Origin of the sequence: Micromonospora palythoicola, assembly GCF_036689795.1 — a bacterium.
Classification (GTDB): Bacteria; Actinomycetota; Actinomycetes; order Mycobacteriales; family Micromonosporaceae; genus Micromonospora; species Micromonospora palythoicola.
The window spans coordinates 1-55,473 of the sequence record NZ_JBAGKI010000034.1; the positions used below are offsets into that span (position 1 = coordinate 1).

Annotated in this window: 44 protein-coding genes, 1 tRNA gene and 3 pseudogenes; 24 read left to right on the plus strand and 24 right to left on the minus strand. The window is 70.8% G+C overall.

The window, feature by feature from the left end; genetic code table 11:
• Positions 1 to 81: 81 nt before the first annotated feature.
• Positions 82 to 1,992: an anthranilate synthase family protein gene (locus V5O40_RS16590; protein ID WP_332906282.1), complete on the minus strand. Its 1,911-nt coding sequence runs from the start codon at positions 1,990 to 1,992 to the stop codon at positions 82 to 84.
• Between the two features lie 256 nt (positions 1,993 to 2,248).
• On the opposite strand from V5O40_RS16590, the gene V5O40_RS16595 reads away from it, so the two are divergent.
• The 3 genes from V5O40_RS16595 to V5O40_RS16605 all read left to right on the plus strand — a co-directional run bounded on the left by V5O40_RS16595 (position 2,249) and on the right by V5O40_RS16605 (position 6,697).
• The gene (locus tag V5O40_RS16595; protein ID WP_332906283.1) at positions 2,249 to 3,631 is read left to right on the plus strand and encodes an FGGY family carbohydrate kinase; all 1,383 of its coding nucleotides are present in this window, start codon (positions 2,249 to 2,251) and stop codon (positions 3,629 to 3,631) included.
• A 124-nt stretch (positions 3,632 to 3,755) separates the two neighbouring features.
• The gene (locus V5O40_RS16600) at positions 3,756 to 6,278 is read left to right on the plus strand and encodes a sensor histidine kinase (protein ID WP_332906284.1); all 2,523 of its coding nucleotides are present in this window, start codon (positions 3,756 to 3,758) and stop codon (positions 6,276 to 6,278) included.
• Complete coding sequence (locus V5O40_RS16605; protein ID WP_166458711.1) at positions 6,278 to 6,697, plus strand: roadblock/LC7 domain-containing protein; 420 nt, start codon at positions 6,278 to 6,280, stop codon at positions 6,695 to 6,697. The genes V5O40_RS16600 and V5O40_RS16605 overlap by 1 nt, the downstream gene beginning before the upstream one ends.
• A gap of 26 nt (positions 6,698 to 6,723) precedes the next feature.
• Here V5O40_RS16605 and V5O40_RS16610 read toward each other — a convergent pair whose 3' ends face one another.
• Together V5O40_RS16610 and V5O40_RS16615 are read right to left on the minus strand one after the other, a co-directional pair.
• On the minus strand, positions 6,724 to 7,959 hold the full coding sequence (locus V5O40_RS16610) for an MFS transporter (RefSeq protein ID WP_332906285.1): 1,236 nt from the start codon (positions 7,957 to 7,959) through the stop codon (positions 6,724 to 6,726).
• A gap of 60 nt (positions 7,960 to 8,019) precedes the next feature.
• The gene (locus V5O40_RS16615; RefSeq protein ID WP_332906286.1) at positions 8,020 to 9,513 is read right to left on the minus strand and encodes a GH1 family beta-glucosidase; all 1,494 of its coding nucleotides are present in this window, start codon (positions 9,511 to 9,513) and stop codon (positions 8,020 to 8,022) included.
• Between the two features lie 967 nt (positions 9,514 to 10,480).
• Here V5O40_RS16615 and V5O40_RS16620 point away from each other — a divergent pair.
• Entirely contained in the window at positions 10,481 to 13,381 is a 2,901-nt protein-coding gene (locus tag V5O40_RS16620) for a glycoside hydrolase family 48 protein (RefSeq protein WP_332906287.1), read from the plus strand.
• Positions 13,382 to 13,660: 279 nt separating this feature from the next.
• On the opposite strand, the gene V5O40_RS16625 is transcribed toward V5O40_RS16620, so the two are convergent.
• Positions 13,661 to 14,386 carry a DUF3159 domain-containing protein gene (locus V5O40_RS16625; protein WP_332906288.1) on the minus strand — a complete coding sequence of 242 codons (726 nt, stop codon included), beginning with the start codon at positions 14,384 to 14,386 and terminating at the stop codon, positions 13,661 to 13,663.
• Between the two features lie 81 nt (positions 14,387 to 14,467).
• Here V5O40_RS16625 and V5O40_RS16630 point away from each other — a divergent pair, with 81 nt between their 5' ends.
• Positions 14,468 to 15,355 (plus strand): phosphatase PAP2 family protein, encoded by an 888-nt coding sequence (locus V5O40_RS16630; protein ID WP_332906289.1) that lies wholly within the window; start codon positions 14,468 to 14,470, stop codon positions 15,353 to 15,355.
• Positions 15,356 to 15,359: 4 nt separating this feature from the next.
• Positions 15,360 to 16,052, plus strand: coding sequence for a maleylpyruvate isomerase N-terminal domain-containing protein (locus V5O40_RS16635; protein ID WP_332906290.1), 693 nt, complete (start codon positions 15,360 to 15,362; stop codon positions 16,050 to 16,052).
• Between the two features lie 26 nt (positions 16,053 to 16,078).
• Here V5O40_RS16635 and V5O40_RS16640 read toward each other — a convergent pair whose 3' ends face one another.
• Positions 16,079 to 16,942, minus strand: coding sequence for a DUF1028 domain-containing protein (locus V5O40_RS16640; protein ID WP_332906291.1), 864 nt, complete (start codon positions 16,940 to 16,942; stop codon positions 16,079 to 16,081).
• A gap of 101 nt (positions 16,943 to 17,043) precedes the next feature.
• Here V5O40_RS16640 and V5O40_RS16645 point away from each other — a divergent pair, with 101 nt between their 5' ends.
• Together V5O40_RS16645 and V5O40_RS16650 are read left to right on the plus strand one after the other, a co-directional pair.
• Positions 17,044 to 18,024, plus strand: a complete 981-nt coding sequence (locus V5O40_RS16645; protein ID WP_332906317.1) for an LLM class F420-dependent oxidoreductase — start codon at positions 17,044 to 17,046, stop codon at positions 18,022 to 18,024.
• A complete protein-coding gene (locus tag V5O40_RS16650; RefSeq protein WP_332906292.1) occupies positions 18,021 to 18,818 on the plus strand; it encodes an SDR family oxidoreductase in 798 nt (265 codons plus the stop codon). Before V5O40_RS16645 ends, V5O40_RS16650 begins: the two co-directional genes overlap by 4 nt.
• Before the next feature lie 114 nt (positions 18,819 to 18,932).
• Here the strand turns inward: V5O40_RS16650 and V5O40_RS16655 are convergent, their stop codons facing one another.
• From V5O40_RS16655 to V5O40_RS16675, 5 genes are all read right to left on the minus strand, one after another.
• Complete coding sequence (locus tag V5O40_RS16655; RefSeq protein ID WP_408631894.1) at positions 18,933 to 21,296, minus strand: transglutaminaseTgpA domain-containing protein; 2,364 nt, start codon at positions 21,294 to 21,296, stop codon at positions 18,933 to 18,935.
• Positions 21,272 to 22,504 (minus strand): DUF58 domain-containing protein, encoded by a 1,233-nt coding sequence (locus tag V5O40_RS16660; protein WP_332906294.1) that lies wholly within the window; start codon positions 22,502 to 22,504, stop codon positions 21,272 to 21,274. The genes V5O40_RS16655 and V5O40_RS16660 overlap by 25 nt, the downstream gene beginning before the upstream one ends.
• Before the next feature lie 15 nt (positions 22,505 to 22,519).
• A complete protein-coding gene (locus V5O40_RS16665; protein ID WP_332906295.1) occupies positions 22,520 to 23,515 on the minus strand; it encodes an AAA family ATPase in 996 nt (331 codons plus the stop codon).
• 25 nt (positions 23,516 to 23,540) lie between these two features.
• Positions 23,541 to 26,150 carry a fibronectin type III domain-containing protein gene (locus tag V5O40_RS16670; RefSeq protein ID WP_408631897.1) on the minus strand — a complete coding sequence of 870 codons (2,610 nt, stop codon included), beginning with the start codon at positions 26,148 to 26,150 and terminating at the stop codon, positions 23,541 to 23,543.
• A 217-nt stretch (positions 26,151 to 26,367) separates the two neighbouring features.
• A complete protein-coding gene (locus V5O40_RS16675) occupies positions 26,368 to 27,015 on the minus strand; it encodes a fibronectin type III domain-containing protein (protein ID WP_332906318.1) in 648 nt (215 codons plus the stop codon).
• 286 nt (positions 27,016 to 27,301) lie between these two features.
• On the opposite strand from V5O40_RS16675, the gene V5O40_RS16680 reads away from it, so the two are divergent.
• Complete coding sequence (locus V5O40_RS16680; RefSeq protein ID WP_332906322.1) at positions 27,302 to 27,937, plus strand: hypothetical protein; 636 nt, start codon at positions 27,302 to 27,304, stop codon at positions 27,935 to 27,937.
• A 980-nt stretch (positions 27,938 to 28,917) separates the two neighbouring features.
• Here V5O40_RS16680 and V5O40_RS16685 read toward each other — a convergent pair.
• Positions 28,918 to 29,139, minus strand: a pseudogene (locus V5O40_RS16685) (tetratricopeptide repeat protein); the annotation flags it as partial.
• 199 nt (positions 29,140 to 29,338) lie between these two features.
• On the opposite strand from V5O40_RS16685, the gene V5O40_RS16690 reads away from it, so the two are divergent.
• Positions 29,339 to 29,422: transfer RNA gene (locus V5O40_RS16690), tRNA-Leu, on the plus strand.
• On the opposite strand, the gene V5O40_RS16695 is transcribed toward V5O40_RS16690, so the two are convergent.
• From V5O40_RS16695 to V5O40_RS16705, 3 genes and pseudogenes are all read right to left on the minus strand, one after another.
• Positions 29,378 to 31,120 (minus strand): recombinase family protein, encoded by a 1,743-nt coding sequence (locus tag V5O40_RS16695; RefSeq protein WP_332906319.1) that lies wholly within the window; start codon positions 31,118 to 31,120, stop codon positions 29,378 to 29,380. The genes V5O40_RS16690 and V5O40_RS16695 overlap by 45 nt on opposite strands.
• A gap of 332 nt (positions 31,121 to 31,452) precedes the next feature.
• Positions 31,453 to 32,478: pseudogene (locus V5O40_RS16700) on the minus strand (IS256 family transposase); the annotation flags it as partial.
• Positions 32,479 to 32,535: 57 nt separating this feature from the next.
• Complete coding sequence (locus tag V5O40_RS16705; RefSeq protein WP_332906297.1) at positions 32,536 to 33,429, minus strand: NAD(P)-dependent oxidoreductase; 894 nt, start codon at positions 33,427 to 33,429, stop codon at positions 32,536 to 32,538.
• Positions 33,430 to 33,488: 59 nt separating this feature from the next.
• Here V5O40_RS16705 and V5O40_RS16710 point away from each other — a divergent pair, with 59 nt between their 5' ends.
• Entirely contained in the window at positions 33,489 to 33,893 is a 405-nt protein-coding gene (locus tag V5O40_RS16710) for a MerR family transcriptional regulator (protein ID WP_332906298.1), read from the plus strand.
• A gap of 369 nt (positions 33,894 to 34,262) precedes the next feature.
• Positions 34,263 to 34,616 carry a DUF1801 domain-containing protein gene (locus V5O40_RS16715; RefSeq protein WP_332903846.1) on the plus strand — a complete coding sequence of 118 codons (354 nt, stop codon included), beginning with the start codon at positions 34,263 to 34,265 and terminating at the stop codon, positions 34,614 to 34,616.
• 225 nt (positions 34,617 to 34,841) lie between these two features.
• Here the strand turns inward: V5O40_RS16715 and V5O40_RS16720 are convergent, their stop codons facing one another.
• Entirely contained in the window at positions 34,842 to 35,861 is a 1,020-nt protein-coding gene (locus V5O40_RS16720; RefSeq protein WP_332906299.1) for a helix-turn-helix transcriptional regulator, read from the minus strand.
• A gap of 90 nt (positions 35,862 to 35,951) precedes the next feature.
• Here V5O40_RS16720 and V5O40_RS16725 point away from each other — a divergent pair, with 90 nt between their 5' ends.
• Both V5O40_RS16725 and V5O40_RS16730 read left to right on the plus strand, forming a co-directional pair.
• A complete protein-coding gene (locus V5O40_RS16725; protein WP_332906300.1) occupies positions 35,952 to 36,470 on the plus strand; it encodes a VOC family protein in 519 nt (172 codons plus the stop codon).
• Positions 36,471 to 37,370: 900 nt separating this feature from the next.
• Positions 37,371 to 38,015 carry an alpha/beta fold hydrolase gene (locus V5O40_RS16730; RefSeq protein WP_332906301.1) on the plus strand — a complete coding sequence of 215 codons (645 nt, stop codon included), beginning with the start codon at positions 37,371 to 37,373 and terminating at the stop codon, positions 38,013 to 38,015.
• Between the two features lie 39 nt (positions 38,016 to 38,054).
• Here the strand turns inward: V5O40_RS16730 and V5O40_RS16735 are convergent.
• Positions 38,055 to 38,459: pseudogene (locus V5O40_RS16735) on the minus strand (mycothiol transferase); the annotation flags it as partial.
• Here V5O40_RS16735 and V5O40_RS16740 point away from each other — a divergent pair.
• A complete protein-coding gene (locus V5O40_RS16740; protein WP_332906302.1) occupies positions 38,458 to 39,132 on the plus strand; it encodes a HEAT repeat domain-containing protein in 675 nt (224 codons plus the stop codon). The pseudogene V5O40_RS16735 and the gene V5O40_RS16740 overlap by 2 nt on opposite strands.
• A 158-nt stretch (positions 39,133 to 39,290) precedes the next feature.
• Here the strand turns inward: V5O40_RS16740 and V5O40_RS16745 are convergent, their stop codons facing one another.
• Positions 39,291 to 39,971 (minus strand): hypothetical protein, encoded by a 681-nt coding sequence (locus tag V5O40_RS16745; protein ID WP_332906303.1) that lies wholly within the window; start codon positions 39,969 to 39,971, stop codon positions 39,291 to 39,293.
• A 143-nt stretch (positions 39,972 to 40,114) separates the two neighbouring features.
• Here V5O40_RS16745 and V5O40_RS16750 point away from each other — a divergent pair, with 143 nt between their 5' ends.
• Positions 40,115 to 40,639: an HAD domain-containing protein gene (locus V5O40_RS16750; protein ID WP_408631895.1), complete on the plus strand. Its 525-nt coding sequence runs from the start codon at positions 40,115 to 40,117 to the stop codon at positions 40,637 to 40,639.
• Between the two features lie 202 nt (positions 40,640 to 40,841).
• Here the strand turns inward: V5O40_RS16750 and V5O40_RS16755 are convergent, their stop codons facing one another.
• The 3 genes from V5O40_RS16755 to V5O40_RS28015 form a co-directional block, all read right to left on the minus strand.
• On the minus strand, positions 40,842 to 41,489 hold the full coding sequence (locus V5O40_RS16755; RefSeq protein WP_332906304.1) for a hypothetical protein: 648 nt from the start codon (positions 41,487 to 41,489) through the stop codon (positions 40,842 to 40,844).
• Positions 41,464 to 41,862 (minus strand): PadR family transcriptional regulator, encoded by a 399-nt coding sequence (locus tag V5O40_RS16760; protein WP_332906305.1) that lies wholly within the window; start codon positions 41,860 to 41,862, stop codon positions 41,464 to 41,466. The genes V5O40_RS16755 and V5O40_RS16760 overlap by 26 nt, the downstream gene beginning before the upstream one ends.
• A 432-nt stretch (positions 41,863 to 42,294) precedes the next feature.
• Positions 42,295 to 43,077 carry an IS110 family transposase gene (locus V5O40_RS28015; RefSeq protein ID WP_456299390.1) on the minus strand — a complete coding sequence of 261 codons (783 nt, stop codon included), beginning with the start codon at positions 43,075 to 43,077 and terminating at the stop codon, positions 42,295 to 42,297.
• On the opposite strand from V5O40_RS28015, the gene V5O40_RS27965 reads away from it, so the two are divergent.
• Positions 42,959 to 43,342, plus strand: a complete 384-nt coding sequence (locus V5O40_RS27965; RefSeq protein WP_408631896.1) for a VOC family protein — start codon at positions 42,959 to 42,961, stop codon at positions 43,340 to 43,342. The two genes, V5O40_RS28015 and V5O40_RS27965, sit on opposite strands and share 119 nt — an antisense overlap.
• 126 nt (positions 43,343 to 43,468) lie before the next feature.
• Here the strand turns inward: V5O40_RS27965 and V5O40_RS16770 are convergent, their stop codons facing one another.
• Entirely contained in the window at positions 43,469 to 43,903 is a 435-nt protein-coding gene (locus V5O40_RS16770; RefSeq protein ID WP_332906307.1) for a VOC family protein, read from the minus strand.
• A gap of 504 nt (positions 43,904 to 44,407) precedes the next feature.
• Here V5O40_RS16770 and V5O40_RS16775 point away from each other — a divergent pair.
• Together V5O40_RS16775 and V5O40_RS16780 are read left to right on the plus strand one after the other, a co-directional pair.
• Positions 44,408 to 45,259, plus strand: a complete 852-nt coding sequence (locus V5O40_RS16775; RefSeq protein WP_332906308.1) for an RCC1 domain-containing protein — start codon at positions 44,408 to 44,410, stop codon at positions 45,257 to 45,259.
• Between the two features lie 143 nt (positions 45,260 to 45,402).
• Complete coding sequence (locus V5O40_RS16780; protein ID WP_332906309.1) at positions 45,403 to 46,080, plus strand: hypothetical protein; 678 nt, start codon at positions 45,403 to 45,405, stop codon at positions 46,078 to 46,080.
• Positions 46,081 to 46,152: 72 nt separating this feature from the next.
• On the opposite strand, the gene V5O40_RS16785 is transcribed toward V5O40_RS16780, so the two are convergent.
• Positions 46,153 to 46,566: a hypothetical protein gene (locus V5O40_RS16785; protein WP_332906310.1), complete on the minus strand. Its 414-nt coding sequence runs from the start codon at positions 46,564 to 46,566 to the stop codon at positions 46,153 to 46,155.
• On the opposite strand from V5O40_RS16785, the gene V5O40_RS16790 reads away from it, so the two are divergent.
• The 3 genes from V5O40_RS16790 (at position 46,553) to V5O40_RS16800 (ending at position 48,433) form a co-directional block, all read left to right on the plus strand.
• Positions 46,553 to 47,014, plus strand: coding sequence for a DUF1203 domain-containing protein (locus tag V5O40_RS16790; protein ID WP_332906311.1), 462 nt, complete (start codon positions 46,553 to 46,555; stop codon positions 47,012 to 47,014). The genes V5O40_RS16785 and V5O40_RS16790 overlap by 14 nt on opposite strands.
• 698 nt (positions 47,015 to 47,712) lie before the next feature.
• Positions 47,713 to 47,904: a hypothetical protein gene (locus V5O40_RS16795; protein WP_332906312.1), complete on the plus strand. Its 192-nt coding sequence runs from the start codon at positions 47,713 to 47,715 to the stop codon at positions 47,902 to 47,904.
• Positions 47,905 to 48,040: 136 nt separating this feature from the next.
• Positions 48,041 to 48,433: a hypothetical protein gene (locus tag V5O40_RS16800; RefSeq protein ID WP_332906313.1), complete on the plus strand. Its 393-nt coding sequence runs from the start codon at positions 48,041 to 48,043 to the stop codon at positions 48,431 to 48,433.
• 334 nt (positions 48,434 to 48,767) lie between these two features.
• On the opposite strand, the gene V5O40_RS16805 is transcribed toward V5O40_RS16800, so the two are convergent.
• Positions 48,768 to 50,825 carry a SpoIIE family protein phosphatase gene (locus V5O40_RS16805; protein WP_332906314.1) on the minus strand — a complete coding sequence of 686 codons (2,058 nt, stop codon included), beginning with the start codon at positions 50,823 to 50,825 and terminating at the stop codon, positions 48,768 to 48,770.
• A gap of 446 nt (positions 50,826 to 51,271) precedes the next feature.
• On the opposite strand from V5O40_RS16805, the gene V5O40_RS16810 reads away from it, so the two are divergent.
• On the plus strand, positions 51,272 to 51,736 hold the full coding sequence (locus V5O40_RS16810) for a hypothetical protein (protein ID WP_332906321.1): 465 nt from the start codon (positions 51,272 to 51,274) through the stop codon (positions 51,734 to 51,736).
• Between the two features lie 118 nt (positions 51,737 to 51,854).
• On the opposite strand, the gene cpt is transcribed toward V5O40_RS16810, so the two are convergent.
• The gene (gene cpt / locus V5O40_RS16815; protein WP_332906315.1) at positions 51,855 to 52,487 is read right to left on the minus strand and encodes a chloramphenicol phosphotransferase CPT; all 633 of its coding nucleotides are present in this window, start codon (positions 52,485 to 52,487) and stop codon (positions 51,855 to 51,857) included.
• A gap of 402 nt (positions 52,488 to 52,889) precedes the next feature.
• Between cpt and V5O40_RS16820 the strand changes: the two genes are divergently transcribed.
• Positions 52,890 to 55,373 (plus strand): alpha/beta hydrolase-fold protein, encoded by a 2,484-nt coding sequence (locus V5O40_RS16820; protein ID WP_332906316.1) that lies wholly within the window; start codon positions 52,890 to 52,892, stop codon positions 55,371 to 55,373.
• Positions 55,374 to 55,473: the final 100 nt, after the last annotated feature.

The window sequence follows — 55,473 nt, forward strand, 5'->3', positions numbered from 1 at the left end:
CCCCCCGGGCGGCCGGGGGGGGGGGCCCAACCCCCCCCCCCCCCCCCCGGCTGTTCACAGCGCTCCCCCGGATCGAGCCGGCTAGGCCTGCGCCGCCGGGGACACCTCACCGGCCGGCGCCGGCAGCAGATCGCGCAACAGGTCGGTCAGGACCGCCAGCCCGTCCGGGCTGAGCACCGACTCGGGATGGAACTGCACCCCGGCGAAGCCGCGCCCGCGCAGGGCGTGCACCGCGCCGTCGGCCTCGTCGCGGGCCAGTTCCACCGGTCCGTACGGGCCGTCGTGGTGGTCGGTGGCGGCGCGGGCGGTGAAGGTGGCGTAGAAGCCGACCCGGCGGGGCGTGCCGAACAGGGTGACCGTGCGTTGCAGCCCCTGGTAGGGCGCGTCGCGGCGATGCACCGGCAACCCGAGCAGACCGGCGAGGAGCTGGTGACCGAGACAGACGGCGAGCGTCGGGTGTCCGGCGTCCAGTAACCGGGTGAGCAGGGCGCGCAGCCTGGTCATCTTCTCCGTGTCACCGTTCGGGTCACCCGGGCCCGGACCGACCACCACCAGGTCGTACGCGCCGACCGGCTGCTCGTCGTGCCACGGCGCGACGGTCACCGACAGGCCGAGGGCGCCGAGCTGATGGGCCAGCATCCCGGTGAAGGTGTCCTCCCCGTCGACGATCAGGGCCCGACGGCCGGCCAGGGCGGGCAGGGCCAGCGCTCCCGGTGGCCGCTGGTCCAGCCAGAACCGGGCCAGCGGGGCGTTGCGGGCGGCGAGGGCGGCGCGTACCTGCGGGTCGTCGGCGAGCCGGAGCGTGGGGTGCGGCCCGGCCGGTGCCTGGGGGCCGAGACCGAGGGCGGCCAGCACTCCGGCGGCCTTGGCGTGGGTCTCCGCGACCTCGGCGGCCGCGGTGGAGTGGCGCACCAGCGTCGCACCGACCGGTACCCGCAGCTCACCGGTGGGGGAGATCTCGGCGGTACGGATCAGGATGGGCGCGTCCAGGCTCTGCCGGCCCGTCTCGTCGTGGCCGAGCAGGGCCAGCACCCCGGAGTAGTAGCGGCGTCCGGTGCGTTCGTGTCGGGCGATCACCCGGCAGGCGTTCTCCATCGGGCTGCCGGTCACCGTCGGCGCGAACATCGTCTCCCGCAGCACCTCACGGACGTCCTTCGTGCCCCGTCCGGCCAGCAGGTACTCGGTGTGCGCCAGGTGCGACATCTCCTTCAGGTACGGCCCGACGACCTGCCCGCCCCGCTCGGCGACGGTGGCCATCATCTTCAACTCCTCGTCGAGGACCATGTACAGCTCCTCGGTCTCCTTGGTGTCGGCGAGGAAGCGCAGCAGCGCGGCCCGGTCGGCGGCGGCGCCGGTGTGCCGGAAGGTGCCGCTGATCGGGTTCATCATCACCAGACCGTCGTCGACGCTGACGTGCCGTTCCGGGCTGGCGCCGACCAGGGTGCGCGCCCCGGTGTGCACCACGAACGTCCAGTACGCCCCGCGCTCGCGGGTCAGCAGGGAACGCAGCGCGGCCAGCGCGGCGGTCAGCGGGGCACCCCGCACCTGGGCGCGCAGCGTGCGGTGGATGACGAAGTTGGCGCCCTCACCGTGGCCGATCTCGTCGGCCAGCACCCGGGTCACGGTGGCGGCGTACTCGTCGTCGCCGGTGTCGAAGGCGGCGCCGGTGGTGCGGACGGGCTCGGTCGGCAGCGCGTCCAGCACACCGGCCAACGGCAGCCGGTGGTGGTGGTCGATGCGGAGGCATTCCAGCGGCACCCCGTCGTCGACGCAGGCGAAGCCCCGCTCGGCGATCTGCCGGTACGGCACCAGGGCCAGTGTCGCCGCGCCGGCGGTGGTGGTGGGCAGGGGGATGTCGGCGAGCCGGTCGACGGTCGTCACGGTGCCGGTGAACAGGTCGAGATGCTCGGCGCCGTCGCGGCGTAACAGCGCGAACGGGCCGGGGTCGAGGCCGGCGGCGAGCGTGGTGAGCAGGTCGGTCAGCTGGTGCATCGGTCTCCTCGGGCCGGGCGACCGCTCTCGGGGGCGGCCCCGGGTACCGGGACAGGACCGGCGGCCGCCTCGTCGGGCGGCCGCGTGGGATGAAGCTACGCGCGGGGGAGGGCCGCCGGATCGGCGGGCCACCAGCAGGTCAGTCGCGCGAGCATGCGAACACCCTACGCGTCGGACGGCCGGCGCGGAAGCCGATCGGCGGACCCGGTGCGCGCCAGCGTTGTGCCGTGGGGATCACCGGGTACCTTGACCCGCGATGAAGATTCTCGCGCTGGACCTGGGCACCTCCTCGGTGCGTGGGCTCGTGCTGCACGACGCGCAACCGGTGCCGGGGGCGCTGGCCCGTCGCCGGATGGTGGTCACCGTCGACGACGAGGGCGCCGGCACCCTCGACGCCCGTGCCTACCTGGCCTGCCTGATCGAGTGCCTGGACGAGTTGCACGGGCAGGGCTGGCTGGACGGAGTCCAGTTGGTGGCGGTCAGCGGCCAGTGGCACTCGGTGGTGCCGCTGAGCGCCGGCGACGAGCCGCTCGGGCCGGTCCTGACCTGGCTGGACACCCGGCCCGAGCCGCCGGCGACGGCGGTCGGTCCGGCCGACCCGGACGCCTTCCACCAGCGCACCGGCACCTGGTGGCACCGCTGCTACTGGTCGGTGCGGCTGCCCTGGCTGCGCGCCCGCACCGGGACGCGGATCGCCCGCTTCACCGGCCTGGTCGAGTACGTGCTCGGCCGGCTGCTCGCCGAGGCGCCGATGTCGATGTCACAGGCGTCCGGCACCGGCCTGCTGGACCTGCACACCCTGGACTGGGACCCGGAGGCACGCGCCCTGGCCGGCAGCGACGGCGCCGATCTGCCCGAACTGGCCCCCCGCGACTGGCACGGCGGGCTGCGCGCGGAGTACGGCCGGCGGTGGCCGGCACTGGCCCGGGCCCGCTGGACGCCACCACTCGGTGACGGTGCCGCCTCCAACGTCGGTTCCGGTTGTGTGGATCCCACCCGGGCGGCGGTGACCGTGGGTACGTCCTCCGCGGTCCGGTTGTTGCAGCGGATGCCGACGTCCGCCGGGTCGACCGTGCTGCCGCACCGGCTGTGGCGCTACCGCGTCGACCACGATCATGTGGTGACCGGGGTCGCGTACTCCTCGGGTGGGAACCTGTTCGCCTGGGCGAACCGGGAGTTACGGCTGCCGACCGGCCGGGCGCTGGAGGAGGCGCTGGCGCTGCTGCCGCCCGACGGCGGCCGGCCGGCCAACGTGCGGTTCGGCGGCGACCGGCCGCCGGGCATCCGCCCGGCCGGGCTGGGTGAGCTGCGGGGGCTGGGCTTCGGCACCACCGCGGTGGAGATGCTCGCCGGGCTCATGTACGGGGTGTGCGAGCAGGTCGTCGAGGATCTGGTGGTGCTGGAGTCCACGGTGGGCCGGCCGGTGGAGGTGGTCCTCGGTGGCGGCGCGATAGCCGCCTCGACGTGGTGGCGGGAGGCGTTCGCCGCGGTGCTGGCTCCCCGGCTGGTCCGGTTCGCGCGGCACCCGGAGATCGGGGCCACCGGCGCGGCGCTGGTGGCCACCGGCCGGATCGCCGATGCCGTGGTGGTGGCCGACATCGGCCGGACGGATGATCAAGACTCGGCGACCTCGGCATAGGGTGGCGACCGGCAGTACCCTTCCTTAACCGTTCATAAGGGCAGGGCGTTGACACTGCTCTCGGGCCTGGTTGGATGGACCGCGCTCCCCGGACCGCGGCGGACGCGTGGGGGAGGAGGAGCGGGTGGGTGTAGGACCGGAGCAGGCGCCCGGGGTGTCGCAGCACCGCCGGCGTCGGTTCGACGTCCGGGTGGTGCCCCACCGGCGTCGCTCTGCCCTGCGCCTGCAGGACTGGCGGATGCGCACCAAGCTGGCCACGGTGCTGGTCATCCCGTCGGTCGCCTTCCTGGTGCTGGCGGGCGTGCAGACCCAGAGCCTGGTCGGCCGGGCCAGCGTGCTGGGTGACTTCGCCGCGCAGGTCGGCATCGGGCGCGAGATCACCGCGCTGACCCATCGGTTGCAGCTGGAGCGTGACCGCACGGCCGGGGAACTGCCCGCCCTGCGTGACGCCGCCGACGAGGAGGCCGGCGAGGAGCGGCTGGCCGTGTTGGAGCCCTACCGTGCCGCCGCCGACCAGGCGGCCGCGGAGCTGCGCGCGGCGGCCGAGCCGTTGGCCGAGGCGGACGCCTCGTGGCGGGACGTCTACGTGGTGGCCTCCCAGGCGTACCAGCAGGTCGACTACATCCGGAACACGATGACCACGGTGTTGCTCACCGACGACACCATCATCGGTAACTACCACCGCGCGATCGACGCGTTGCTGAACCTGCTCGCCCAGCCGACGCCCGGCGCCGACCGGCCGGAGCTGGCCGACGCGGTGCTGCGCTACGTGCAGTTCGCCCGGGCGAAGGAACTCTCCTCACGGGTCCGGGCGGAGCTGTACTCGGCGGCCCGGGCCGGCAGCTACGACTCCGAGGACGCGGCCCAGCTGCCCGACCTGCGGGCGCGCCAGCTGACCGCGCTCGGCGCGTTCCGGATCGCGGCGACGAGCGCCCAGGTGACCCGCTACGACGAGATGAGCCTGGATCCGGCCTTCGTCGCCGCCTCCCGGATGGAGGAGCGGGCGCTGGCGCAGGGCGTGTCGGGGCCGGCGGTGCTGGACGCGGAGCAGTGGTGGACGGCCAGCGAGGCCCGCCACGAACTGTTGCAGCGCTTCGAGGCGAGCGTGCTGGCGGCCTCGGCGCGGCAGGCCGACGACGCGAGCGAAACCCAGCTGCGGGAGACGCTGCTGCTCGTCGGCGGGATCATCACGGTCCTGCTGGTGGCGGTGCTGATCTCGGTGCTGATCGGTCGGTCGTTGGCCCGGTCGATCCGGCTGCTGCGCTCCCAGGCGTTGCGGATCGCGCAGATCGAGCTGCCCGAGGCGCTGGCCCGGTTGCGGTCGGTCTCCGGTGGCGTACCACCGATCGACGTCTCGCCGGCGGTCGTGCGGTCCCTCGACGAGATCGGTGAGCTGGCCGAGGCGTTCGTCGCGGTGCACCGCAGCGCCGTCGGGGTGGCCGTCGAGCAGGCGAACATGCGCCGCAACGTCAACGCGATGTTCGTCAACCTCGCCCGGCGCAGTCAGGTGCTGGTGGAGCGGCAGCTGGAGCTGCTCGACGACCTGGAGCGCGAGGAGGGCGACCCCGAGCAGCTGGAGAACCTGTTCAAGCTCGATCACCTGGCCGCCCGGATGCGCCGTAACGACGAGAGCCTGCTCGTGCTGGCCGGCACCGAGTCGACCCGCCGGTGGAACCGGCCGATCGGGCTGAGCGCGGTGCTGCTGGCGGCCAGCGCCGAGATCGAGCAGTACCAGCGGGTGCGGCACGAGGCGGTGGCGGACCTGCACGTGGTCGGGCATGCGGTCGGTGAGCTGGTGCACCTGCTGGCCGAGCTGTTGGAGAACGCCACCGCCTTCTCCCGTCCGGACACCATCGTGCAGGTGATGGCCCGGGTGGAGGGGCCGGGTGCGGTGATCGAGATCGCCGACCAGGGCCTCGGGATGAGCGCGACGGCGCTGGCCGAGGCGAACGCGGTGCTGGCCGCTCCGCCGGCGGCGGACGTGGCCACGGTCGAGCGGATGGGTCTGTTCGTGGTCAGTCACCTCGCCGCCCGGCACGGCATCGAGGTGCGGCTGCACGGCGGTGCCGGTGGGCTGGTGGCCCGGGTACGGCTGCCGCGTCCGCTGCTCGCGGCGGCGCCACCGCCGAGCCTGGACCCGGCGCCGTCGCCGCGCGGGCTGCCCGTCGCGACACCTCGCCCGGTCGCGGTCGCCCCGGCCGACCCGGGGCCGGGGGATCTGCCGGTGGCCGGACGCCGTCCGACCACGGTGCCCCGCCAGGCCCATCCGGTGCCGGTACGCGCGGAGGACGTACTCGCCCCGGCGGCGGTGCCGGCGAGCGGCGGTGGCGGCTGGTGGTCGCGGGAGGGACCGACGTCGGCGGTCCCCGCGGCCGGTGCCGGCGCACCGGCACCGCCGGTCGTGCCGGTGACCGCCGGGACGAACGAGCGGGGCCTGCCGATGCGGGTGCCGATGGCGCAGCTCAGTGCGGTGACCCAGCCGGCCCGCCCGGAGCAGCGGCAGCCGACCCGCGACGATCCGGACCCGGAAGCCGTCGGCGGGATGTTGTCCAGGCTGTACAGCGGTGTGCGGCGGGCCGAGGCCGAGGAGACCACCGAGATACCCGTGCCACCGCTCGGGGCGTGGAGCGAAGGAGGACGGAAGTGATGACGTTGTCGCAGGAGGCTCGTGACCTGAGCTGGCTGGTCAGCGCGTTCGCGGAGCGGGTGCCCGGCGTGGCGCACGCGGTGGTGGTCTCCTCCGACGGGCTGCTGGTCGCGATATCCGACCACCTGCCACGGGACCACGCCGACAAGCTCGCCGCGGTCACCTCGGGACTGATGAGCATCACCGCCGGCGCCGCCCAGATGTTCGACGGGGACGTGGTCAAGCAGACCGTGGTGGAGATGGGCCGGGGCTACTTCCTGGTCATGCAGGTACGCGACGGCTCGATCCTGGCCACCCTGGCGGCGGCGGACGCGGACATCGGTGTGGTGGGCTACGAGATGGCCCGGCTGGCCAAGCAGGCCGGCGAGATGCTGACCCCGGCCCTGCGCGCCGAACTGCAGCAGGCGCTGCCCCGCTGAGCCGGCGGGGCGGCGGCTGCCGGCCGTTACCGTAGGCCGAGCCCGGCACCGGGAGTGGTGGGCCGGGAGGCGAGCCACCAGGCGACCGTCGCGGCCACGGCGACGACGCCGCTGAACAGGAACGGTGCCTCGATGCCGGCCCGGGCGGCCAGCGCACCACCGGCCAGCGCGCCCAGCGCGGTGCAGCTGTAGGTGACCAGTCGGGAGGCGGCGATGACCCGCCCGAGCAGCCCGCCCGGCACCAGCCGTTGGCGTACCGACAGTGCGGCGACGTTGAGCACGGCGAACGCGGCGCTGGTGGTGACCACCACGACCACCGCGACGGCGCGGTGCCCGACGACGGCCAGCAGGACCGGCACGCCGGCGGTGACGGCCATCGACCAGGTCAGCACGGACCGGTGACGGAAGCGGGCGAGGACCCGGTCGGCGGCGAACGAGCCGAGCAGGCCACCGGCCGCGCCGGTGGCCAGCAGCAGACCGAAACCGAACGCGCCGAGGCCGAGAGCGTCGCGGGCGTAGAGCACGAAGATCGCGAACCAGGCGGTGTCCGCGGCGGCCACGGCGGCGGTGACGAGCACCAGGGTACGCATCATCGGCTGGCGGAGGAGCCAGCGCAGGCCGGCCAGGACGCCGTCACCGGCGGTGGCCGGCGGGGCGTCGGCGGGGTCCGGGGTGGCGCGGTGCGCCAGGGTCAGCGGCAGCGAGAGGACGAGCATCACCGCCAGCGCCAGGGTGGCCCCGTTGACGGCGAACGGGATGGCGGCACCCAGCACGAACAGCAGGGCACCCACCGGTGGACCGACGAACTCGTTGCCGACGATCTCTCCGGCGACCAGGCGCCCGTTGGCCTTCTCCAGCTGCGCGTCGGGCACGAGTCTGGGCACGGCGGTCTGGGCGGCGGTGTCCCGGATGGTCTCGCCGACGCCGAGCAGGAACGCGGCGGCGACGACGTAGGCGATGGTGGCCCAGCCCAGGGCGACCGTCGTGGCCAGCGCGGCCAGCACGACGACGCGGCCGGTGTCGGCGGCGGCCAGCAGCGTGCGGGCTCCTCGGCGGTCGGCGAGGGCGCCGGCGAGCAGACCGGAGACGAGCCACGGCAGGAACTGGGCCGCGGCGACGGCACCGACGGCCAGTGGGTCGTCGGTGAGCGCGGCGGCCAGCAGCGGGAAGGCGGCGACCCGGATGCCGTCGCCGAGGTTGGCCAGCGCGGCGGCGCTCCAGAAGGTCCAGAACGGCCGGCCCAATCCGCTTCGATCACGCATGCGGGGATCGTACGTGCCTCGGCGGCGGCCCGGAGCCGGGCCGCCGCCGAGACGGGCGGGTCAGACCGCGTTGTCCGCGATGACCTGGCGGTACCAGTGGGCGCTGCGCTTGAACACCCGGCGCTGGGTGGGGTAGTCGACGTAGATCAGTCCCCAACGCTGCTCGTAGCCCTCGGCCCACTCGAAGTTGTCGAGCAGGGACCAGACGTGGAAGCTCTCCAGTGGCACGCCCTCGGCGACGGCCCGGTGGGCGGCGGTCAGGTGGTCGCGGAGGAACGTGACGCGGCCGTCGTCCTCGACGGTGCCGTCGGCACCGAGTTCGTCGGCGGTGGGCAGGCCGTTCTCGGTGACGGTGAGCGGGATCGGCCCGTAGTCGCGGGTGACCCGGGTCAGGATGTCGTACATCCCGTCCGGGTAGATCTGCTGCCACTCCGCCTCCGAGGTGGGCCAGCGGCGCGTCGTGCCGCCGGACGCGGTGACGTAGATCGGGGTGTAGTACTGCACGGCGAGCAGGTCGATCGGGCTGGAGATGATGTCCAGATCGCCGTCGCGGATGCCGCGGACCATCCGGCTGTCGGGTCCGAGGTCGGCCAGCACGTCGGCCGGGTAGCTGCCGGTCAACGCGGAGTCGAGGTACAGGCGGTTCTCGTAGCCGTCGAAGAGGCGGGTGGCCTCCGCGGCCGCCGCCGAGTCGTCGGCGGGGTAGCAGGGGTGCAGGTTGAAGGCGGGGCCGATGCGGCTCTTCCCCCCGGTGGCGCGCAGGGCACGGACGGTGAGGCCGTGGGCGAGCTGGAGGTGGTGAGCGACCAGGTACGCCGCGTCGGGGTCCTGCCGACCGGGGGCGTGATGGCCGAAGAGGTAGCCGTTCTGCACCACGGTCTTCGGCTCGTTGATGGTCAGCCAGACCGGTACCCGGTCGCCGAGGGCGTCGAAGACGATCGCGGCGTAGTCGGCGAAGCGTTGGGCGACGTCGCGGTTCTCCCAGCCGCCGGTGTCCTGCAGACCCTGCGGCAGATCCCAGTGGAACAGTGTGGCCATCGGAGCGATCCCGCGTTCGTGCAGGCCATCGACGAGGCGACGGTAGAAGTCGAGGCCGCGTTGGTTGGCGGCGCCGGTTCCGTCGGGCTGGATGCGCGGCCAGGAGATGGAGAACCGGTAGCTGCGCAGCCCCAGGTCGCGCATCAGATCGAGGTCTTCGGCATATCGATGGTAGTGGTCGGCGGCCACGTCGCCGGTGTCACCGTTGCGGGTACGCCCGGGGGTGCGGCTGAACGTGTCCCAGATCGATTCGCCGCGGCCGTCCTCCTTGGCGGCGCCCTCGATCTGGTACGCGGAGGTCGCGGCACCCCAGCCGAAGTCGGGCGGGAAGGAACGCCGGGTGGCCGGGGACGACGCGGTGGCCGTGTCGTCGGCCGGGTCGCCGGTCTCGCAGCCGGCCAGACCGGTGGCGGTGGTGACTGCGGCGGTGGCGCCGAGCACGGCGCTGACCGGGGTGGCGGCGGTGGCCGAGAGCGCCGCGCGGCGCAGCAGGTGCCGCCTGGTGAGTATCGACATGGGTTCTCCTCGTGGATGGGGACGACCGCCTACGACCGGGAGCGCTCCCAACAAAAGGGTAGAGGTAGGCGGTCCCCGCTGGGCCGAGTCGTCACGAGGGGTGGGGCGGACGGCTTCGGTGGCGGGATGACGTGGGGTGGGGAAGGGCGCTGTGCCGGTCGGGCAGCTGGTGCGGCGGGGCCGGGTTGCGCCGAGTGCCGCGGGCGGACCGGTGGTGCGCGCCCGGGCGGTCGGCGGGGCGTCGCGGATGGCGGTCGGCGGGCGGGTCGACTGCCGTGCGGGGCGCGCGGGTGGTGCGCGTCTGACCCGTCGGCCTCTTTTCCCATCGTGAACGGGGGTTTAGTGTGGGGACGGGGGAGGGCAACCCCCGTCCCCACCGTGTTGCGGTACACGCACGTTCGGATTGGCGTCCCAGTTGTGCGTGTCGCGCGGGAGCCGGGCCACGCGAGTGGCTGAGGATCCACCTCCCTCCACTGTGGTGGGGTGACGGCTGACGGCGGTGTCCGGGCTGGCCCGCCGTCGGCCTGTGGTCTGTTCCCCGGAGCCGTGGGCACGACCCCGGGCGATATTCCGGGTGGAACTCTGTCGATGGAAGCGCTCCCATCGACGTTGCTGCGACTGTAACGCCCGTCACGGCTTTGTGAAAGCCCCAAAACGAGATCGAAACAAGTCGGTGTTTCCGGAAGCTCTCTCGCTGGTGTTGGGAGCGCTTCCATGGCACACTGTCGATCGACCGCGCGGAGCCAAGGTACGCGTGAGCGCGGGTCGCCGAGGGCTTCCGGCTCGTCCGGTACGGCGTCCTGCCAGCAGCGGGAGCAGCTGCCGTCCCGTACGGTGCCCCGCCGCGCCGGCCCCACCCGGGCCGCAGCGACCACCATCCACTGGCACCCCGGCGGACCTGTCGTCCCCGAGGTGTCACCGCCGGGGCGTCATCGCCACCGGCCTGGTCCGAGGAGACACCGCGCAGATGAGAAACCTGGCTAGACGTCGGCGCCTGGCGTGGCTCGCCGCCGCGGCGCTGGCGATCGGTGGGGCGACGGTTCCCGCCGCCGCCGCACAGGCCGCACCGGCCTGCGACGTGGTTTATACGACGAACGACTGGAGCAACGGCTTCACCGCCAACGTCACCATCAGGAACACCGGTGACGCGATCAGTGGCTGGACCCTGAAGTTCGCCTTCCCCGGCAACCAGCGGGTCACCCAGGGCTGGTCGGCCCGGTGGAGCCAGAGCGGCAACGAGGTCACCGCCGTCAACGAGTCCTGGAACGGCAACATCCCGGCCGGCGGCAGCACCAACATCGGCTTCAACGGCTCGTACTCCGGCACCAACGCGAAGCCGACCTCGTTCTCGGTCAACGGGGTCACCTGTGGCGGCACGGCGCAGCAGCCTCCGACGGTCAGCCTGTCGGTGCCCGCCGGCCCGTTCACCGCCCCGGCCACCGTGCCGCTGACCGCCACCGCGAGCGACCCGGACGGCACCGTCGCCCGGGTCGAGTTCTACCGCAACGGCCTGCTGGTCAACACCGACACAAGCGCGCCCTACGCGTACACCCTGGAGAGCCTGCCGGCCGGTGACTACACGGTGCAGGCCCGGGCGTACGACAACAGCGGTCTGTCCGCGATCGCCGAGCGGTCGTTCACCGTCGCCGGCGCCACCTCGCCGGCCCTGGTCGCCACGCCGACCGCGGTGACCGTCCCCGAGGGCGGCAGCTCGACGTTCAACCTCAAGCTGAACCGGGCGCCCACCGCGAACGTCGCGGTGAGCCTGGCGCGCACCGGCGACACGGACGTCACCGTCACGCCGACCTCGGCGACGCTGACCACGTCGAACTGGAACACCGGCGTCGACGTGACCGTCCGGGCCGCGGAGGACTCCGACACGGTCGGTGGCACCGCCACCGTCACCGCCTCGGCCACCGGCCACACGCCGGCCACGGTCACCGTCACCGAGATCGACAACGACGTGCCCGGCGGGGACGGCGAGTACGTGCAGCGCTTCCTCACCCAGTACAACAAGATCAAGAACTCGGGCTACTTCAGCCCGGAGGGCGTGCCGTACCACTCCATCGAGACGCTGATCGTCGAGGCGCCGGACCACGGCCACGAGACCACCTCCGAGGCGTTCAGCTTCTGGCTGTGGCTGGAGGCCTACTACGGTCGGGTGACCCAGAACTGGGCGCCGTTCAACAGTGCCTGGACGGTGATGGAGAAGTACATCATCCCGTCCGACGCCGACCAGCCGACCGCCGGTTCCGCCGGTGACGCCACCTACGCCGCCGAGCACGACCTGCCCAGCCAGTACCCGTCCCAGCTGGACTCGAACGTGCCGGTCGGTCAGGACCCGCTGCGCGCGGAACTCCGGTCGACCTACAACACCGGCTCCATCTACGGCATGCACTGGCTGCTGGACGTCGACAACGTCTACGGCTACGGCCGCTGCGGCGACGGCACCACCCGCCCCGCCTACATCAACACCTTCCAGCGGGGCACCCAGGAATCGGTGTGGGAGACCGTGCCGCAGCCGTCCTGCGACACCTTCGCGCACGGCGGCCAGTACGGCTACCTGGACCTGTTCATCAAGGAGTCGCAGGCCCCCGCCAAGCAGTGGAAGTACACCAACGCCCCGGACGCCGACGCGCGCGCCGTGCAGGCCGCGTACTGGGCGCTGACCTGGGCCAAGGAGCAGAACAAGGCAGCCGACGTCGCGGCCACCGTGGCCAAGGCCGCCAAGATGGGTGACTACCTGCGGTACGCCCTGTTCGACAAGTACTTCAAGCGGGTCGGCAACTGCGTCGGGGCCAGCGCCTGCCCGGCCGGCTCCGGCCGCACCTCCGCCCACTACCTGCTCTCCTGGTACTACGCCTGGGGCGGCGCGTACGAGACCAGCCAGAACTGGTCCTGGCGGATCGGCTCCAGCCACAGCCACTTCGGCTACCAGAACCCGTTCGCGGCCTGGGCGCTGACCAACGTCGACGAGCTCAAGCCGCGCTCGCCGACCGCGGCGGCGGACTGGACCAACAGCCTCAACCGGCAGCTGGAGCTCTACACCTGGCTCCAGTCGGCCGAGGGCGGCATCGCCGGTGGCGCGACCAACAGCTGGGGCGGGCACTACGGCCAGCCGCCGGCCGGCACGGCCACCTTCTACGGCATGTTCTACGACGAGGACCCGGTCTACAACGACCCGCCGTCGAACCAGTGGTTCGGCATGCAGGCCTGGTCGATGCAGCGCATCGCCGAGCTGTACCTGGTCAGCGGCAACGCCAAGGCCAAGGCGCTGTTGGACAAGTGGGTGCCGTGGGCGATCGAGCACACCACGCTGGGTGAGGACTGGTCCATCCCGTCGGACATGGAATGGACCGGCCAGCCCACCAACTGGAACCCGACCAACCCGCAGCCGAACAACAACCTGCACGTCGAGGTGATCAACCGGGGCCAGGACGTCGGCGTCGCCGCCGCCTACGCCCGCACCCTGATCGCGTACGCGGCGAAGTCGGGCAACACCGAGGCGAAGGAAACCGCCAAGGGGCTGCTGGACGCGCTGCACGCCAACAGCGACGCCCAGGGTGTCTCGACGGTGGAGAAGCGTGGCGACTACCGGCGCTTCGACGACGTCTACGACGCCTCGACCGGGCAGGGCCTGTACATCCCGCCGGGCTGGACCGGTGAGATGCCCAACGGTGACGTCATCGCTCCGGGCAAGAGCTTCGTCGACATCCGGTCGTTCTACAAGGACGACCCGGCGTGGCCGAAGGTGCAGGCGTACCTCGACGGTGGGCCGGAGCCCGAGTTCCGTTACCACCGCTTCTGGGCCCAGGCGGACGTCGCCATGGCCTACGCCGACTACGGGAAGTTGTTCCCCAACGGCTGAACGAACTCCTCCGGGTGGGCACTGACCCACCCGGAGGCGCCGGCCGGGCCTCGGGGGTAGAGGCAGGTCCGGTTGACGGCCTGACACCCACGGTCAGGCCGGGGTGGGTCGGCCCTCTGGCCGACGCAGCGGAGTGGTCGGCCCACCCCACCACCTACGAGCCGCCGGGCACGGCGCGCACATAGCGAAAAAAAGTGACCGCCCCGGGATCACAATCCGGCCCGGGACGGAGTAACGTACATCACCGGAGAGGCCGCTCCCCCCGTGGCGGCCTCTCCCTTATTGTCCCAGCCCCGGCGCGTCGGGCTCACCGGTGTCCGGCCGGCTCGCGGCCAGGCCGGCCGGCGGCGGCACCGGGTGCCGCAGCCCCGGATGACCGGCCGGCAGCGACCGGCGCAGCACGGCCCAACTCACCGCCAACGCCGCCGCGACCAGCGGCCAGGTCAGCCCCACCCGGGCGGCGGTCAGGGCGAGCACGTGACCGCCGAGATACAGCGGCACGAAGACCGCCACCCGCAGCAGGTAGGTTCCCGTCCACACCCAACTGGCCCGCCCGTACGCCCGCAGCAGCGCCGGGTCACGTCGCCAACGTCCGCGCTGGCCCAGCGTTGTGCCGACGACGACCCCCAGCAGCGGCCACCGGACGATGATGCTCACCGCCCAGGCCAGCGCGCTGGCGGCATTGGCCAGCACCTGCACGAGGAAGAAGTCCTCGGCCCGACCGGTGCGCACCGCCACCAGCGCGGCCACACAGACCGCCAGCAGCCCGACCAGCACCGACCGGGGCCGGTCACCACGGCGCAACCGCCAGCCGGCCACCACCGCCCCGGCGACCAGGGCCGCCACCACCCCGACCAGGACCGACCGACCGGCCACCAGCCAGCCCACCGCGAACGCGACCGGCGGCACGGTGGCGTCGACGGCTCCCCGACGCCCACCGAGCAGATCGGCCAGTGACTCGCCCCGCCCGACCGTGGTGGCGTCCCGCTCCGAGGTACCGGTCACGTGCCCTCCTTCACCCGGGCCAACCTATCGCCACGCCACGGGCGGGCCACCGGCCGGACGTCGCGAGCGTGCCGCTAAGTTGTGCGGGTGCGCGTGACGCCCCGGGGTGGTACAGCGGTCTGGCTGGTCGTGCTGGCCCTCATCCAGACGGCGGCCTTCATCGCCGTCTGGCGGTTCGCCCTGCACACGGAGGTCGGTCAGTGGATCGACACGGTGGCCCTCACCGGTAACCGCATCGGCCGCGACCACATCGAGGAACCGGTCGACCGGATCCTCAACGCCATGTCCGTGGTGTCGCTGCTGGCGGTCACCGTGATGATCGGATTCATCGCGCTGATCCGAGGTCGGGTCGCCCTCGCCGTCGCGGCGACCCTGCTGATCGCGGGCGCCAACGTCACCACCCAACTGCTCAAGTACGGGCTGAGCCGCCCCGACTACGGCATCGACCTGGAACGGGTGTACGTCGGCAACAGCCTGCCCAGCGGACACACCACGGTCGCCGGGTCGGTGGCGGTGGCCCTGGTCCTCGTGCTGCCGCCGAAGGTGCGGGCCGCCGGCGCCGTGATCGGTGCCGGCTACGCCGCGACCGCCGGGGTGGCCACCCTGTCGGCGGGTTGGCACCGGCCCAGCGACGCGGTCGCCGCGTTCCTGGTGGTCGGAGTATGGGCGGCCCTGGCCGGTCTGCTGCTGCTGATCACCCAACGGGAACGGGCGGAGGTCGCGGCCGGTGACGCGCACCGCCTCACCGCCCTGCTGCTGGGCGTGGCCGGGTTGCTGGCGATCGCCGGCTGTGCGTTGGCCCTGTGGTGGCTGGTGGATCTGCGGTCCACCCCGGCGGCGGACCTGTCCCGCCGTCCGTTGTTCGTCGGCTACGCGGGCAGCGCCGCCGGCATCGCCGGCTCCATGGCGGTGGTGATGGCGCTGGTACTCACCGCCGTCCACCGTCTGGTCCCCCGCTACAAGGGCTGAGCCGATGGGCGCCGTACGGTCGGCCTTCCACGACGAGTGCGACCGGCTCGGCGCGGTACTGCGCACCCTCGACCGGTCGGACCTGGACCGCCCGACCCGCTGCGCGCCGTGGACGGTGGCCGACCTGCTGGCCCACGTGCGCACCGGAGCCGGCCGGCTGGCCGACATGCTGGCCGCCCCGGCGCCCGGCCCCGCCCAGGTCGACGCCGCCGGCTACTTCGGCGCGGCGAAGTTCCTCCCGGCGGTGGACGCCGCCCGGATCGCCGCCGCCCGGGATCAGGCCGCCGCGGGCGACACCGGACCGTCGCCGGGCCGGACCGGCGCGGTGCTCGCCACGGACTTCGACCGCGCCTGGCGGGCCACCCTCACCGCCGTCGACGCCCACCCCGCCGACCGGGTGGTACGCACCCGGCACGGCGACGCGATGACGGTCACCGAGTTCCTGCGTACCCGGGTGGTGGAGGTCGGCGTGCACGGCCTCGACCTGGCCGAGGCGCTGGACCGACCACCGTGGCTGACCCCGACCGCCGCCCGGGTGATCGCCGACCTGCTCACCGGCGGGCAGGCCCTACCGCCGGACCTCGGCTGGGACCGGCTGACCCTGATCGGCAAGGCCACCGGCCGCAGCCCGCGCAGCCGGACCGAGCAGCAGGCTCTCGACACCGCCGGCATCCGGCTGCTCGCCTTCGGCGGCTGACCGCAGCCAGCCACGGCCGAGCGCTGTCAGGCGGCGGTGCGCGGCGCCGGCACGTGCGGAACGGCGGCACGCAGGTGGGCCAGGACCACCGGGTCGATCCGACCGGGCGCCAGCCGCTCCTCCAGGTTCTCCAACCCGGCCCAGGCGACCAACGCGTCCTCCGGCTCCGCCGGGTCGGCCGGATACCCGAGCGCGGTCAGCAGACCGGCGACCTCGGCGGCCAACGCACCGGTCAGGTCCAGCAGGGTCGCCGGATCGGGCCGGCTGAACAGCAGGGTGTGCACCGCGAGCAGCCGGTCGAGTTCGGTGATCGGATCGGGATGGTCGTCGACCCGCAGGTCGATCATGGTGTCGCCGGTGCCGCCGTACCCGCCGCCCCGGCGCACCACCAGCAGCCCCGCGCTCTGCCGGCCGCGCCGGTCACCCCCGGCGGCCTCGCCGGCCCGCAGCGCCGCGAGCAGCCGCTGCGGAAACGGCAGGTCGGTACCGGTCAGCCAGGCGTCGCGCAGCCCGTCGACGACCTGCGGACCGGTGAGGATGTTGCCCTGCGCCGCCCAACCGTCGCCGGCCTGCCCACCGGCCCACCCCCGGCAGTGGACCCCGGTCCAGGTGGCACCCGACCCGGTGGCGGCGACCACACCGAGCTGCCGGTGATCGCGTTCCGGGTCGGCGGCGACCAGGCCGGCGACCACCCCGGCGGCGGTCACGCCGGTCCGCAGCAGCGCCAACCCCTGCGGCCGGTAGGCCAGGTTCACGTGCGCCTGGGTGGCGATCGCGCCGACCTCGGCCGCGGCACCCGGCACCAGGGCGCCGGCGGCCAGGAACCGGCTCGCCACGACGACGCCGTGCAGTCGGCCGTCGTCGGAGCGGGCCACCAGGGAGAAGGTCACGCTGGACAGGTTAGCGCTGGTGACGGTCCTGCGACCGCCACCGTGACCTTGCCCGACGAGGCCGGGCCGGGCACCATCGACCGATGACGACGCGATGGGCAATGACGGTGCCGATGGGCGGAATCCCGCTCGCTGACCACGCCGCGGTGTACGCGGCCCTCGCCGACGCCGGCTTCACCGACGTGTGGTCCTCCGAGGTCAACGGGGCCGACGCGTTCACCCCGCTGACGCTGGCCGCCGCCTGGCAACCCGGGCTGCGGCTGGGCACCGCGATCACCCCGGCGTTCACCCGTGGACCCGGCCTGCTGGCGATGAGCGCCGCCGCGCTCGCCGACGTCGCCCCCGGCCGGTTCGCCCTCGGCATCGGCGCGTCGTCGCCGGTGGTGGTCTCCGACTGGAACGCCGTGGAGTTCACCGAACCGTTCCGACGCACCCGGGACGTGCTGCGTTTCCTGCGAGCGGCGCTGGGCGGGGAGACCGTCGACGGTGCCTTCGACACCTTCGCCGTCCGCCGGTTCACCCTGGAACGGCCGCCGGCGGTGCCGCCGCCGCTGCTGCTGGCCGCGCTGCGTCCCGGCATGCTGCGGCTGGCCGCCGCCGAGGCCGACGGAGTGATCCTCAACTGGCTCGCCGCCACCGACGTGCCCCGGGCGGTGGCCGAACTGGGGCGACGACGGGCGCAGTTCGAGGTGGTCGCCCGGATCTTCGTCTGTCCCACCGAGGACGCCGGGTACGCCCGCACCCTCGGCCGACGGATGATCACCAGCTATCTGACCGTACCCGCGTACGCGGAGTTCCACCGCTGGCTCGGCCGGCAGGAGGCACTCGCCGGCATGTGGACGGCGTGGGCCGCCGGCGACCGCCGTGCCGCCCTGGCCGCGATCCCGGACGAGGTGGTCGACGCGCTGATCCTGCACGGCTCACCCGAGCGGTGCCGGGCACAGGTGAACCGGTACGTCGACGCCGGGGTGGACGTACCGGTGCTGGCGCTGCTGCCCACCCCGGAGACCACCGCCACCGACCCGGCGGCCCTGACCACGCTGCTCGCCCGGCTCGGCCGCGACGCCAAGGAGGCGGCGTGAACCTCACCGACCGGGTAGCGGTCATCACCGGCGGGGCCGGGGGGATCGGTGCGGCACTGGCCCGACGGTTCGCCGCCGAGGGCGCCACCGCGCTGGTCCTGGCCGACCTCGACGGTGCCGCCGCCGAGGCGGTCGCCGCCGCCGTGGGCCCGCTGGCCCGTGGGGTCGCGGTCGACGTCACCGACGAGGAACAGGTACGCGCCCTGGTCGCCGACACCGAACGTCGCCACGGCCGGATCGACGTGTTCTGCGCCAACGCCGGAGTGAGCACCGGCGGGGGAGTGGAGGTCGACGACACCGGGTGGGAACGGTCCTGGCGGGTCAACGTGCTCGCCCACGTGTACGCCGCGCGGGCGGTGCTGCCGGCGATGCTCGCCCGGGGCAGTGGTTACCTGCTGCACACCTGCTCGGCGGCGGGAGTGCTGACCGCCGTCGGCGACGCCGCCTACACCACCACCAAGCACGCCGCCGTGGGGTTCGCCGAATGGCTGTCGGTGACCTACCGCGACCAGGGCATCCGGGTCAGCGCGCTGTGCCCGCAGGGAGTCGACACCCCGATGCTGGCCGACGGACTGGCCGCCGGGCACCTCGGTGCCCGGATCATCGCGGCCTCCGGCGCGGTGCTCAGCCCGGACGACGTGGCCGCCGCTGCGGTCGCGGGAATGGCGGAGGAACGGTTCCTGATCCTGCCGCACCCGGAGGTGGCCGACTACGCCCGCCGCCGCGCCGAGGACCCCGACGGCTGGCAGTCCGGCCTCCGCAAACTCGTCCGCCGCCTCCGAGCCACCGCCTGATCGCCGATCCCTCCGCCGCACCGCGTCGCCGATCATGCAGTTGTGGCACCCGAAAGGTTGCGAAAGATCCTTTCTGTCAGGTGCCACGACCGCATTCAAGGTAGGCGGATGGGGTTAGCGGGGCCAGCGTAGGGGGCCTGGGTGGACCGCCCAGAGCAGGCGACGCCAGAGGGGATGGGCGGCGCGCAGCGTCGCGCTGTAGGTGGTGGCGGCCTCGGCTGCGATCTCGGCCTGTTCGGCGGTAGCCGTGCCGGGCGCGAAGCCAACCTGGTTGATCAGCGTGGCGAGGTCATCGACGGCGAGCTGCGCCGCCGTCGACACCGGACGGTCCTCGTCGGCGGTGTTTTCGGCATCGGTGCGGTTGACGGTGGACGTGGCTTCGGCGGTGACGACGTCGCGACGGGTGGCCTCGGCCAGGGTTCGTCCAGCCACGGCGGCGACCTCGGTGGCGGACAGGTCCGCGGCGACCGGTTGGCCGGCCAGCCGCAGCGTGTCGGTCAGCTCCCGCCAGGCGCCGGCGATGCGGTGGCCGGGGTCGCCCCGGTGCAACCGGGCCCGGGTCTGTGCCCGGCGCAGCCCAGCGAGGGTGACCAGCAACGCCACCACGACGAGCAGCAGACCACCGCCGGTGCCACCGACAAGCACCGGCGTCGGTACGCCGCCGCCGTCGGCCGGCCCGCCGGGTGCGGCCTGCGCCGGTGACGAGGCGGTCGGCTCCAGGGTGGGCTCCGGCTGCTCCGACGGTGGCGGGTCCTCCGGCTGCGGGCGGAAGTCCTCCTCCACCGGCCGGGGCTCCTCGTCCGGCCGGGGCAGCGGGTCGAACGCCACCCAGCCGAGACCGTCGAAGAGCACCTCCGGCCAGGCGTACGCGTCGGCGGCCCGCACCGGACCCGACGAGGGGGCGGCGAAGCCGACCGCCACCCGGGTCGGTAGCCCGGCCAGCCGACCCAGCACCGCGAACGACGCCGCGAACTGTTCGGACGTGCCGCGCTGCCCGCCACCGTTGCGCGGCCCGAACAGGAAGAACGCCAGATTCGGGTAGGCGTGGCCGCTCGGCGCGTCGGCCACCAGCCGGTAGTGCTCGGCCAGCCACTGCTCGATCGCCGCCGCCCGCGCGTACGGCGCGCCGTTCTCCTCGGCCAGCTGGGTCGCCAGCCGGCGCAACTGCTCGGGTGCCCCGTCGGGAACGTGCAGCACCCGGGCCACCGCGTCGCCGGCCGGGGTGTTCGCGGTGGCCAGCAGGTTGTTGTCCGGGCGTTCGCGGGCCGAGGTGACCGCGTAGCGCAGGCCGGGGGTGAGACCCTCGGGACGGATCAGCGTGCCGGTGCCCGGGTCGTAGGCGACCCGGGCGCCGCTGACCTCTCGCGGGGTGGGCACCGCGGGCAGCAGCCGGCCACTGAGGTCACCCACGGTGATCTCCTGCCGGACGGTCTCGACCGTGGCGTACGGCGCCGGTTCGGTGGCGGGCAGGACCCGGCCGGCGTTGCGGTAGGTCGCGCCCACCCGCCACGTGACGCCGTCGTAGTCGCTGAGCACGGCCAACCGGATCCGTGCCGCGGCATCGCCGGCCGCCGTGCCCTGCCCCGGGTCGGCCGGGTCCGTCAGGCCGGCGCCGCCGGGGAGGTCGGTCGCCACCTGGAACAGTTCCTGCTCCGGATTCAACGCCCAACCGGAGATCCGGATCAGCGGGTTCTCGTCGAGCGTCTCCACCTGCGGCGGCTGCACGTAGCGCCGGGGATCCACCGGTCGGGTCTCCACCAGGGCGGCCACCGCCGGGCCGAGCAGCGCGGCAAGCGCCACCACCACCGCCGTACCGGCGGCCGAGGCCACCGCCAGCCGGGCCCGTAGCCCGGACCGGCCCGCCGGGGAGAGCCCGTCGACCGGGTCGCCGTCCGGCGGCCGGGACGACACGGCCAACCCGAGCGCCGCCGTCACCACCACCGCCACCGTCGCGCCGATCGCCGGCTCCGCGTTGGGTCCGACCACGTACACCGCGCCGGCGTGCAGCAGCACCGGCGGCAGGTAGCCCAGCAGCACCCGCCCGGCCCGCAGCGCCACCTCCGCGCCGGCCAGCCCGGCCAGCCAGGCGGCCACCACCGGCAGCAGGACCGTGTCCGGCGTGGCCTGCACCGGGATCATCGCGGTCAGCAACCGGGGAATCGCGTTGCCGGCGGCGTCGCCCGCCACCTCGACGAACCCGCCCGGCAGCTGTGCGTCGGTGGCCGCCACCCGCAGGGACACCGCCGTCCACCCGAGCATGGCCAGCACCGACACCGGTGCCACCAGCCAGGACGGCAGCCGCCGGGCCACGACGCTGACCAGCACCGACCCGACCGCCGCGCCGGCCACCAGCATCGTCAGCAGCGACCCCGCGTACACCCGACCGAGCACCACCCCGGCCAGCGTGACCAGCACGACGAGCGTCGCCGGCACCGCCACCGCCCGCAGCAGCCTCACCACCGGCGTACCCCGTCCCACTCGGCGGCGAAGGCCGCCCCGTCGGCCGCGTCGACGACGACCAGCCCGGCCGCGCCCGGCGGCGTCGGCTCCGCCGCCCCGAAGATCCCGACCACCACCGACGGGTACGCGCCGCGCAGCGCCCCGACGTGCCCCAGATCGTCGCTCGCTCCCGGTCCGGTGAGGACGACAAGCGTGTCGCCGAGCCGGTCGCGGCGCAGCCGCGCCGCCGCAGCCTCCAGCGTGCCCTCGCCGGTAAGCGTCACCGCCGCCAGTCGATCCAACGGTCCACTCGGACCGGTCCCCGACCCGTCGCCGCCGGCACCGCCACCCGCCGCGCTCCCGCCCCAGCCGTCTCCGTCGCCCGGCCCGGTGCCGCCCGGCCCGGCGGACGTGTCCTCGGCGGCTACGAACAGCAGTACCACCGGCAGGTCCTCGCGGACCGCCGCCGTGACCACCGAGGCCGCCGCCTCGCAGGCCGACTCGAACGACTCCGCCAGCCCGCCGACCCGGTCCGGATGCGCGAGCGCCCGGTTGTCCAGCAGCACCACGATCCGGGGCAGGCTGGTGTCCACGTTCTCCCGCACCATCAGCTCACCCACCCGGGCGCTGGTGCGCCAGTGCACCCGACGCAACTCGTCACCGACGACGTACTCCCGCAGCGAGTCGAAGGTGATCGAACCGTGCGGCACCGCGTCGACCCGCCCGTCGAGACTGCGGCCCGCGCCGGTGGGCACCGCCCGCAGCGGATGGACACGCGGGTGCACCCACACCGGCACCACATCGCCGTAGGAGCGGGCCAGCACCACCAGGCCGAGCGGGTCGCGGCGGACCACCCGCAGCGGCCCGACCGGCACCACCCCACGCCGGCTCGTCGGCACCGGGTAGCTGACCGTGGTGTCCGCGCCGGGCCGCAACCGCAGCACCGGCACCGGCACCACCCGGTCACCGCAGCGGTCGGTGGCCAGCATGCTCGCCGCCGGCACCCGCCCCGCATTCCGGACGGTCAACGTCATCGCCGCCGGCTCACCCCGGGCCACGCGGTCCGGGTCGGCCCGTCGGGACACCAGCAGCCGGGGCCGCCGGGCCGCCGCGAGCACAGCGACCGCCAGTGCGGTGCCGGCCGCCGCGCCGAGCAACGTCAACTCCGGGTACCCGAACCGGAAACCCGCCCCCAGCAGCAGCGCGGCCGCCACGAGCAGACCCATGCCCCGGGCGGTGATCCCCACGCCAGACCTCGCCGGTCAGGGGTGCGCCGGGGCCGGCTGGCCCGACGGCAGCGGCACCGGCACCGAGGCGACCGCCTGCCGCAGCACGTCCGCGGCGGTCACCCCGCGCACCTGGGCGTCGGGCGTGAGCAGCAGCCGGTGCGCGAAGACCGGCTCGGTGAGCGTCTTCAAGTCCTCCGGCATGATCCAGCCCCGCCCGTCGATCAACGCGTACGCGCACGCCGCCCGGGTCAACGCGATCACCCCACGTGGACTGACCCCCACCCGGACCTGCGGATGGGTGCGGGTGGCCGCCGCCAGCCGCACCGCGTACGCGTACAGCGGCTCGGCGATGTGCACCCGCCGGGCCATCCGGACCATCTCGCCGACGGTGGCGGTGTCGGTCACCGCCGCGAGCGCCTCGGGGGAGCGGACCGTCGCCCCGCGCAGCACCTCCACCTCCACCGACTCGTCCGGATATCCCACCGACAACTTCACCAGGAACCGGTCCAGCTGCGCCTCGGGCAGCCGGTACGTGCCGTCCATCTCCACCGGGTTCTGGGTGGCCACCACCAGGAACGGCTGCGGCACCGGATGCCGCACCCCGTCGACGGTGACCGTCCGCTCCTCCATCACCTCCAGCAGCGCCGACTGCGTCTTCGGCGACGCCCGGTTGATCTCGTCGGCGATGACGATGTTGGCGAAGACCGGGCCGGGGTGGAACTCGAAGCCCCGGGTGGCCTGGTTGAAGATGGTCACCCCGGACACGTCGGAGGGCAGCAGGTCCGGCGTGAACTGGATCCGCCGCCACTGTCCCTGCACCGTCGCCGCGATCGCCCGGGCCAGCGTCGTCTTGCCCACCCCGGGCACGTCCTCCAGCAGCACATGCCCCTGGGCGAACAACGCGGTGAACGCCAGCCGCACCACCTGCGGTTTGCCGAGCACCACCGTGTTCACGTTCTCGGCCAGCCGGGCGGCGAGGGCGGCGAAGCCCTGCACCTCCTGCTGGTTGAGCGGTTCCTGGCTGTTCACGGTGGTGCTCCTCGCCTGGGGTGGATCAGCAGGTGGGCAGGACGCCGATGTCGTCCCCGCCCTCCAGGTTGAGCCAGGCCCACGGGATGTAGTTGCGTCCGCTGTACTCGACCTGCACCCACCAGGTGCTGCGCTTCTCGTTGTTGTAGATGTACGCGTACACCTCTTCGCCTCGCTGCTTGCACAGCGCCTTCAACCGGGTGCCGGGCTTCGCCCAGCCGACCTGGCGGTCGTTGTCCTGCCGGGCGACCGAGAAGATCTCGTTGCCGTTGCGGCCGTCACGGTCCCGGTCGCAGTAGGTGGCCTCAGCGCCTGAGTCGCCGTTGTTGCAGGTGGCGATGCCGTACATGGCGTCGGTCTGCTGCGCTCTGGTGGCGGTGCCGCTGCCGGCGGCGTTGGTCGCCGTCACCGTGAAGGTGTAGCTGGTGCCGGGGGCCAACCCGCTCATCGTGATGCTCGAACACGGGCCACTCTTCGCCGGCTGACCCGACCGGGACAGCGTACAACTGGCCTCACCGCCGCCGGCGTCCACGGTGAACGTCACCGTCGCCGCCGTCGCGGTCGCCGACGAACCGGTCACCGTCACCCGGGGCGCGGCCACCGTACGCGCCGTCGTCGTCGCCTGCGCACCCTCGCCGGCCTCGTTGACCGCCCGGACCCGCACCGTGACGTTCTGCCCGTCACCGAGCCCACCCACGGTCGCCCGGGTGTCGGTGACCTCGCTGCGCTTGTCACCCACCTCGACCACGTAACCGGTCACCGGCCGACCGTTGGCCACCGCCGGCGACCACTGCACCGCCACCGTCCCCGGCTGGTCGGCCACCGTGCCCGCCCGCAGCTCCAGCGGCTCGCCGGGAACCGTGAACGGCACCACCGTGTTACTCACCGGCGACGCCTGCGACGCGGCCCCCTTGTCGTTGACCGAGACGACGGTGAACGCGTACTGCGTGCCGTACTCCAGCTCACCGGCCTTCACCACCAGCTCGGTGCCGGTCGCCTCACCCACCGGGGCGTTCGTGCCCGCCGAGGTCGCCGACACCGCGTACCGGGCGATCGTGTTGCCCTGCCCGTTCGCCTCCGGCCAGCTCACCACCACCGTGCCGTCCGCCCGCGCCTCGGCGGTCACCTCGGTCGGCGCGTCCGGCACCTCCGCGGTCGGCGTCACCGGGTTGCTGGTCCGGGCCGGACCCGCGCCCTTCGCGTTCACCGCGTGCACCGAGAACCGGTACGTCTCACCGTTGGTCAGCTCGGTGACCTCCACCGACCGCTGGTTCGCGCCGACCTCCAGCCGCTGCCCTGCACCCTCCACCACGTACCGGATGATCTCGGCACCGTTGGCCGCCGCCGGCCGCCAACTCACCCTGGCCCGTGCGTCGCCGGCCGCCGCGCTCACGTTGCGCGGCGCACCCGGCTTGCTCACCTGCGGCTTCTTCGGCGGCGGAGGCGGCGGCGGAGGCTCCGGCGGCGGATCGCCTCCGAGCACGTCGTTGGCGTACTTGTCGACCTCCCGCACCTGGTGCGAATCGTCGACCACCCGCGCGGTCGCCGCGTCCGGCGCGTTGATGAACAGGTAGTTCTCCCGCACCTCCAACTCCAGCGGGCCACCCCAGCGGCCCCGGATCGTGTCGGTCAACTGACCCGTCGCGTCGAACGCGTACACCGTGCCCGCCGCCTCGTCCGCGCAGTAGAACCGTCCGGCCCAGGCCACCGCCGGACCGAGCCGGTCACCATCGCCCGGCACCGTGAACGACCGCACCTCGCCACCGTCGCCGATCGCGTGCACCTGCCGCTGCCCCGGCACCGTCACCGGCACCACCGGCCCGCTGGTGCGCACCGGCAGGATGCCGGGACCGGTCAACGTCGACGCCAACGGCGTGCGTCGGGTCGTACCGGCCACGACCGTCACCAACGCCCCGGCCGTGCGGTCCAGCACCGCCACCCCGTCGTCCAACGTGGAGACCACCAACTCATGGCTCGCCTCAGCCACGTCGTACGTTTGCACCCGCGGCGAACCCACCGGCGAGTCCGCCGCCTCCGACGGCAGGACCGCCGGTGTGATCGCCGAGACCGTGCCCTCGGCCGGCACCGCCACCCACAGGCGGCCCTCGCCGTCGAACGCGCCGCCGGTGATCCCCGGCGGATAGCGGACCGGCTCACCCACCGGGGCCAGCGAACGCGGATCCAACTGCCGCACCACACCCTGGACCGCGTCCACCACGAACGCCGCGTCCTCGTGCAACGCCACACTCACCCCGAGCCCCGGAGCGGTCGGCGTGGTCGCGGTGATCTGCAACGTCGCCAGATCCAACGTGCTGATCTGGCCGGTGTTCAGATCCCGCAGCACCAGCAGCCGGTCCGTCTGCGTCACCTGCATCGGATGCCGCCGCGCCGCCGGCACCTCGGTCCGGGTGTCCACCCGCGCGGTGACCCCGTTGACCCGCGCCAACTCGCTGCGCGCGGCGCTCCACAACCACGAACTGGCGTCGTAGTTGGCCACCGCGTTGTCCGCCGAACCCAGACCGAGCACGGTCAGGCCCATCGCCGCCAGCAACGCCAGCACCGTACCCACGGTGACCAGACCACCGCGTACCCGGGACCGGGATCGTGGGGTCCGGGTCGCAACGGCCTCGTCGATGCTCGCCACAGCCGGCAGCCTCCCGTGTCGTCTCGGCAGGTGGCGCCCCCGTCCGGCGACCCCTCCCCTGAGCCGGGAGCCATCATATGGTCACGCTGCGGACGCCGGGAACCCGCACCGTCCGCCTGTGGACACCCAGCGTGGCGTGTCGTCGGCGTGTCCCGCCAGGATCGTCCGATCGGGACCGGTCACCCGCCGGTCAGCGGGTCGGGGCCGGCTACCGTGACGTGCACACCTGGTCGGAGGTGGCGAACTGGTCGGTGTCGTAGACGGCGAGCACCGCGAAACAGTAGTTCACCAGGGTGCTCAACCCGTTGACCGTGTAGCTGGTCCGACCCGGGTCCACCGTGGCCATCATGCCCAACGACTGCCCGTTCCGCCCGCCGGCCACCATGAACGGCACCAGCCCGTCCGACGGGTCCGTCCAGGTCAACGTGATCGTCGTGGTGTCGTCGCGCATCGTCAGGTTCCCCGGCGGCGGGCCGACCGCACCGAGCGACGGCGTCGTCGGTTCCGTCGGCGGTGCGGCCCGCCGGTCCAGGACCAGCAGACCCACCCCGATCACGGCGGCCAGGGCCACCAGGACCGCCACCACCGCCACCACGATCGCGACCCGGTTGCGACCCGCCGTCGGCTCCCCGCCCGGCATCGCCAACGGTCCCTGGTACGGCGCGGCGACCCCCGGAAGCTGCGAACCGGACCGACTCCAGGCCGGCGACGCGGCCGGCCCCGGATAGGGCGGCGGCGCACCCTGGCCGCCCGGCTGCGGATAGGCCGCCGGGCCGTGCGGCTGGGCACCCGACCCGTACGGGCCGGGTCCGCCGACCTGGCCGTACGACGCACCGCTGACCGGCTGGTACGGCATAGGTGCGGGGTGGGAAGCTCCGCTCGTCGGCGGGTAGCCGACCGGCCCGCTGACGGGTGCTCCGCTGGTCGGTGGGCGTTCAGCCGGTCCGTCGGTGGCTGCTCCGCTGGACGGCGACGCATACCCGGATGGTCCGCTGGTAGACGCTGGGTGGCCGCCCGCTCCGGTGGTCGCCGGGTAACCCGGCGGTCCGCTGGTCGGGCCGGGTTGCGGCAGTGGTGCGGTCATCTCGTGCGGGCCGGCCGTCGGGCTGACCAGCGCGGCGCCGTGCGCGGGCACGGACGGTGTGCTGACCGGCGGTGTGCTGACCGGTGGTGCCCAGCCGGACGGTCCGCTGACGGGCGGTCCGCTCGTCGGTGGTCCGCTGACCGGTGGCGCCCAGCTCGGTGGTCCACTGACCTGTGCTCCGCTGACGGGTGGTCCGCTGACGGGTGGTCCGCTGACGGGTGGTCCGCTGACCGGTGGTGCCCAGCCGGGTGGTCCGTTCGTCGGTGGTGCGCTGACGGGTGGTCCGCTGACCGGTGGTGCGCTGATGGGCGGTGCGCTGATGGGCGGTGCGCTGATGGGCGGTGCGCTGATGGGCGGTGCGCTGACCGGTTGGGCCAGGCTCCGGGGTGCCTCGGCGGGCTGCCCAGGCGCCGGTGGCGCGCTGACCGACCAGACCGAGGCGGGTGGAGCACTGACCGGCAGCCCCTCGGCCGAGGGTCCGGCCACCGCCGACGACCAGGCCGGGGCCGCACTCACCGGTGAGGGCACACCAGCTGCCGGTTCCGGCGGTACGGACGGACCACCGGCCCGCGCCGCCTCCTCGTCCAACAGCGGCCCGATCTGCTGGACACGGATCGTGGGCCGGGCCCACTCCGGATGCCCGGTCGACGCGGCCCCGCTCCCCGCCGACGCCGACCCGTCGGCGGCCGGATAGGGACGCAGCACGCCCGTCTGTTCCTCGTCCTCGACCCGCTGACGAACCGCCCCTGTCGGCGGCGGGTGCGGCGCCGCGAGCGACGCCCCGGTGGGCGGCGCAGCGGGCGACGACGGAGCCGGCACCGTGCCGACGGGCTCGGCCACGACGGCAGGCGAGACCGGCGGCACCATCGGCGCGGGTGGCACCGCAGCCGATCGGGCCTGGTCGACCGGCCGGACTGACTGATCTTGAAAGGCGGTCCGCGCCTGCGGCACCACTGGTGGCGGAGGCACCGCGGGCGGAGGCGGAACCTGTGCGGCGGACGGCGGCGGTATCCGAGGGTCAGGCGACACGGCGGATGCGGGAATCTGACGTGGGATCTGCGGCACCGCTGCCGGCGGTACGGCGGACAGTGGCGGGATCTGCGACGCCGCTGCCGATGGCACGATGGGCGGTGGCGGGATCTGTGGCGGGTTCGGCTCGGCAGAGGACGGCGGTGCCGCAAAGGTCGGCGGTGCCGCCGGAATGACCGGTGGCGGCGGTACGACGGAACCCTGGGGTAAGCCGGATGGGTGAGAGACGGCCGCCCTTCCAGGCTCGCCGGAAACGGGATGATCGATGGCCGGCGTGGCTACCGACGCTGAGGGCGGTGCCGCAGTCGAGGCGTCGTGCGGCTTCCACAGCGTGGAGAGCGCGGCCAGGGACACCGTCGGTTCATCCAGAGCCCCCCGGGCCGACCGGCCAGCCGGGCCAGGATGGGAGGCGGGAAGGACCACGGGCTGCGGGGCGGGAGCGGCGTCGCCGAGGTACTCCCGAGACATGCGTACCGCCGGATGGTCGGCACCGAGCACGGCGGGGCCGGCGGCGGCCACCCGGGTGTAGTTGCGGCGCGCCTCGTGGCGGTTGCCCAACTCGTCCGCGACGGACCCCAGCTCGAAGGCCAACGCCAGCATCAGGGGATCGGCATGCGGCCAGCGACGCTCCCCGGCGGCGAACGCCTCCTCCAACACCCGCCGGGCCGCGCTCGGGTCGTCCGCCTCCCGATGCAGCCTGGCCAGCAGGTGAGCGGTGCTGAGCACGTCCGGATGATCCTTGCTGAACGGCGGCCGAGTCGACTCGACCGCCTCGATCAGCAGGTCACGGGCGGCGGCGAGGTTACCCGCAGCACGCAGCGCGAGGGCCCGTTGCTGAGCGACGGCCAGGGGAGAAGCATGGGGCACGGGCCCATGCTGCCGGGTACGGGCACCTCGACGCTACCCGGCGACGGCCCGCCGCGACCCCCGTGCCACCGTCGCCGGACGAGCCCGATGCCGATGTGCATGATCCATCTGGGGCGTGTACAGTAACTCCCCGTGCAGCCCACCGGGCGGCCTTCGGGTGATGGGATCACCGGGCCGACACGGTAGGCTGGACAGGTAGGTCCGGGTGGCGGAATGGCAGACGCGCTAGCTTGAGGTGCTAGTGCCCGTATAGGGCGTGGGGGTTCAAGTCCCCCCTCGGACACAATCTAGTACATGATCCACTCGGGGTCGCCTGAGCGGACACCGTGCGGGTCGTCGGCCGGTAGGTCAGGGTGATCCCTAGTTCGCGGTAGACCAATGCCTTGTCGGTGGGGTCGGCGTCGCGGAGCACCGTGGTGATGTTTCCCAGGGTTTCCACGATGCGGCGGATCTCGTCCGGTGTCATGGTCCGGCGTCCGGTGAGGCGGCGCAGGGTGGCTTCGGCGGTAACCTGTTCGGCTTGGACATCGGCGATCCAGCGGCTGACGATGGTGGGGTCGGTGCCGCTGTCGAGCGCGGCTCGGTAGCGGTCCAGGCGGGTGGTGCAGGTGGCGAGGGTCTCGCGGGCTGCCTTGAGCGCTTGCTGGTCGGCGTCGTGGTGTTGTGCGTCGGCCATGGCCTGGATGGTTTCGGTGAGTCGGGTGGGTGTGAAGGCTCGGGCGAGCCACGGGTCGAGTTGTTCGAGGATGTGGTCCTCGCGGACGTAGATGCTGCGGGGGTGCGCGACGCGGTTGGTGTCGGCGTACTCGGCGGGGTAGGTGCAGCGGTAGTTGTTGCGGTCGTTGTTGAAGCTGCCGACCATGCGTCGTTGGCAGATGCCGCAGTGCCGCAGGCCGGCCAGTTGGTAGTTGCGTTTGCTGGCCCGCGGCTTGCGGATCCCGTCGGGGCGTTTTCCGGCGGTGGCGATGAGGGCTTGTACGCGGGCGAAGGTCGCGTCGTCGACCAGTGGTTCGTGTGCCAGGGCGCCGGAGTAGATCCAGTCCTCGGCCGGGTTCCAGCGCATCTTTGTTTCGTGTCCGAGGGCGACGTCGTCGACGTCGAGGAGGATCTCGGTCTTGCGTTGTTTGTTCCAGACCTGGCGGCCGGTGTAGCGGGGGTTGGTCAGGATGACCCGGATGGCGCTCTTGCTCCATGCGGGGGTGTTGCGGTGCGGGTTACGTCGTCGGTCGTAGGCCGAGGGGGACAGGATGCCGTCGCGGGTGAGTCCTTCGGCGATGGCGAGGAGGCCGTTACCGGCGAGGTACTCGGTGTAGATGCGTGCGACGACGGGCGCGGTGAGCGGATCGGGTTCCAGGCGGTGCAGTCGCCGCCCGTCGGCCGCTTTGCTCGGGTTCGGGTGGGGACCGGCATCGGCGAGCCGGTAGCCGTAGGGCGGGCGTCCACCGAGGAACCGTCCCTCGGTGGCGGCCTGAGCGGCCATGGCGCTGCGTACACGTAGCTTGATGCGGTTGCGTTCGCCCTTGCTCATGCCGCCGTAGAGGGCCATGACGAGGTCGTGGGCGTCGCTGCCCGGGTCGACTGCGCCGCCGACCTCGGGCACCCATAGCGCCACCTGGTAGTGCTCGAACAGTGGGAAGGTGAGCCCGAACTGGTTGCCGTAGAAGGCGCGTTGTGGCTCACCGATGACTACGGCGTCGAAGCCGCGCCGTGGGTCGCGTAGCGCGGCGAGCAGGCGAGCCGCTTCGGGGCGACGTTTCCATGGCAATGAGCGGGACAGTCCGATGTCGAAGAACTCGGAGACCACCTGCCCGCCTACCGGCTCGATCAGCGCCCGTGACCGTGCAAGTTGCCAGGCTCGGGACGCTTCCGGATCCTGCTGGTCCTCGGTCGAGACTCGACCGTAGAAGGCAAAACGATGCGGCTGAGGGGCAGGAGAAAGCGCTGTGGAGCGCTGTTGTTTGGTTGCCCATTCCACGGTCATGCTTCCTCGCTGTCGGGGGGATGCAGTCGTTGATGTGCGGCGAGCAGTATTCGTAGGAGCACGTGGGCTGCGACCTGGTTGATCTCAGGCGGATCCGTTGGCGTGTCTACAGTTAGCTGCCTGGGATCCTGTTCGGGTGTTGACCGTCGGTCGGTGCAATTGTATTCGGAATCACGGGGAATCGGCGAATTCGGCTGGTGTGGGTCCATAGGCGCTCCGGCAGATGACGGCGATCATTTGATCGCCCTCGCGTGACGTCTTCATCGGGTTTCTTCCTTTCGTGGCTTGACCATTTGGGCCTGTCTCGCCAACGGTGTTTCCGGCGATCTTGGTTAGTAGGTTTCAGCGGCTGGGAAGCGGTCGCTGAAGGTGATGGCGAAGGCGTTCAGGGCGGGTTTCCAGCGCATCGTCCATCGGGTCCTGCCTGCTCCGGTGGGGTCCAGGGATCGGGTCACCAGGTACAGACACTTCAACGCGGCCTGCTCGTTGGGGAAGTGGCCGCGGGCCTTCACGGCCCGCCGGTAGCGGGAGTTCAACGACTCGATCGCGTTCGTGGAGCAGATCACCCGCCGAATCTCCACGTCGTAGTCGAGGAACGGGATGAACTCGGCCCAGGCGTTGTCCCACAGGCGGATCACCGCCGGATACCGGCCACCCCACTTCTCGGCGAGGTCGTCGAACGCGGCCCTCGCGGCGGTGGCGTTGACGGCGGTGTAGATCGGTTTGATGTCCCGCTTGATCTCGTCCCAGTACTTGCGGGCGGTGAGCCGGAACGTGTTACGGATCAGATGGATGATGCAGGTCTGCACGATCGTGGCCGGCCACACGTTCGTCACGACCTCGGGCAGGCCTTTCAGGCCGTCGCAGACGCAGAAGAACACGTCCTTGACGCCGCGGTTGCGTAGATCGGTCAGCACGCTCATCCAGAACTTCGCGCCCTCACCGCCCGTGCCGGCCCACAGCCCGAGGATGTCCTTGTCGCCGTCGAGAGTGACGCCGATCGCGGCGTAGAACGGCCGGTTCGCGACCTGCCCGTCCCTGACCTTGACCACGATCGCGTCGATGAACACCGCCGCGTAGATCTCATCCAGGGGCCGGTGCGACCAGTCGGTCATCTCCTCGATCACCTTGTCGGTGATCCGTGAGATTGTCTCCCTGGACACCGAAGCCCCGTAGATCTCGGCGAAGTGCGCCGAGATCTCCCCGGTCGTGAGCCCTTTGGCATACAACGACAACACGACCTCGTCGACGCCTGAGAGGCGCCGCTGCCGCTTGCGCACGATCTGCGGGGTGAACGTGCCGGCCCGGTCCCGTGGCACGTCGATCTGCACCGGCCCGTTGGCGTCGGTCAGCACCGTCGGCGATCACATCGGTGGTGAAGTCTTCCCAGCCGGAGACATAGGTCTGCGCGTGACCTACGACTGCTTTCGCAAGAGTTCGAACACGCTTGCGAAGCTGTCGGTGCCGTGTCCGTCGGCTACCCGCTGACCGAGGAGGGCGTGTAACGGCGCGTGTATGTCCGTGCTGACGCCGCGGCTGTGGCTGACATGGGCGAGTTTGGCGACCGCGACCTGGTTCATGGCGACCGGGGAGACACCGGTTGTGTAGTCGCGGGACTCGGCTTCGTCCGCCAGTTCGGACATAAACGCGATCATGCCGTGCAGCCACCGGGTGGCCAGCGGAAGGAACGCCGATGGTGCGACGTCGGCCGTGTCCAGTAGCGCCGCACCGTGCAGGAAGCCGGTCAGGGCCGCGTAGCCGCTGCTGAGCAGCGCCAGGTCCCACAGCTCCGCCGCCGTGGCGTCAGTGCCGAGGTAGTAGCTGGTTGCCAGGACGTCCAGCACGTCACGGTGCGTCTCGAACGCTGCGGCGGACCCGCTGTAGAGGAAGAACGCGTCGGGTGATGCCACGGTCTGCGGTACCGCCATCATCGCGCCGTCGAGATAGTCGGCGCCGTGCCCAGCGGCCCAGGCGGCCACGGCCTGCGCCTCGTCCGGTGTACCGGTGGTCAGGTTGACGAGGGCGCGGCCCCGTATCTCGGCCACGCTGCCGTCGAGCACTTCGTGTACACCGTCGTAGTCGCCCACACAGACGATCACGAGTGGGCTTGCCGCGATGGCGTCGCTAACGGTGTCGGCACGGAGGGCGCCCTTGCCGACGAGGGTGTCAGCCTTTCCCCTGGTGCGGTTCCAGACAGTGGTCCGGTACCCGGCGGACAGGAGCGCCTGCGCCATCGCTCGACCCATCTGACCGAGACCGAGAACAGTGATGTGGGACCGGTCGCCGTGAGTTGCTTGCTGAGCTGCCATGCCGGCTAACGTAGACATTCACGTTGACGTGAGAGTCCACCCGCGGTGGGGGAGGTCACATGCGCATCGGCGAACTCGCCCGGCGGACCGGAATCAGCGAACGGGCGCTGCGCTACTACGAGGAACAACAGCTCCTACGACCGGAACGGCGCCGCAGCGGGTACCGCGAGTACGCGGAGGGCGACGTCCGGACGGTGCGTAACATCCGCACGCTGCTGGCCGCGGGCCTGAGCACCTACACAATCGCCGAGGTGCTTCCCTGCATGACCGACGACGGTGACGCGCTGGTGCCCGCATGCCCCGAGCTGACCACTGTGCTGAGCCAGGACCGGGACCGCCTCACCACGGCCATCGACGACCTGCTCGCCGCCCGCGACATCCTCGACGCCATCATCGCTGCCGGCGGCTCCGAAACAGCCCAGACTGCCAGCGATCCGGCCCCGGCAGCGGCACCCGCGGGCTGACCGGTCCAGGCCCGCAATTCGCCGGTGCTGCCAGCGGTACCCAGGGCCGGTGACCTTCGGCTCCGCGCCACCATCGGCCCTGCGATCAACAGGCAAAGCCGTACCGCTCATCAAAGTCCGGTCCGGACAGTGATGGGGGGCCCACCGGCTGGCGCGCTCTGTCAGCGGCAGATCCAGACGATCACGCCGTGGCGGATCCGTTAGCCTGACCGCGGTGGTCCGCCACCGACTGCGCTTCCACGTGACAGACCACGTGAATCATCGCGGAGAGACCTGAGCAGCTCAGGACATGTCCGGGTGGGGTGCGGCGCACTGTTGCGCCGACTTCATACCGCCGGTGCCCGACATCGGCAGACGAAAGGACATGACATGTCGTCGAAGGACGAGAAGAACCTGACGCAGGTCGCCAACAAGATCTCGACCATGGACGAGCCGACCCGTTCGACGATGCAGCGGGTGCACGACATCATCATGGCCGCGGCCCCAACCCTGAAGCCGCGCATCTGGTACGGCATGCCCGCCTACGCGAAGTCGGCGAGCACACCCGCGCTCGTCACGCTGCGCATGGACGAACGACTGAACCTCGCGATCACCGAGAAGGCAGCCTTCCGCGCGGCAGGCGGCGCGGACGGGGGACTGATGCCGGCCGCGTGGTACTTCGAAACGGTGGATGCCGTCACTGAGAGGCGCATCGCCGAGATCGTCCGCTCCGTGGTCGACTGATCGTCTGCTCCCCCGGTCCCGGGATGAGGGTGGACCACCACCTCGTCCCCGGGGCGGGCCGAGGCAACGGCATGAGCGCTCATCTCCGCACGTCCGGACGGAACCCGGGCCGACTCAGCGGGACGCTGCGTAGTGCGCGCCTAGCGGCAATTCCGTGCATTGGTCGAGCTGATGGAGTGCGGGCGTTGAGGTCTGTGTGGGGAGAGCCTCGGGCTAGGGCGCGAGTCAACCGGGCGGCGGTGACGGTGGGCGGCCACGCCGCCCGGCTCGTGGTGGTCGTTTCGTAGTCGGGTCTGGTTCTGCCGTGGCCGTTCCGAACAGCGCGGCTGTTGCGCGGACATGGGCGACCAGTTCGGTCGGACTGCTGATCTGGAACGGTAGCCCGATCGATGCCAGGCGCAGGGTGTGCCATTCGAGCGTGTCTGGCGACGCGAGCCACCGGCAGGTCCCGTCGGGATTGTCGGTCAGGGTGCCCGGCGGCGGCATGCCGAGTCGGTTGATGACGTGGGCGGCCGGTGCGCGTATCACCACGTCGGCCGGGAATGTCGGGGCCATCTGCATGGTCTGATCGGCCAGGAACGCGGCGACATCCCGGCCGGGTACCTCTCTTGCGGCCGCTCGGGCACCGGTCGCGACGAGCATGGTGATCTGGTCCATCCGGAAGGTCCGCCAGTCGTCGCGGTCGAGGTCGAAGGCGAGCAGATACCAGCGCCGGCCCGACGTCACCAAGGCTTGCGGCTCGACGTGCCGGCCCTCGTCGCGGTAGGAGAACCGAAGCCGCTCGTGGTTGGCGACCGCCGCGGCGACGACGACCAACGCCTCAGGGCTCACCGGCTCGATGGCCACGGAGAACGGATGCGCCACGGTCGACGATGTCAGCGTGTCGACTCGGCGACGCAGCCGGGCCGGCAGAACCTGGAGAAGCTTGCCCATCGCCCGCACCGCCGCCTCTTCCGCTCCGGTGACCGCCTGCGTCGCCGCCGCCCGCAGGCCGATGGCCACGGCGACCGCCTCGTCGTCCTCCAGCAGCAGCGGCGGCATCGCGGCGCCGGCGGTCAGGCGGTATCCGCCCAGCCCACCCTGCTCGGCGTACACCGGATAGCCCAGCTCCCGTAGCCGGTCGATGTCGCGCCGCACGGTCCGCCCGGACACTCCCAGCCGCTGCGCCAGCTCGCTACCGGGCCAGAGCCGAGGGGTTTGCAACAACGACAACAGGGACAGCAGCCGACCATGAGGGTTGGACATGCCTCCATCATGCCGTCCGACTAGGACCGATTCTGACCTATACACCGTCTACGGTGGGGCGCAGCTCACCACCACCCTGAGGAGATCGCCGTGAACAGCACCGCACCAGCCGGGTACACGACCGCAGCGCCGTGGATCGTCACGCCGGACACCGGACAGTTGCTGGACTTCATCACTGCGGTGTTCGACGGCACCGAGTTGGGACGGGTACCCCTGGAGGACGGAACCATCGGCCACGCCGAGATCCGCGTCGGCGACACCGTTCTGCTCGCGTTCGACCAGCGGCCGGACTGGCCGGCGATGCCGTCGCTCCTACGGGTGTTCGTCGCCGACCCCGACGCGACCATCGAACGCGCGGTCGCCGCCGGAGCCCAGCTGGTCACGGAGGCGGCCACCCACGCCTTCGGTCAACGGACGGGCCGGGTACGCGACCGGTTCGGCAACATCTGGTGGATCAGCGCGGTGATCGAAGACGTCACCCCTGAGGTGGGGATGCGACGGCTCACCGAACCGCAGTACGCCGAAGCGATGCGCGACGCTCAGGAGACGTACGACCGCGAACTGAGAGGCCGCACCGGCGCCACCACCAGCCCTCCCCAGAACGGCTGAACTCGCAGCCGTCCAGACACTCGGTCACCGCAACGCCCTCGCAGTCATCCCTCCGTACGCTGTCTCCGCGTCCAAACGCCCTCATCTCGGCTACGACAAGATGCCAGCGCCGCCGACCTCCGCTATGCCACGTGACGAGCGGATCACGGCATGTGCGGACGACTACCGACTACGAGGGAGGCGCATTTCGTCGGCATGGTCGACACCACGTTGATCGTCGACTGACACTGGGCGGATGGGAGCAGATGCCGCCAAGCGCCGTGAGTCGCAACCTGCGGGTTGGGCAGTGCCGGGCTGGACAGATGGCCGAGGTGGGCGCCTCATCTTCACTGGGGAGTCAGGTATTCCTGATCCGCCGCTTCCCGGGGCGCTGCGTGGCACCGTGGGCAACTCGCTGGTGGGCACCACCATCGGCCTGGCGATCTGCTTGACGGCTGTCGGCTTCGGGTGGGCGGAGCATGCGGGCGTAGCCGCCCTGGCCGCTACTGGGATACCTCAAGTCCGCCGGCGATACCGACTACGAGTGGCGCTCCTTTTCCTGGTCACGACTGCAGCCTGCCTGGTAGTTGGCATCGTTGTCGGAGGCGGACTGCGGGCGCCGTGGGACGTGTTCTTCCCGCTGGCCTTCGCCCTGTCCGTCGGCAGCCTCGCGGGGACGACTGCCGCCTACTTACCGTGGCGGACTCGTTAACACTGAGAATCAGGAGCAGCAGCCTCGAACCCGAAGCCCGGACATCCGCTGTCGCCACCGCCGCGCTCGATCCGCGGCAGATCCGGTCGTCGCGGGAAGATGCTTCCGGCTCGGTGCGTGATTCTGCCGTGAGGTCGCCGGTGGTTGGCCGGGTATGGCGTATCGGGCGGCGCTACTGACTGTCGTACCCCTGTGCGAGGCTTTGGCGCATGGCGACCTTCGTTCTGATCCACGGCGGTGGCGGCAGTTCCTGGGACTGGCATCTGCTGGCCCCTGAGCTGGCCGGACGGGGCCACGACGTGGTGGTGCCGGAGTTGCCGATCGAGGACAGGGCGGCAGGCTTCGCCGAGTTCTGTGACACGGTCGTCGATGCCGTCGGCGATGATCGCAACCTCGTGGTCGTCGGACACTCGTATGGTGCGTTCACGGCGCCGCTGGTCGCTGACAAGCTGCCTGTGCGGCTCATTGTCCTGCTCACTCCCATGATCCCGAAACCGGGTGAGAGTCCCGGCGACTGGTGGGGCAACACCGGTCACCGCAGCGCGGAGGGGCTCAGTGAGGAGGAACAGTTCTACAACGGCGTGCCGGCCGAGATCGTCGCGGAGGCTTCTGCGCATGACCGCGACCAGGTCAGCGCAGAATGGAACGAGCCGTGGCCCCTGGATGCGTGGCCGGACGTGCCGACGAGGGTGCTCATCGCCCGCGAAGACCGGTTCTTCCCGCCCGACTTCCAACGCCGCGTGGCGGCCGACCGCCTCGACGCTCTACCGGATGAAATCGACGGTGGTCACGCGGTGGCGCTCAGCCATCCGAAGCAACTCGCCGACCAGCTGACCGCGTACCTGCCGCGCTGAAGGAGGGCCTCTTTGCCTGTAGCGATGGGACAGGGGTGGCTAACCGAACCGGTCTGCGAGCTTCGTCAGCTTGGTGACGTACGCCGGCCAGTCGTAGTCATCGGGGACGCCAGAGTTCTCCCGCCGCAAGCCGATCGCCCTGTCGTGCTGCTCGCGCATGATGTCGACGTGACCGGCGTGACGGGCGAGGTCGGTGGTCACGTGGATAATGATCCTGTGCAGCGTCACGTCCCTTTCGCCGGGGCGCCACCACGGCACCTGCCCTGGCGCGTCAAGGGGTAGCTGTTCGATCGTCCGATCCGCGAACGCCCCGACACGGCGATACAGGTTGATCAGCCCATCCTTCGTCTCACCCTCCCGCGCGTACCAGTCTGCCTGCGGGTCCTCCTCGAACGCCTGCATGGGGACCAGTTCCTCGGGCATCGGGAACTCACGCCCGAAGGTGATCAACGACCCGGACACGCCAGCCCGGCCTGCCCTGACGAGGTTGCTTCGAGACGTAGGACTGGGCGCCTACACCGATCGCGATCTGCCGTTCGATCCGAAGGCCGCCTTCGATGGGCCGACGGTGACCCGCCGGCAGGAGGACATGGCCATCGAACTCGTCTACCACCGCGACGAGGGCCTCACCGAGGAGGCGATGGACATCACCGACTCGTGCGCCGCGAAGTGGGCCGCCGACGCGTACCGAGCTGTGGCGGCACACGTGGACACCTACCGTCATTGGCTCGACGACGATCCGCTGGTCGCGTCCCAGGCCGCCGAGCTGCTGGCGTGGTTCCCGCCGGACGAGCCGACGATCGCCGCGCTGCTGTCGGCCGACAGTACCGACGCCGTCCGGGCGAGCGCGAACCTCGCCCTGGCCCACCTGACGGTGTCGCCCTGCGCGATCGCGGCCCGGATGACGGACCTGCTCGGTCACGACTCGTTCGTCGTGCGGGTAACGGCTGCCGTGGCGCTCGCGCGCAGGCTGGGTCAGGAACTACCCGATCCGGCGCTGAGCTTGCTCATCGATGCCAAGGATGCCGCAGCACTGCCTGACTTCCCGCTCGGCTGGCAGCACCGGGCCGCCCGTGGGTACGTCGCCTCGGCTCTACAACGTCTGGGGCTTGGTTGACCTCACTGCCCCGAGGTGTCTGCACCAACTCCCGCCGGGCACCCCTCGTTTCACCTCCCTGAAATGCCGCAAGTCGCGCGCGGTCTGGTCGGGCGGCCGGAATCTGCCCGGTGAGGGACCAGCGTGCTGTCGAAGTTGGCCCAGGTGTGGGTCTGACGTCACGCTGCTGCGATCGGATATCCAATGGTGGCGATTTTCTCGTGCAGTCCGGCAACGGTTACTTCCGGGTTTAGTGCCCGCACAACGGCGTCAGTGAGCGGGCGGTGCGCGACGACGTGCTCGACCACCGTCCGGTCCACCTCGATCTCGTAGTAGTCCTCGGCGAACGTGACGTACTGGTCGGCGATGTCGTCGAGCAGGATTTCGAGTAGGCCAGAGCCGTCCAAGGCGTTGTCGTCGTACGGCCTGTGGAGCGCGGGGAAGGTGATGTCTTCGCCTGCGTACCAGCGGTCGTCACCGCAGAGCCGCCACAATACGGCGGTGGCGAGGAACTGTCCCTCCTCGTCGCCGAACGCTGGTTCCTCGATCTGCGGACGGAACGCCGACGGAATGCCGTCGAGCAGTCCGGGCCACAGCTCGTGGTCCGGATCGCGGTAGGGCGTCATCGCCGACTCGTGGGCGAACACCCGGATGAACGCGCCGTCGGCGGTGAACACGACCGCCCACTCGTCGCCGCTGCCGTTGTTCATCAGTGCCGCCTCGTCGTCACCCCAGGCGCGGGTGTAGGCGTAGTAGGGCTCGCCACCGTTGACGATGCATTCCAGCACGGCAAGCGCCTTGCAGCGGTTTCGCAGTACGTCGATGGAAGGCAGCTTGGCGGCGGTGTCGTACACGGTCACCCGGAGAACCTACGCCGAAACAGCACCACACCCTCACGCACCTTCAGGGCGTCGCCGAGACCTCGGTGAAAATGCACGCTCACGCGCTTGGCGCGCTGCGCCAAGGACGGGTCGCTGACGCCGATGAGCGGTACGGTTCGGCGGTGTCTGCCTGGGATGGTCGAGCGTTGGTCTTTATCGACGTCGACGGTGTGCTCATTCCGCTGCGGTCTCGGCCAGCCGGAGCCTCTGGCCGCCATAGGGGCAACGCGGGTAATGGTCCCGACTGCGCCGGCAATCCTCTGCTGGATCGTCTCGCGCCCGACGACGGTCGCGGGTTGCTCGCCTTGCCGGGTGAACTGGTCTGGGCGAGTACGTGGATGGCTGAGGCGAACGAGGTGGTGGCCCCTCGGCTCGGCCTACCCATCCTGCCCATGGTCGACTGGATCGACGATGACCGACAACCACCGAGCGGGGTGCACTGGAAGACCGCGTCGTTGGTGCGGTGGGCGGCAGGGCGTCCGTTCGTCTGGCTCGACGATGAGATCACCGACGGCGACCGGCGATGGGTCGCCGCACACTATCCACACCCGGCGCTGCTGCACCGCGTCGATCCACATCTGGGACTGACCGACACCGACCTCACGGCCGTGCGGCAGTGGCTCGACCACCGAGACGGGGCGGCTTGATCCGCTGCGCCGTCCATCGCGGGCTCGGCTCGTGTGCTCTTTACCGCGGGTCGTTCGCGACGCACCGTCGCGGCATCTGAGTGGCTGCTTGGCCGGTGCAGGTTCTGGCCGGTAGCGCAGGTGCTTCGAAATCGGGGCATGCTCCGGGGTTGAGCCGACGCGTCGCTGCGTCGCCCTTTGCTGGTGCATCACATCGGCTGGCTTAGCCCGCCGTGGTTACGGACTTGCGGCGGGCCAGCGCCGTTGCGGCGAGGACGATCGCGGCTTCGGTTCCGATTGCCAGGGGGGTGAGCGGGAAGTCGAGCGCCCAGCCGAATGCGGCTGCGGCGGCGATGGCGGCGGCGATCGTGGGTGGCAGCAGCAGTGTCATTCGCGTAGCGGTGTGTCGGATGCGGGGTACGTCACGCAGGGTGATGCGCACGGCCAGGACGGCGCCGGCGATGACGACCGCGGCGACGGCGCCGTAGAAGACACCAGCGGCGAGCCACACCGGTACGCGCACATCTCGCGGCAGGTCGAATGCCGCCACGAATGCCTGGTGCAGGCTGATGACCAGGATGTATCCCAGGATGAGGGAGAGCACTGCGCCCGCGCTCGCCACGCCGAGTACCTGGCCGTAGCGCGGTGGGATCCGTTGCACGCCGGCTTCCTCGGCGATCCTCAGGGCGAACCCGGTGGGGTCAGTGCCGAGAAGCTCCGCAGGGTCGATCCCGTCGGCAGTTGCGGCGTCGAGTTCGATGCGCAGGTCGGCAGCGAGAGTCGCCCGGTCACGACGGTGGATGCCGAGAGCGCGCCATTCCCGGTCTGCGGCGGCGAGGAGGTGGTCAACGGCCGGCGTCGACGTGCTCATGGTCATCTCCTGGATTCGGTGGACGGACGGCGAGGGTTTCGTTCACGACGCTGGCGAACTGGGTCCACTGCTCACGCCAGGCGTTCAGTCGGTGATGGCCGGTGTCGGTGAGTCGATAGACCTTGCGGGGCGGGCCGTTGGGGCTGGGCTGCATCGCGTTGGCCACGAGTCCCAAGCGGTGCAGTCGGGTGATCAACGGGTAGACGGTGCCGTAGCTGACCGTTCCGAATCCAGCGGTGTCGAGTTGGCGGACGAGTTGGTAGCCGTGCGCGGGCTCGGCGGCAAGTAGCGCAAGCAGGCACATGTCCAAGCAGCCGCGCAGGAGCTGGGCCTGCCGCTCGGCTGACTCACCCGACTCGCCGTTCACTATCATGCGCCACATAGTACGGCCGGTACTATGTGGTGTCTAATAGGTGTCCCTGAAGAGGGTGACAGCGTCTCAGCTTTGTCACCCGGGTGCTCCACGACGTCGTGGCGCCTCACCAACCACGTTTGCTCGCGGAGCCCCTCGTCCCGCGGGTGCTGCGACAGGTCCGACCTGCAGCGCTACCGAGGTCTGCCCGCGCAACGCGTAGATCGAGCGCATGGATCTGCCGCTGTCCGCTCACAAGGGGCTGGGCACGCCTCGCCAATGGCGAGGCGTGCCCGGTTCGGGAACCGGGTTATGTCGCCGACCTCGACCAGCAGCCGGGCGGCGTCGGAGGGTCCGATGTCGTGCAGGTCCATCAAGGTGGTGCCGGTGGAGGCCACCAGTTCCTTAGGTCGGCGTCTTTGGAGCGTCGGTAGATTCGTTCGGGGTCGGCGATCAGTTCCGCGCTCCACCCGGGATCGGCTCGAGGAGCAGTTGATGCAGGTGGGAGACCATCCAGGTGTGGTCCTCGCCGAGGGAGCGGCGCCAGTCGACCAGGATCCGCAGCAGGGCCAGCTGCTCATCGTTGACCACGGGGCGCAGTCCGGCCATGCGGGTGCCGACCAGCGCGATACAGTGGGCGTCGGTGGCGTCGGTATTGCGGCCCCGCCCGGTGGCGAACACCCGCGCCCTGGCCGACAGCTTCGGTGGCACGTCAACGACCTGCTCACCATCGGCCAGGAGCCGGTTGGCGATGTGCCGGCCCATCCCTTGGCAGCCCTCGATCGCCCAGACCCGGTTCGGCCACTGGCCGGCGTACTTCCTCATCGCCGGGTAACCGTCCCGGCCGGTGTCGAACCGGCCGCCGCCGACGACGGTCTCGTCGCGGGCCATGACCTCGATCGTTGCCGAGCGCTTGTGCGGGTCCATCCCGATGACCACACGATCCGGCGTGCCACTCAAACGCGTTCTCCGATGCTCGATCCACCTGGGTTGTCGAGCCGGGAGGGCAACGCTACTTCGAGCCGAGCAAACCCCTCTTGAACCTCTCCCCGCCCTGGGGCGATGCCCGGGCCGCGCAGGCCAGATGAGAGCCACACGACCAGCGTGGGCAGCCGAAATGAGAGCGACAGCCCGGACGCCTCGACCGAAGCCTGGCCGGGCCACGGTCGCTTTCTGGACGCCTGCTCTCGGCCATGTCAGGGAACCTGGTTCCGATAAGCCTGACAACGCAACCATCGTCGACCCGGATGGCAGGGGGTCGGCCATTGGTTTCCTGAAGGTGCCTGAGGGGAGAGTTCGTGCCCCAAGAGACGACGATCCCGAAGAGGTACGGGGACACGACCGGCTGCACTTCGACATTCGGGTCGGGGCCGAGAACCACCCTGAGGTGGTCGCGAAGCTGATCGCTCGTGGTGCGATGAAGCTGTGGGATGGCCGGCACGAGTCACATGCATGGGTCACAATGGCCGACGGGGAAGGCAACAAACTCTGTGTCGCCTGATCCTCGGGCCTCTTCGATTCAACAATCCCTGAAATCGCGCTTGCCGGAACGGATATCGTCGGATTCCGCACCCGGATCTCGCGATGGCGAACTGCGCCGGTTGACTAGGAAGCCGACATGCTGCCCTCAGTCGAGGCAGAATTCGTTGCCTTCGATGTCCTGCAGCGTGTAGCACGACTCGTTCTCCTCATCGGCATGCTGCAGCAGCACAGGTGTCGCGCCGAGCGCGATCAGCCGTGCGCCTTCGGCCTCAAGTACGGCCAGACGCTCGGCGCCCACGAGCCCGGCACCGGTCCGCACATCGAGGTGCAGCCGATTTTTTACGACTTTGCCTTCTGGAACGCGCTGAAAGAACAGTCGCGGGCCGACGCCGTTGGGGTCGATGCAGGCCGACCATGCGTCCCGCTGCTCGACCGGCAGGGCGAGGTTGTAGTCCTCCCAGCTGGCAAACCCCTTCGGTGGTGGCGGCAAGACGTACCCCAACACCTCGCACCAGAATCGAGCGACGCGCCCAGGCTCCTTGCAGTCGAAAGTGACCTGGAACTTCTTGATCGACTTCATTGCCTCACCCTAAAGTAGGCTCTTCCGCCACCATCGGCCGCCCCGAGACCAAGACCGATCGATGCTTGGTTTCCGAGGGCATCGACGTCCTCGACCGTGGCCGCGTCACCGAGTTGCTGGACCCGCACCGGCCCTCGTACGCCTGACATCTCGACCGGACGCGCTGACCAAGGTCTCACATGCTCGCTTCTGCCGCCGATCGGCTGTCACATCGTGTAGCGGAGGTCGGCGGCACTGGCACCCGGTCGTGCGAGCGAGCGGATGCTGACGTTGGCACTTGGGCCTGTGTCGAAGTCCCTGGCCGGACTGCGGCGGGCCCAGGCGACGACCGACTGCGTTGGGAATCGGTCCGGATACAACACCGGTATCCGGACCGATTCCCGCCTTGCCGGACCGCCGCCTGGCCTCCGCCTCGGCTCGACCGAGGACTTCGACACAGGCCCTAGGAGACCTGGCGGGCGCCGTTTGTCCGCCCCGTGTGGTCTGGTCCGTAGTGTTGTGCGGATGACGGGTTCGGTCATCGCTGCGGGACGGCGGCACTCGCTGGGGTTGTGTGCAACGGGAACCGTGGTCGCAGCCGGTGCTGGAGCATCCGGTGAGTGCCGGGTCGAGGATTGGACCGGCGTGGTCGCCGTGGCAGCGGGCAACGTGCACACGGCGCCGAACACCGGGCGGTCGCACAGCGTCGGACTGCGCGCTGACGGCACGGCCATGGCTACCGGCTGGAACGCCGACGGGCAGTGCGACGTATCCGCTTGGGCCGGCGTGACCCTGATCGCCGCGGGCTGGCGCCGCACGCTCGGGCTGACCCGCGACGGCACGGTGCTGGCGACGGGACGGCTGCGCGAGGGTGCCTGCGACGTGGCCGAATGGCGAGAGGTCGTCGGATTGGCCGCAGGCGACTGGCATTCGGCAGCCCTGCGAGCCGACGGAACCGTCGTGGCCGTGGGAAACGATCGTCGTGGGCAGTGCGCGGTGGGCGGATGGCGCGACATCACCGCCATCACCGCCGGCTACCTTCACACGGTCGGCCTCACCAGCGACGGTCGCGTGTGCGCGGTGGGTGACCGATCGGCGGGCGCCTGCGACGTCGATGCCTGGCAGGATGTGGTGGCGGTAGCGGCCGGGAGCTACCACACCGTCGGCGTTACGGCCGCCGGCCGCGTCGTCGCCGCAGGGAACAACGATTTCGGCCAGTGCGATGTGGCCGGCTGGCGCGAGGTCGTCGCCGTGGCCGCGGGCTCGACCCATACCCTCGGACTACGCGCGGACGGCACAGTCCTCGCGGCCGGTAACAACCGACATGGCCAGTGCGACACCACCGCCTGGCAGACGATCCGATCGCCTGACCGATAACGCGCGCAGCCGGCCGGGTCTGCCGCTTCAGCGCGTAGGCAGGCTGCGTACCCGTCGGCGCCGGTAGCAGAGTCTCGCTGGGCGCGGACGTTCGGCTCTTCCGAGAAGGACGCGTCGATCTGGAGGGCGTTACGCTGCTGCGGGTGAGCTTCGACCTGTACTTCTGGCCGTCGGGGGCGGCAGAGAATCCCCGTCGGTTGGCTGATCGGCTCGCGGACGAGGAGGCCGACGCTCTGGTTGCGGATGAACGCGTTTTGGCTTTCCGCGTTGAGTTGCTCCGCCGCTGGCCGGACCTGGTCGACATGATCGCTCCGTGGCACCACGATCTGGGTTGGCGGCAGCCATGGGGCCGCACTGACCTCGCCGATCGATTCGTCGGGTTGACTCTGCCCTACGGTTGGGAAGGCACCAGCGCACTGCCGTTTCTGGCCGCTGCGTACGGGCTCGACTCGTACGACCCGCAATCGGAACAGTTGCTCACGGCGCGGTCGCTGTCGCAGGACGGCACGATCCGGGACGAGGTTGTGGCGCAGGTCGAGGGATGGGTGGCCGAGGAACACGTCGTGCAGCTGCTCCGGCAGATCAGCACCTACATCGGCTACACGTATGACGACCTGGACGAGGCAGCCCTGACCGGTGCGCTCGATGACACGGACGACGAGGCAGCCGACGGCTGGTTCGAGTACCCGCTGGCAGGTACGCCCCCGCTGGTCATCCGGTTGGCGCAGCCACCGGGTAGCGCGGTGGTCAGTGTCCGCGTCGACGGCACCATCGACCTGGTCCTGGCCACCCGGATAGAGACGCTGCTGGACCTGCTGTAACGACTCGCAGAGCAACAACCCGTACAGGTCCGGATCTGCCGCCTAGCGGGCGGCGTTGCCTGCGGTGCTCCGTCAGTAGTGGCTCAAGAACTGGCGAACCGTGATGCCGAGCACGGTCGACACTTGCGCTGTCTCGTCGGGCGACAACCAGCCACGGCCTGGATCGCGAACCTGAAGTTCGGATCGCGCAAAAACGGCTGGCCAGTAGTACGCCAAGTCGTTGAGCGAAACCGCGGCGCCCTGGGCCGGCACCCAATTCGGCACGGTCGGCACGACACGAAGGAGACTTCCGCTCACACCCACATCCTGTACCAGCTGGCGCCGGCGCTTCCTGATCGGCCAAGGTCTGCGGAAATCGGTACAGGTACGGGCAGCCATCGGAAGAACGGTCCGGCGAGCGGCCTGCGCCTGCCGCAACGCCGTGGCCGATTCCCGCCAGACTTTGCCGTCCGCCGCGACCACCGTTGAGGGCATGAGCTTCGTCATTTCCCCGATCCCACCCGCGTCCCTGAAGGCCATGCGCCATGACGGTGCCGACGACGCGGGTGAGCGCTTCGAGGCGTTCGCCGCCGAAGAGGACGGCGCCCCACTGCGGTGCTGCCTTCGCGATGCTCGCGCCGGGGAGCTCCTCGCCCTCATCGCCTACCGCCCCGAGGGCGCCGCCGGCGCCTACCGCGAGATCGGCCCGGTCTTCGTGCATGCCGCCCCGTGCGAGGGCTATGCCGAGCGGGAGAGGTATCCGGCCGCGTTCCGCCACCGCCGCCAGGTCTTCCGCGCGTACGACCAGACGGGTCGCATCGCCGACGCCCTCATCATCGAGGGAAGCCACGCGGAGGCCGGTATCGAGCAGCTGCTCGCCTGCCCGGACGTGGCTACCGTGCACAGCCGCAACGTGCTCTACGGCTGCTACATGTTCGCGATCAACCGCAGTTGACGGTATCGCACGAGGCCTCGACCCTCGGCTGCGTGTTGAGTGAGGGGGCCTGGCAGCGCTCGACGCGGGATCCCGCCGATGGGCGGGCACTCCGACTGGCGTTCGAGAGGGCGTGGCGCGAAGGTCCGGATGTGGGCGAGAGCGACGAGTACGAGCAGGTCTACGTGACGCCCTTCTGCTGTTCCTGATCGGCGATCCAGCGGACTCGCCGCGCCTGTATGCGGCGAAGTTCCGCACGGGCGACATGAGCCTGGGCATCGGCTTCGACGCCCGGGCAATCTTCGGAGCGGGCCGGGGCGACACCTTCGGTGGCTCCTGGAGAACGGATATACCGACGAGCACGCGCACCGTACTCTGTCGGCGATGATCGAGACTGCTGTCCCGGCTGTCCGCGATCGGCGTGGCACCATGGCATTCGTACTTGCGTGCATCAGCTTGGTGCTGTCGCTGGTCACGTGCTGTGGGGCCGGGCTGGTCGCCGGCACCGCCGGAATCGACCTGCTCCCAGTGCAGTCCAAGCCGCAGGTCGCCAGCGCGGGTCAGGTGGAAGCGGTCGCTCACGTGACTCTGCCGCCCGGAACCGTGCTGCTTACCGCCGCCTACAGCAACGGCCTGGAACCCTGCTTTCGGCGAAGTTCCGGATACCCCGTACCGAGCTTGACGCCTTCATCGCCACGGCGAAGTTCACTGCGGCTCCCGTGCCCGGACTACGGGCAGTCGACGCAGAACACAACGTCGGCGGCGGCGACCTGTGGGACCCCGAAACCGCCAAGGTCGTCTCCGGCATCGATGAGGAGCAACCCACTGCCGACGGCACACGCCGAGTTGTCCTGTTCAACCTTGATGCCCCCGAAGCGGTGACCGTCTACTTGTATGCCAGCCGCGGCTGAGCCCTGCGGCCGCCCGCTTTCTGTCGGGCCCCGTCCGCGTGGGCTGCCGGTCGAGCAGCAGCCCCACCCACCGGAGTACCCAGCACGGCACGGCATCGGGTGTCCGTGCCCATGGGGAACTTCCTACGCTGTCGCCGTGATCGAACGGCCGACCTGTCGGTGGCAGCGAGAGTTCGCGGAGCAGGAGGCGGCGATCGCCGCAGGAGCGTTGTCGCCGGACGAGGCGTACGCGCTGAAGGCCTTCCCGCCTGCTTTCGTCGGCGCGGTAGACGCGGCCCTGCAGACGTACGAGCAGGAAATTGGAAGTCTGGACTCTCCGACCGACACGGCCGTGTGGGCTGCGGTGCAGCGGGTCGTGTGCACCCTCAACGGCGTCGACCTGGATTTCGGCCAGCACATCGAGACCATCACCCGAGAGGAGCTGAGCGAGTACATCGAAGAAGCGCTCGCTGAGGCAGGCATCGACGTCGAGGCGTTGCTGGAGCGCCGTGGCGTCGATGAAGTCGCCGGCGAGTGGCGCAACTGGTGATCAATGCACGCCATGTCGTCGCCCGTAGGCCAGGTCCGGCGAGGACTGTGCAGATCGACGTGGGCCGGTGCGGATCCAGGTTCCGCGGGATCGGGCGGGTTCGTTCGCCCTGTGGATCGTGTCCAAGGCGCACAGTCGGCCGGGCCATGCCAGCAGCGGACGCCGAGCGCGGACGTGGCCTTGCCATCGTGGAACGGCTCTGCGATGGCGTCACCGCGTTCGGTGAACTGGGCTGCACCGTGGTTTCGTCGTCGCTTGCAAGGCGGCCTTCAGCGACACCGACGTAAGGACCCCGGCCGTGCCTCGGCCGCCGCCGGCGGCCCGGATCGTCTCGTCAGCGGTCGACCGGGTCCCGGGTGAGGCAGAGCAGGGCGATGTCGTCGCGCCGCGGCCACGGACCGACGTCGTCGGCGAGGATGTGGTCCAGGATCTCGGCCGGGTCGAGGCGGGGTGCGCAGTGCACTGCCGCGCACAACTCCTCCAGGCCCCGATCGAGTGGGTGGCTGCGGTCCTCGACGAGTCCGTCGGTGTACAGCACCAGGGTGGCGGCGGGCGGGAGGTCGAAGCGGTCCTCGCGGTAGACAACCGAGTCCGAGACGCCCAGGGCGGGGTGCGTGGTGAGGCGGACCAGGCCGGTGGAGTGTGCGTCGCGCAGGATCGGGGCCGGATGTCCGGCAAGCACTCCGGTGACGGTCCCCTCGGCGACGTCCAGTTGCAGGTAGCAGCAGGTGGCCATGGTGTTCAGCCGCAGCGCGCGGATGAGGTGGTTGACGTTGTTCATGACCATGGCCGGCCGCTGCCCGGTGACGGCGTACGCGCGCAGGGCGTCCCGGACCTGACCCATCGTCGCTGCGGCCGCGGTGTTGTGGCCGGCGACATCGCCGATCACGACGGCGACGACGCCGTCACTGATGGGAATGATGTCGTACCAGTCGCCGCCCACCTCGGCGCCGCGTGTCCACGGCAGGTAGCGGGCCGCGTGCCGCAGCCCTGCCGTCTGCGGCAGTGTCGCCGGCAGCAGCGCGTGCTGCAGCTCGGCGGCGATCGACGCGCTGGTTTCGAACAGCATCGCCCGCTGAAGTGCCTGGGCGCCCAGCCCCGCCAGGGCCGTCAGCGTCGATCTGGTGTCGGGGTCGAAGTCGCGTGGTTCCCGGTAGCCGACGACGAGCGCACCCAGCACCTCGCCGGCCACGGTCAGCGGGAGGAAAGCCCACGCCTGCCTGGACCCGGGCGGGACGGCTGTCTCCGGGTCGGGCTGAGCGGCGTGGAACTGCGACAGTGAGGTCAGATAACGGGGTTGCCCGGTGTGGGCGACGGCCGCCGCCGGGTAGGGATGCTCGATCGGCAGGTCATGCAGCCGCGCGATGATCTCTGGTTCGTACCCGGCGTGGTAGGCAAGGCGCAGGGACCGTTCCTGGCGCAGGAGCAACGCCAGGGACTGTCCGCCGGCCGAGGGCCGCAGCACCGATCCGATGGCGGTGTACACCTGCTCTGTCGTGCTCGCCGCCACCAACGCCGCGGTCACGCTTTCCAGGCTGCGGGCTCGGGCGGCGGCCTTTTCGGCGCGGGCCACGCTGTCGGCCAACTGTCGCTGTTTGTCGACCTGCTCAGTGATCTCCCGGAACGAGACCGCGACATGACCGCCGCTGGTCCGCCCCATCTTGATCTCCCACACCTGGCTGATCTCGGGATAGGTCAACTCCTGCCGCCACGGCTCCCCGGTCTCGGCCACCGCGCGATAGCGATCGAACAGCCCGTTGTCCCAGCTGTGGGCAGAGACATCGCTGAGCCGGTGACCGATCACGTCCTCCACGCTGCGGCCGGTCATCTTGGCCCCGACCTGGTTGACGTATTCGCAGACGAAGTCCACGATCTGCGCACCGGCGTCCCGCACCGGACGCAGCACCGTGAACCCGTCGAACGCGGTGTCGAGCATGTCGTACAGCCGTACCGCACCGGCCGACTGCGGAGACACCGTCACCTGACGCAGGTCCACGCACCGCACCATGATCCCGTCGCGGTACGGACCCACCCGGAACTCGAAATGTCCGGTGATGGACTGCCGCTCGTAGTAGACCGCGCGTAGGGCCGGCCTTCCCGTCTCCACCACCGACCGGTAGAACGGAAGCGTCCCGTCGTGCACGGTCTCCGGCCACAGGTGCCGGTAGCGGCGGCCGACCAACTCGGCGCGCGGCCGTCCGACCAGACCGCACCCCGCGTCGTTGATGTAGACCAGTTCGAAGTCAACGATCAGGCGACCGTCGTGCACCGCTCGGGCCAGCATCCAGCCCTGCGGCTCCAGATCCAGCATGGCGAGCACCTGAGCGTCAGGCAGCCAGTCGTCCACCTCGCCACCTCCCTCACGCGCCACCGCCGCGCGCACAGGCATCATCGCCTGCCGACATCACCTTCACCTAATGTCGTAGTCCGTCCGGCGCGGACAAGACGCCATGTGCTGATGGGCGACGGTAGATGTCACCACGAGGAACATGTTCGCTATCCCGTCCACTCACGTACCTGTGCTCACGTTCGCCTTCGGCCTGGCGCAGCGGACGCCTGTCGATCTCTGGTGTTCATCCGGGTGGTCACGCCGATGTGTCGGGCGGTGGGGCGACCGCTTCGTCGACGTCGTCCCTGGCGTCCGAGTGGTGCAGGCCGTCAACGTCGTCGCCGGCGACCCGACTTCGCGGGCACCATGACAGTGACCTGGGAGATAACAGCAACCGCCGACGGGCCGCGCGTGGACATCCGCGCCGTCGCGGTCGGCAGCCCAGGTCGAGCCGGTTCTCGGACCGCTCGAGTGGATGAACCGTGCTGGACTATTGTGCACGCGTGCCCATGTCTGTGGACCTGTCGAGTCCGGCTTCGCGCCGGGAGGCACTCCGGATGGTCGACGTCGGTGACCCGCGTCCCCACCACGGGATGCTGCGGGAGATCTTCGACCTCGAAAGGGCCTGGCGCGAGGGTCCGGACGGCGGCGAGAGCGACGAGTACGAGCAGATCTATGTAGCTGCCTTCCTGCTGTTTCTGATCGGTGATCCCGCAGACTCGTGCCGCCTGTACGCCGCAAAGTTCCGCACTGGTGATATGGACTTGGGTATCGGCTTCGACGCCCAGGCCATCTTCGGAGCGGGCCGGCACGAAACGCTGCGATGGCTCTCGGACAACGGGTACACCGCCGAGCACGCGCAGCTGTCCGAGTGGTTGTTGCACGCGGAGGACCCGAAGATCGAAGACTGGGCGCGGCACGTACGCGACTACTTCTACTCGCCGCAGGGCGTTCTGCTTCTGGATGAACTCTGATCACGAATCCTGGCATGAACAGCTGCTCATGCCGGGCGGCCGACGCATATTTCCGCCGCGTCCGCGCTCTTGCTCCGTGGGGGTACGACGGCAGCTGCGTCATCGTAGGTTCAGCCCTCTACCGCCGTGCCGCGATCGTCTTGGCGCACACGATCGACTCGGTGCGGGTGGTGTCGACCTCCACGTCGTACACCACGCCCCGGTGCACCACGTCGGCTTGTGCAGCGGCCATCCCGCAGACCCGGTCGCCGCGGGCGACCTCGCGGCCGGCGGCGACCTCCGCGTCGCAGCGGACGCCGGCCCACAGCACGTCGAGCCCGTCGAGCACGGCCCGCCATCGCTGCTGAGATGCGGCGCCGCCGAGGAAGACATCGTCGATGATGACGCGTGCACCGGCTCGGGCAGTGGCAGCGACCCCAGCCATCCAGGCCTCCTGCAGCCGGTCGAACTCGGGCCCGATGATGACGGTGCCGTCGGCTGCGAAGTCGATGCTCTCCGGCGAGCGCATACTTACCGGCATCGCCTCGATGAGCCGGTCGACGCCAACGGCGAGCCACGGTTCCGGCAGGATCGCCTGCAGGCACCGCACGATTCCCGACTTTCCCGCACTCGATCCGCCGTTGACCATGATCACCTGCTTCGACATGCTCGTCACGGTACGGCTCCCGACCGGCAAGCGTTCGCGGCGGAGGCGTTGATGGGGGCGGCGGTGGTCGGGCCGGGTCACGCCCGTGACGACCACCTTCTGCACGCGATGCTGTCCTTGGTGCGGGAGTGGTGGTGCGTCGGCGCGGTCGATCGGTCGGAGATCGTCGTGGTGCTCCCAGATCTGGCCGTGCCGTGGGGGTGCAGATGGGGCCGCCAAGGACGTCAACGGCGGCGGATCGGCGTCGACGTTCCTCAATGGATAATGCGTCGACCTGCTTGTCGGGTGCGGGGTCCACCACGGAGGCCATGGGGGCAGGAAGAGGTCTCTTGCCATGCGTTCTACACCGGTGTAGGAACTGTAGTGCGCTGGTGTGCATGTGGACTATCGCGGCTGTCGGAAAGGTCTCGGCGGCCGATCTCGATGGTGAGGCGCGTGCCTTCGATGCGGGAGGCCTTGACGCTCTGAGAGGACAGCAACGCGATGTCACACAGCAGTGGCTCCCGAATGACCAGCCTTGTCGCAGCCGCGGCCTTGGTGGTGGTGTCAGTCGCCGCGGCCGCCCCGGCTGCCGCGACCGACACGTGGCATTCGAACGACGACGTCTATCACTACTTCAAGGTGCCGCAGTCGCAGGCCAGCAGCATCGTCGGCGGAACGCCGGCAACGCTCGAACTGGAGGCGAACATCGGCCCGAGTGGCACCTGGTCGGCGCTCGCGCTCGACCCGAGCGGCTCGGACTACGCCGCGAACGTCGGTCCGCTCGAGCCCGGGCTGTACCACTACCAGTACACCGCGACCATGCCGGACAGGTCGAAGGTGTCCTTCCGTCAGCCTGGCAGCCCGGTGGCGGTGACGTCGAAACCAAACTGGAACACCTTCTTCGTGCCGGGTGAGTCGGTCGCGTGGATGGACGACATCGCTACGGGCGGGACGGTGGAGGAACTGTCCTACCCGAGCGCAGCGGCGGCGGAGGGCCGCACCGCCCTGGTGTGGACGCCGCCCGGCTACGACTCCGCCCGGGCCGAGGCGTACCCGGTCCTGTACCTGCTGAGCAGCGAGGGTCAGACCGCTCGTGAGTGGCTGGAACTCGGCCGGGCGAAGCAGATCCTCGACAACCTGGTCGCAGGCAGGGACGCCAGGCCGATGGTGGTCGTGATGGCTGACGCCAATTCCGCCGACCCCCGCGCCGAGCTGTTCAACGCCATCATCCCGGCAGCACGGGCCGGCTACCACATCTCGTCTCGGCCCAGGAGTCAGGCGCTGGCCGGTGTCGCCACGGGGGCCGAGCAGGCGATCAGCATCCTCCGCAGCGATCCCGGTGCGTTCGCCTACGTCGGATCCTTCTCCGGCGCTGTCGACAGCCCGATCACCAAGGCGGAGGCCAAGGCGATCAACAAGGGCACCAGACTGCTCCGGGTGTACGTCGGCGACACGCTCGATCCGTCGTACAACGACAACTACGACCTGCTGGTGGACCTGAAGAGGTCCGGAGCGAGGTTCGAGTTCGACGGCGTCAACCCCGACGACGGCGCCACCTGGGACGCGTGGCGGGAGAACCTGCGAGACTTCGCCGCTCGGCTCTTCGGGCAGAAGGTCGCCCGCCACGGCGCCAGCAAGGGACACCGTGCGCTGACCCGGCCGTACGAGCCCCCTGCGGCCGGGTCGATCACGACCCCGCACGTCGACCCGCACGGCATCGTCACGTTCGAGACCGGCACCCAGTGGGCTGGCGCAAAGGACGTCACGATCTGGGGCAACTGGGCTCCGAATGGCCAATGGTTCCGGATCCCGATGAGCAAGCAGCCCGACGGCCGCTGGCGAATCACTGTTGGACCGCTCGACGGCTACTACTACTACCGGTACGTGGTCGACGGCGTCGACATGAAGGACCCGGCCGACACCGTCAACACCCACGTGATGGAGTCGCAGCTTTTCGTGCCGGGTAAGACCGATGCGATGCTGGCCGATGTCCCCGAAGGCAGGGGCGGCACGGTCTCGCTGATGACCTACGACGGAGGCCAGGGCACAGAGCGCTCCGCGTACGTCTGGACGCCGCCAGGCTACGATGCCGACCGCGAAGCCACCTACCCCGTGCTGTACCTGTACCACGGCGGGGGCCAGAACTACGGCAGCTGGCTCGAAACCGGGCGTGCCAAGCAGATTCTCGACAACAGCTACCTCAGCGGGACAATGGTGCCGATGGTGGTGGTCATGCCCGACCAGAACGGCATCGACTTCTGGACCGACCTCAGCCGGCACGTGATGCCAACCGCGGCGGAGAAGTACAACATCTCGACTGATCCGGATGAGCAGGCGCTCGCCGGTCTGTCGTGGGGAGGAATGAACACCCTCGGCGCCTGGCTCGGCCACCCGGGCGAGTTCGCCTACGTCGGTGTCTTCTCGGGGTTCCTGTTCTCCTACCCCAGCGGCGTCGACGTCCAGGCGGTCAACCAAGGCACCAAGCTGGCTCGGCTGTACTCCGGTGACGTCGACTTCACGTACACGTTCACCCGGAACACGATGCAGTGGCTGACCTCCCAGGGCATCGAATACGAGTACGCCGGCACCTGGGTCGGACCGCATGGCTTCGACATCTGGATGGCGAATCTGATCGACTTCGTGCCGCGGATCTTCGCGCCCGGTTACCGGTTCGGCGGGGTGCGGCCACCGCTGGCCGGCGACGGCTCCGACATCGTCAAAGCCGGACGCCCCGTGCCGGTCAAGTTCACCCTGACCGACGCAGACGGCGAGACGGTCACCGACGCGCGGCCGCGCGTCTACCTCGTGAAGAAGACCGACGGCGTGGCTGGCAACCGCGTTGCGGCCACACCTGTCCGGAAGAGGGCGGACAACACCGCACGCCACAGCGCCGCAAAAAACCAGTACATCTTCCACTGGGACACCACCGGGCTCGCCCGAGGTGCCTACGAGTTGCAGATCGACCCGGTCCGCGGCTCCGTTCACGCCATCGCCCTGACCATCAACTGACCTCGCGTCACGCGGCCGGGGGGGGGGGGGGGGGGGGGGGGGGGGGCGGCCGGCCGGGCCGGGGGGGGGGGGGGGGGGGTGGTCGGGGGGGGGGCCCGGG

What these genes read in the sequence shown, in the direction of transcription:
- V5O40_RS16775 (WP_332906308.1), top strand. Translation starts at nt 44,408, where the DNA reads ATGACGGGTTCGGTCATCGCTGCGGGACGGCGGCACTCGCTGGGGTTG.
- V5O40_RS16645 (WP_332906317.1), top strand. Translation starts at nt 17,044, where the DNA reads ATGACGGTGCCGATGGGCGGAATCCCGCTCGCTGACCACGCCGCGGTG.
- V5O40_RS16785 (WP_332906310.1), bottom strand. Translation starts at nt 46,566, where the DNA reads ATGACGAAGCTCATGCCCTCAACGGTGGTCGCGGCGGACGGCAAAGTC.
- V5O40_RS16760 (WP_332906305.1), bottom strand. Translation starts at nt 41,862, where the DNA reads ATGATAGTGAACGGCGAGTCGGGTGAGTCAGCCGAGCGGCAGGCCCAG.
- V5O40_RS16810 (WP_332906321.1), top strand. Translation starts at nt 51,272, where the DNA reads ATGTCTGTGGACCTGTCGAGTCCGGCTTCGCGCCGGGAGGCACTCCGG.
- V5O40_RS16820 (WP_332906316.1), top strand. Translation starts at nt 52,890, where the DNA reads ATGACCAGCCTTGTCGCAGCCGCGGCCTTGGTGGTGGTGTCAGTCGCC.
- V5O40_RS16790 (WP_332906311.1), top strand. Translation starts at nt 46,553, where the DNA reads ATGAGCTTCGTCATTTCCCCGATCCCACCCGCGTCCCTGAAGGCCATG.
- V5O40_RS16805 (WP_332906314.1), bottom strand. Translation starts at nt 50,825, where the DNA reads ATGATGCCTGTGCGCGCGGCGGTGGCGCGTGAGGGAGGTGGCGAGGTG.
- V5O40_RS16675 (WP_332906318.1), bottom strand. Translation starts at nt 27,015, where the DNA reads ATGCCGTACCAGCCGGTCAGCGGTGCGTCGTACGGCCAGGTCGGCGGA.
- V5O40_RS16770 (WP_332906307.1), bottom strand. Translation starts at nt 43,903, where the DNA reads ATGAAGTCGATCAAGAAGTTCCAGGTCACTTTCGACTGCAAGGAGCCT.
- V5O40_RS28015 (WP_456299390.1), bottom strand. Translation starts at nt 43,077, where the DNA reads ATGGTTGCGTTGTCAGGCTTATCGGAACCAGGTTCCCTGACATGGCCG.
- V5O40_RS16635 (WP_332906290.1), top strand. Translation starts at nt 15,360, where the DNA reads ATGGGCGCCGTACGGTCGGCCTTCCACGACGAGTGCGACCGGCTCGGC.
- V5O40_RS16695 (WP_332906319.1), bottom strand. Translation starts at nt 31,120, where the DNA reads ATGACCGTGGAATGGGCAACCAAACAACAGCGCTCCACAGCGCTTTCT.
- V5O40_RS16710 (WP_332906298.1), top strand. Translation starts at nt 33,489, where the DNA reads ATGCGCATCGGCGAACTCGCCCGGCGGACCGGAATCAGCGAACGGGCG.
- V5O40_RS16590 (WP_332906282.1), bottom strand. Translation starts at nt 1,992, where the DNA reads ATGCACCAGCTGACCGACCTGCTCACCACGCTCGCCGCCGGCCTCGAC.
- V5O40_RS16595 (WP_332906283.1), top strand. Translation starts at nt 2,249, where the DNA reads ATGAAGATTCTCGCGCTGGACCTGGGCACCTCCTCGGTGCGTGGGCTC.
- V5O40_RS27965 (WP_408631896.1), top strand. Translation starts at nt 42,959, where the DNA reads ATGAGAGCGACAGCCCGGACGCCTCGACCGAAGCCTGGCCGGGCCACG.
- V5O40_RS16610 (WP_332906285.1), bottom strand. Translation starts at nt 7,959, where the DNA reads ATGCGTGATCGAAGCGGATTGGGCCGGCCGTTCTGGACCTTCTGGAGC.
- V5O40_RS16715 (WP_332903846.1), top strand. Translation starts at nt 34,263, where the DNA reads ATGTCGTCGAAGGACGAGAAGAACCTGACGCAGGTCGCCAACAAGATC.
- V5O40_RS16755 (WP_332906304.1), bottom strand. Translation starts at nt 41,489, where the DNA reads ATGAGCACGTCGACGCCGGCCGTTGACCACCTCCTCGCCGCCGCAGAC.
- V5O40_RS16705 (WP_332906297.1), bottom strand. Translation starts at nt 33,429, where the DNA reads ATGGCAGCTCAGCAAGCAACTCACGGCGACCGGTCCCACATCACTGTT.
- V5O40_RS16620 (WP_332906287.1), top strand. Translation starts at nt 10,481, where the DNA reads ATGAGAAACCTGGCTAGACGTCGGCGCCTGGCGTGGCTCGCCGCCGCG.
- V5O40_RS16615 (WP_332906286.1), bottom strand. Translation starts at nt 9,513, where the DNA reads ATGTCGATACTCACCAGGCGGCACCTGCTGCGCCGCGCGGCGCTCTCG.
- V5O40_RS16605 (WP_166458711.1), top strand. Translation starts at nt 6,278, where the DNA reads ATGACGTTGTCGCAGGAGGCTCGTGACCTGAGCTGGCTGGTCAGCGCG.
- V5O40_RS16720 (WP_332906299.1), bottom strand. Translation starts at nt 35,861, where the DNA reads ATGTCCAACCCTCATGGTCGGCTGCTGTCCCTGTTGTCGTTGTTGCAA.
- V5O40_RS16730 (WP_332906301.1), top strand. Translation starts at nt 37,371, where the DNA reads ATGGCGACCTTCGTTCTGATCCACGGCGGTGGCGGCAGTTCCTGGGAC.